47 protein-coding genes (1 of these 47 running past the window's edge) are annotated in these 48,919 nt (G+C 66.0%); 23 read left to right on the forward strand and 24 right to left on the reverse strand.

Translation table 11 applies throughout. From position 1 onward, the window contains the following. Positions 1–298, reverse strand: the 5' end (the start) of a protein-coding gene (locus tag NI1_RS21455; RefSeq protein ID WP_157535245.1) for a class I SAM-dependent methyltransferase. It extends 791 nt beyond the left edge of the window; the window shows 298 of its 1,089 coding nt (coding positions 1–298); the start codon lies at positions 296–298; its stop codon lies off the left edge, out of view. Positions 299–515: 217 nt separating this feature from the next. Next, positions 516–965 (reverse strand): hypothetical protein, encoded by a 450-nt coding sequence (locus NI1_RS21460; RefSeq protein ID WP_067823681.1) that lies wholly within the window; start codon positions 963–965, stop codon positions 516–518. Positions 966–1,198: 233 nt separating this feature from the next. Here NI1_RS21460 and NI1_RS21465 point away from each other — a divergent pair, with 233 nt between their 5' ends. Beyond that, on the forward strand, positions 1,199–1,588 hold the full coding sequence (locus tag NI1_RS21465; protein WP_067823948.1) for a VOC family protein: 390 nt from the start codon (positions 1,199–1,201) through the stop codon (positions 1,586–1,588). Continuing rightward, positions 1,585–2,445: a sigma-70 family RNA polymerase sigma factor gene (locus NI1_RS21470; protein WP_067823684.1), complete on the forward strand. Its 861-nt coding sequence runs from the start codon at positions 1,585–1,587 to the stop codon at positions 2,443–2,445. The genes NI1_RS21465 and NI1_RS21470 overlap by 4 nt, the downstream gene beginning before the upstream one ends. On the opposite strand, the gene NI1_RS37330 is transcribed toward NI1_RS21470, so the two are convergent. Continuing rightward, a complete protein-coding gene (locus tag NI1_RS37330) occupies positions 2,440–2,628 on the reverse strand; it encodes a DUF397 domain-containing protein (RefSeq protein WP_084523502.1) in 189 nt (62 codons plus the stop codon). The two genes, NI1_RS21470 and NI1_RS37330, sit on opposite strands and share 6 nt — an antisense overlap. After that, on the reverse strand, positions 2,618–3,523 hold the full coding sequence (locus NI1_RS21475) for a helix-turn-helix domain-containing protein (protein ID WP_084523503.1): 906 nt from the start codon (positions 3,521–3,523) through the stop codon (positions 2,618–2,620). Before NI1_RS21475 ends, NI1_RS37330 begins: the two co-directional genes overlap by 11 nt. Before the next feature lie 148 nt (positions 3,524–3,671). Between NI1_RS21475 and NI1_RS21480 the strand changes: the two genes are divergently transcribed. After that, positions 3,672–3,962: a hypothetical protein gene (locus NI1_RS21480; protein ID WP_067823686.1), complete on the forward strand. Its 291-nt coding sequence runs from the start codon at positions 3,672–3,674 to the stop codon at positions 3,960–3,962. Between the two features lie 8 nt (positions 3,963–3,970). Here NI1_RS21480 and NI1_RS21485 read toward each other — a convergent pair whose 3' ends face one another. Continuing rightward, positions 3,971–4,534: a TetR/AcrR family transcriptional regulator gene (locus NI1_RS21485; RefSeq protein WP_067823690.1), complete on the reverse strand. Its 564-nt coding sequence runs from the start codon at positions 4,532–4,534 to the stop codon at positions 3,971–3,973. Between the two features lie 100 nt (positions 4,535–4,634). Here NI1_RS21485 and NI1_RS21490 point away from each other — a divergent pair, with 100 nt between their 5' ends. Further along, positions 4,635–5,066 carry a DoxX family protein gene (locus NI1_RS21490; protein WP_067823693.1) on the forward strand — a complete coding sequence of 144 codons (432 nt, stop codon included), beginning with the start codon at positions 4,635–4,637 and terminating at the stop codon, positions 5,064–5,066. A 106-nt stretch (positions 5,067–5,172) separates the two neighbouring features. Here NI1_RS21490 and NI1_RS21495 read toward each other — a convergent pair whose 3' ends face one another. Further along, positions 5,173–5,970, reverse strand: coding sequence for an LppP/LprE family lipoprotein (locus NI1_RS21495; protein WP_067823696.1), 798 nt, complete (start codon positions 5,968–5,970; stop codon positions 5,173–5,175). A 207-nt stretch (positions 5,971–6,177) separates the two neighbouring features. On the opposite strand from NI1_RS21495, the gene NI1_RS21500 reads away from it, so the two are divergent. The 3 genes from NI1_RS21500 to NI1_RS39450 all read left to right on the forward strand — a co-directional run bounded on the left by NI1_RS21500 (position 6,178) and on the right by NI1_RS39450 (position 9,395). Next, positions 6,178–6,978 (forward strand): DUF1460 domain-containing protein, encoded by an 801-nt coding sequence (locus NI1_RS21500; RefSeq protein WP_067823699.1) that lies wholly within the window; start codon positions 6,178–6,180, stop codon positions 6,976–6,978. 42 nt (positions 6,979–7,020) lie between these two features. Continuing rightward, positions 7,021–8,508, forward strand: a complete 1,488-nt coding sequence (locus NI1_RS39445; RefSeq protein WP_067823701.1) for a HEAT repeat domain-containing protein — start codon at positions 7,021–7,023, stop codon at positions 8,506–8,508. 86 nt (positions 8,509–8,594) lie between these two features. Next, on the forward strand, positions 8,595–9,395 hold the full coding sequence (locus NI1_RS39450) for an SAM-dependent methyltransferase (protein ID WP_067823703.1): 801 nt from the start codon (positions 8,595–8,597) through the stop codon (positions 9,393–9,395). Positions 9,396–9,423: 28 nt separating this feature from the next. Here NI1_RS39450 and NI1_RS21515 read toward each other — a convergent pair whose 3' ends face one another. Further along, the gene (locus tag NI1_RS21515) at positions 9,424–10,461 is read right to left on the reverse strand and encodes a hypothetical protein (RefSeq protein ID WP_067823953.1); all 1,038 of its coding nucleotides are present in this window, start codon (positions 10,459–10,461) and stop codon (positions 9,424–9,426) included. Positions 10,462–10,553: 92 nt separating this feature from the next. Here NI1_RS21515 and NI1_RS21520 point away from each other — a divergent pair, with 92 nt between their 5' ends. Next, entirely contained in the window at positions 10,554–11,576 is a 1,023-nt protein-coding gene (locus NI1_RS21520) for an alpha/beta fold hydrolase (RefSeq protein WP_245663338.1), read from the forward strand. 17 nt (positions 11,577–11,593) lie between these two features. Here the strand turns inward: NI1_RS21520 and NI1_RS21525 are convergent, their stop codons facing one another. Next, the gene (locus tag NI1_RS21525) at positions 11,594–12,520 is read right to left on the reverse strand and encodes a cyclase family protein (RefSeq protein ID WP_067823706.1); all 927 of its coding nucleotides are present in this window, start codon (positions 12,518–12,520) and stop codon (positions 11,594–11,596) included. 48 nt (positions 12,521–12,568) lie between these two features. Then, complete coding sequence (locus NI1_RS21530; RefSeq protein ID WP_067823708.1) at positions 12,569–13,999, reverse strand: DHA2 family efflux MFS transporter permease subunit; 1,431 nt, start codon at positions 13,997–13,999, stop codon at positions 12,569–12,571. A gap of 278 nt (positions 14,000–14,277) precedes the next feature. On the opposite strand from NI1_RS21530, the gene NI1_RS21535 reads away from it, so the two are divergent. Beyond that, positions 14,278–14,481 (forward strand): cold-shock protein, encoded by a 204-nt coding sequence (locus NI1_RS21535; protein ID WP_067721414.1) that lies wholly within the window; start codon positions 14,278–14,280, stop codon positions 14,479–14,481. A 178-nt stretch (positions 14,482–14,659) separates the two neighbouring features. On the opposite strand, the gene NI1_RS21540 is transcribed toward NI1_RS21535, so the two are convergent. Continuing rightward, entirely contained in the window at positions 14,660–15,073 is a 414-nt protein-coding gene (locus NI1_RS21540; RefSeq protein WP_067823711.1) for an MTB12 C-terminal domain-containing protein, read from the reverse strand. A gap of 104 nt (positions 15,074–15,177) precedes the next feature. Further along, a complete protein-coding gene (locus NI1_RS21545) occupies positions 15,178–15,888 on the reverse strand; it encodes a GNAT family N-acetyltransferase (RefSeq protein WP_067823714.1) in 711 nt (236 codons plus the stop codon). A gap of 73 nt (positions 15,889–15,961) precedes the next feature. Here NI1_RS21545 and NI1_RS21550 point away from each other — a divergent pair, with 73 nt between their 5' ends. Beyond that, a complete protein-coding gene (locus tag NI1_RS21550; protein ID WP_067823717.1) occupies positions 15,962–17,626 on the forward strand; it encodes a tetratricopeptide repeat protein in 1,665 nt (554 codons plus the stop codon). On the opposite strand, the gene NI1_RS21555 is transcribed toward NI1_RS21550, so the two are convergent. From NI1_RS21555 to NI1_RS21580, 6 genes are all read right to left on the reverse strand, one after another. Beyond that, a complete protein-coding gene (locus NI1_RS21555; protein WP_245663339.1) occupies positions 17,529–18,797 on the reverse strand; it encodes a glycosyltransferase 87 family protein in 1,269 nt (422 codons plus the stop codon). The genes NI1_RS21550 and NI1_RS21555 overlap by 98 nt on opposite strands. Before the next feature lie 99 nt (positions 18,798–18,896). Beyond that, positions 18,897–20,474, reverse strand: coding sequence for an alpha/beta fold hydrolase (locus NI1_RS21560; RefSeq protein ID WP_067823723.1), 1,578 nt, complete (start codon positions 20,472–20,474; stop codon positions 18,897–18,899). Between the two features lie 210 nt (positions 20,475–20,684). Beyond that, positions 20,685–22,772, reverse strand: a complete 2,088-nt coding sequence (locus tag NI1_RS21565; RefSeq protein ID WP_067823726.1) for a hypothetical protein — start codon at positions 22,770–22,772, stop codon at positions 20,685–20,687. A gap of 111 nt (positions 22,773–22,883) precedes the next feature. Further along, entirely contained in the window at positions 22,884–23,234 is a 351-nt protein-coding gene (locus NI1_RS21570) for a hypothetical protein (protein WP_067823728.1), read from the reverse strand. A gap of 77 nt (positions 23,235–23,311) precedes the next feature. Next, positions 23,312–24,520, reverse strand: coding sequence for an FAD-dependent monooxygenase (locus NI1_RS21575; protein ID WP_067823731.1), 1,209 nt, complete (start codon positions 24,518–24,520; stop codon positions 23,312–23,314). A gap of 118 nt (positions 24,521–24,638) precedes the next feature. Continuing rightward, positions 24,639–25,202 carry an NUDIX domain-containing protein gene (locus tag NI1_RS21580; protein WP_067823734.1) on the reverse strand — a complete coding sequence of 188 codons (564 nt, stop codon included), beginning with the start codon at positions 25,200–25,202 and terminating at the stop codon, positions 24,639–24,641. Positions 25,203–25,278: 76 nt separating this feature from the next. Here NI1_RS21580 and NI1_RS38080 point away from each other — a divergent pair, with 76 nt between their 5' ends. From NI1_RS38080 to NI1_RS21600, 5 genes are all read left to right on the forward strand, one after another. Beyond that, on the forward strand, positions 25,279–25,419 hold the full coding sequence (locus tag NI1_RS38080) for a hypothetical protein (RefSeq protein WP_157535246.1): 141 nt from the start codon (positions 25,279–25,281) through the stop codon (positions 25,417–25,419). Further along, entirely contained in the window at positions 25,419–25,781 is a 363-nt protein-coding gene (locus NI1_RS21585; RefSeq protein ID WP_067823735.1) for a hypothetical protein, read from the forward strand. The genes NI1_RS38080 and NI1_RS21585 overlap by 1 nt, the downstream gene beginning before the upstream one ends. Before the next feature lie 245 nt (positions 25,782–26,026). Further along, positions 26,027–26,872 carry an SGNH/GDSL hydrolase family protein gene (locus NI1_RS21590; RefSeq protein WP_067823738.1) on the forward strand — a complete coding sequence of 282 codons (846 nt, stop codon included), beginning with the start codon at positions 26,027–26,029 and terminating at the stop codon, positions 26,870–26,872. Between the two features lie 108 nt (positions 26,873–26,980). Then, complete coding sequence (locus NI1_RS21595) at positions 26,981–28,408, forward strand: MFS transporter (RefSeq protein WP_067823740.1); 1,428 nt, start codon at positions 26,981–26,983, stop codon at positions 28,406–28,408. A 5-nt stretch (positions 28,409–28,413) separates the two neighbouring features. Then, the gene (locus NI1_RS21600) at positions 28,414–28,908 is read left to right on the forward strand and encodes an SLOG cluster 4 domain-containing protein (protein ID WP_084523507.1); all 495 of its coding nucleotides are present in this window, start codon (positions 28,414–28,416) and stop codon (positions 28,906–28,908) included. 43 nt (positions 28,909–28,951) lie between these two features. Here NI1_RS21600 and NI1_RS21605 read toward each other — a convergent pair whose 3' ends face one another. Continuing rightward, positions 28,952–29,773: a DUF6585 family protein gene (locus tag NI1_RS21605; protein ID WP_067823745.1), complete on the reverse strand. Its 822-nt coding sequence runs from the start codon at positions 29,771–29,773 to the stop codon at positions 28,952–28,954. 503 nt (positions 29,774–30,276) lie between these two features. On the opposite strand from NI1_RS21605, the gene NI1_RS21610 reads away from it, so the two are divergent. Together NI1_RS21610 and NI1_RS21615 are read left to right on the forward strand one after the other, a co-directional pair. Beyond that, on the forward strand, positions 30,277–31,482 hold the full coding sequence (locus NI1_RS21610) for an ATP-binding protein (RefSeq protein WP_281179507.1): 1,206 nt from the start codon (positions 30,277–30,279) through the stop codon (positions 31,480–31,482). Between the two features lie 397 nt (positions 31,483–31,879). Beyond that, positions 31,880–32,959, forward strand: a complete 1,080-nt coding sequence (locus NI1_RS21615) for a replication-relaxation family protein (RefSeq protein ID WP_084523508.1) — start codon at positions 31,880–31,882, stop codon at positions 32,957–32,959. A gap of 369 nt (positions 32,960–33,328) precedes the next feature. Here NI1_RS21615 and NI1_RS21620 read toward each other — a convergent pair whose 3' ends face one another. Next, positions 33,329–34,240: an IS110 family RNA-guided transposase gene (locus tag NI1_RS21620; protein ID WP_218026796.1), complete on the reverse strand. Its 912-nt coding sequence runs from the start codon at positions 34,238–34,240 to the stop codon at positions 33,329–33,331. Positions 34,241–34,825: 585 nt separating this feature from the next. Beyond that, positions 34,826–35,635 (reverse strand): hypothetical protein, encoded by an 810-nt coding sequence (locus NI1_RS21625; protein WP_157535247.1) that lies wholly within the window; start codon positions 35,633–35,635, stop codon positions 34,826–34,828. 494 nt (positions 35,636–36,129) lie between these two features. On the opposite strand from NI1_RS21625, the gene NI1_RS21630 reads away from it, so the two are divergent. Beyond that, the gene (locus NI1_RS21630; RefSeq protein ID WP_067823959.1) at positions 36,130–36,747 is read left to right on the forward strand and encodes a DUF433 domain-containing protein; all 618 of its coding nucleotides are present in this window, start codon (positions 36,130–36,132) and stop codon (positions 36,745–36,747) included. Continuing rightward, complete coding sequence (locus tag NI1_RS21635) at positions 36,744–37,157, forward strand: PIN-like domain-containing protein (protein WP_067823753.1); 414 nt, start codon at positions 36,744–36,746, stop codon at positions 37,155–37,157. The genes NI1_RS21630 and NI1_RS21635 overlap by 4 nt, the downstream gene beginning before the upstream one ends. A 120-nt stretch (positions 37,158–37,277) precedes the next feature. Here NI1_RS21635 and NI1_RS21640 read toward each other — a convergent pair whose 3' ends face one another. The 4 genes from NI1_RS21640 to NI1_RS21655 all read right to left on the reverse strand — a co-directional run bounded on the left by NI1_RS21640 (position 37,278) and on the right by NI1_RS21655 (position 42,178). Next, positions 37,278–38,606, reverse strand: coding sequence for an AAA domain-containing protein (locus tag NI1_RS21640; RefSeq protein ID WP_067823756.1), 1,329 nt, complete (start codon positions 38,604–38,606; stop codon positions 37,278–37,280). Beyond that, on the reverse strand, positions 38,596–40,125 hold the full coding sequence (locus NI1_RS21645) for a hypothetical protein (protein ID WP_067823759.1): 1,530 nt from the start codon (positions 40,123–40,125) through the stop codon (positions 38,596–38,598). Before NI1_RS21645 ends, NI1_RS21640 begins: the two co-directional genes overlap by 11 nt. Then, complete coding sequence (locus NI1_RS21650; protein WP_067823761.1) at positions 40,122–41,258, reverse strand: hypothetical protein; 1,137 nt, start codon at positions 41,256–41,258, stop codon at positions 40,122–40,124. Before NI1_RS21650 ends, NI1_RS21645 begins: the two co-directional genes overlap by 4 nt. Before the next feature lie 68 nt (positions 41,259–41,326). Beyond that, positions 41,327–42,178, reverse strand: coding sequence for a hypothetical protein (locus tag NI1_RS21655; protein WP_067823764.1), 852 nt, complete (start codon positions 42,176–42,178; stop codon positions 41,327–41,329). A 132-nt stretch (positions 42,179–42,310) separates the two neighbouring features. Between NI1_RS21655 and NI1_RS21660 the strand changes: the two genes are divergently transcribed. From NI1_RS21660 to NI1_RS21675, 4 genes are all read left to right on the forward strand, one after another. Next, positions 42,311–43,615: a metallophosphoesterase family protein gene (locus NI1_RS21660; protein WP_067823767.1), complete on the forward strand. Its 1,305-nt coding sequence runs from the start codon at positions 42,311–42,313 to the stop codon at positions 43,613–43,615. Beyond that, a complete protein-coding gene (locus tag NI1_RS21665; RefSeq protein WP_067823770.1) occupies positions 43,615–46,767 on the forward strand; it encodes an AAA family ATPase in 3,153 nt (1,050 codons plus the stop codon). Before NI1_RS21660 ends, NI1_RS21665 begins: the two co-directional genes overlap by 1 nt. Beyond that, positions 46,767–48,353, forward strand: a complete 1,587-nt coding sequence (locus NI1_RS21670) for a DUF3375 domain-containing protein (protein WP_084523509.1) — start codon at positions 46,767–46,769, stop codon at positions 48,351–48,353. The genes NI1_RS21665 and NI1_RS21670 overlap by 1 nt, the downstream gene beginning before the upstream one ends. Next, the coding region (locus NI1_RS21675; RefSeq protein ID WP_067823962.1) for a DUF4194 domain-containing protein at positions 48,259–48,919 on the forward strand (661 nt) is incomplete at its 3' end. The genes NI1_RS21670 and NI1_RS21675, both read left to right, overlap by 95 nt.

Genomic DNA, 48,919 nt, shown 5'->3' on the forward strand with positions numbered 1-48,919 from the left:
CCACCGATTCGTCGACTTCGTAGAGCGGTTCCCCGTCCACCCCGTCCCGCCCGGAAACCCAGCCGTACGCTGCGAGCGCGTCCAGCAGTACCCGCACGCTACGTTCGTCCGCCCCAATGGATTTCGCCACTGCCGTACTGCTTGCCGCCCCACTCCGCAGCACATCGAATATGCCCAGCGCACTGGCCGATTCCAGCATCGCCGGCTGCCACTGCGCCACCAGCGCCGCATACAGCTGATGTGCCGCAGCGATCTCGGCCCCATCCCCGATTTCGGCGCGATCGAGTATCTCCGTCATCAACAACCCCAAATTCAGGACGTACAGAGCTGCGCCATCGAAGCCTTTTCGTCAATTCGATACATGAATCCCGTCGGTTTTATACCGTAGCAATGCATTCGGGTGCACGGTCAATGTGCGACTGCACATTCGCATGCGGCATCGACTGTGCCACAACCCAAGCCCCCACGCCTTGACAAGCGTCCAATAAGTAGACGAAACCCCGAGTTACAAATTACTACGCCACGGCCCGCCGCTCCCGTGGAATCAGCAAAAGAAGCAAAGAAATCACCAGTCCCCCACCCACCAGATACAACCCCCACGCCCCCGAGACCAGATCCCGCCACCCATCCCGCAACTCCTGATCGAACCGCTCGTCCAACCGCCAAGCCAGCACCCCCAGCGCCGCCAGCCCGGCCACCACCCCGACCCACCCCAGCCCCCGCGACCCGATCAGCGCGGCCAGCAGGATCACCACCGCCACCCCCAGCACCACCATGATCAACGTGGTCGGAAACGAAGGCTCCTCACCCCCGACCTGCGCCAGCGACACCCCCGCCCCGAACCCGTCCCGCACATCCTCGAACCCCACATTCCGGGCATCCACCGTCCCCACCAACGGCCCGAACGCCCCCACCCCCACGGCGATTGCGCAAGCGAACAACAACAGGTGCACGAAAGTACGCATACTCCACGGTATTGCGCCCGGCTCGATCGCGCACCGTCCGAAAACAGCGAGCGCCGCCGCCCCGGACTGGCTCGCCTGCGCGCGCTCGCCGACCGCTGCTCCCCGTCCGACCGCTCCGACGCCGCCTACTGACCTCATCCGGCAGCCTTGTTACCTTCCTCCGGCGGCCCTCGTCATAGCTGTGACGACCGAATCCGAACGGTTGTCACTCGACCGACGAAGTGGAGAGCAAGATGCTGAACAACATCATGTACGCGACGATCTATGTCACCGATCAGGACCGGGCGCTGCGGTTCTACACCGAGGGGCTCGGGCTGGAGAAGCGGATCGACTACCCGGGCCCCGATGGGCGCTTTCTCACCGTCGGCGTGCCCGACAGCCCGGTTCAGATCATCCTGTGGGCGCATGCCGCCGCGGCTGGTCAGCCCGCCGCCGGGGCGACCGCTTCGCCCGGGCCGCTCATTCTCGAATCGGACGACCTGCGAAAGGATTTCGAGCTGATGCGCGAACGCGGCGTCACCTTCACCGCCTCCGAACCCGAGGACTATCCGTTCGGTGTCCGGATCGAAGCGCTCGACCCGGACGGCAACCGGATCTCGCTGCGCGAGCAGCGGAAGCCGTGACCGACGAAACCGCCCTCGTCACCGAGGTTTTCGAAGCCCAGCGCGACCGGTTGCGCGCCGTCGCCTACCGCGTGCTGGGCTCGCACGCCGATGCCGAGGACGTGGTGCAGGAAGCCTGGTTGCGCCTGATCCGCCAGGATCCGTCAACGATCGCCAACCTGCCCGGCTGGCTGACCACGGTGGTCGGCCGGATCAGCCTGGACCTGCTGCGCTCCCGCAAGTCCCATCCCGAAACGACGTACGGGCAGGAGTTCTCACCACTCGTCGTGACTCCGGCCGATGAACCACCCCCGGACGAACAAGCGGCCCTGGCCGATGCACTGGGACTGGCCATGCTCGTAGTCCTCGACTCCCTCACCCCGAGTGAACGTCTGGCCTTCGTACTCCACGACATGTTCGCGGTACCGTTCACCGAAATCGCCCGCATCCTGGGCAAATCCGCCGACGCCACCAAGATGCTCGCCAGCCGCGCCCGCCGCAAGGTCCGCGAACCGGATCAGCACCCGGACGACACCCGCGACCACCGCGACGCGGTCCGGGCATTCCAGGCCGCCGCCCTGGCCGGAGATTTCGAAGCCCTACTACGCGTACTCGACCCGGACGTGCGACTGACCGTGGACACCCCCGGCGGCATAGTCGTCACCCTCGGCGCGACAGCCGTCGCCTCCGGCGCACGCATGTTCTCCGGAGAAGTCGCCCGCCACCGCGCGGTCGTGGTCAACGGCCTCCCCGGCCAAATGTCCTGGCGCCCCGACGGAACTCCCCTGTCCGTCATCGCATTCCGCATCACCGAAGGCCGGATCATCGCGATTCACATCGTGGTGGACCCGGCCAAACTCGCCGCGATCCCGCTATGAGCCGATGGAGGATACGAACGTAGACCACTCACCGGCGCTGAAGACCAGCGCCGGTCCGTGTGGATTCTTCGAATCACGAACTCCGACAGCATCACCCGACAAAAAGGCGACTTCTACACACTGACCGCTGCTCTCGCTGTAGCTGCTCTTGATCCAGCGTGCACTGGATAGTTCAACGTTCACCGTCGAATCTCCTTGCTACCTGCCGCAACAGGTCTCGGGTCAGGGCCTCGTCCAGCGTGGTCCGCCGTACGGCATCGGCAAAGTCATGGTATCGCTGAACGACATCGCGCTTTTCGATGTACAAGTCGCTGCTCATCGCGCCGTCGAGGTAGACGATCGGCGGCTCGATCGACTCACCCCGGCTGTCGATTCCGAAGTCGAGCAGTACGAAAGGCACAGCAGGCAGGCCCCATACGAACCCTGCCGAGAACGGATGTACTCGCAGACTCACATTGGGCAACTTGCTGATCTCGGCCAAGTGCCGCAACTGCGCCGCCATCACGCTCGGACTACCGACCATCCGATGCAGAGCCGACTCGTGCAGCAGCACTTCCAAACTGAGCGGACGTGTCTTGCGAGTGACGATGACCTGCCGATCCATTCGTACTTCGACCCGCCGCTCGATGTCCTCTTCACTGCCCTCCACGAGAAACGCTTTGGTCATCGCACGCGCGTAGGCGGCGGTCTGCAACAACCCCGGGACCATTTCCTGATACGAGATGACCTTCCGAGCGGCACGCTCCATGCGCACGTACATGTTGAACGCATCGGAGAAGAGGCCACCCAGCGATGTGACACCGTCCTCACCACGCGCCGCCGCACGCGACGCCAGGCCGACCGCCTTCATGGTCTCGTCGGAATCGATCTCGTACAGCGTGCAGAGCTCCCGCACATCCTGCCGCCGAGGACTCACCGTCTTCCCGGTCTCGAGCCGCTGTAATGCGTTGAAGCTCAACTGAACTTCCCGCGCGGCGGTGACGATCGATAGCCCGCGCCCCTCCCGAGCCTCGCGCAGGAACCGGCCCAACTGCCGTCGCATCAACGTCGGCGAGGTGCCTTCGTCCATCGCGGCCATGAGTGCTCCCCTTCGTCCGAATGCACAGCCGTAGGAATCCGCCTAGCAATCGTCCCCGAATCCGCATCTCGTCATGGGGTTTCCGGCGAACCTGTCTGAATATTCGGATACCACATATCCGCTGGTCTGCCGGTGGTCTGCTGATCCCATGGACAGCATGCGCGACATGGAGATTCGCGTTCTGCGCGAAGTCATAGAGGCCGTGGAGAGGCGACTGGTCGCTCTCGAATCCGGCGGGGTGACCGTCATCGCCCCTCGGTCGCACATTTACGCCGCGACCGTTCAAGCGCTGCTGGCCAGCGCTCGCACGACCGGCCATTACGGGGCGGGCAGTCTTGTTCGCGCGCCGCTACTGGACGCGATCCTGCCCGGCACCGACGCATCCCCTTGGGACGCAGCGATTTACACCCTTCTGCTCGGCAGCGTCTCGGTCGACTGACGCGCGGATTATCCGACGAAGTCGACGGCGGCGACCATGGCGCGGGCCAGGTCTTCCGGATCGTCACCGGCGAAGGACGAATCGACGAAAGCTCCTTCGCGCCAGAGGGAGGCGAAGCCGTGGACCAGGGACCAGGCGGCGAGGGAGGCGGCGGGGCGGGATTCGATCGAGACGGCGAGTTCGTTTATGCCGGAGCGGAGTTCGGCTCCGGAGTGCTTGCGGGCGGCGATGAGGCGGTCATCGTCGGAGCGGAGCAGGTCGTGGCGGTACATGACGTCGAAGTGGCCGGGGTGGGTGCGGGCGAAGCGGATGTAGGCGAGGGCTACTTCGCGGAAATCGCCGGTGGCCGCGTGTAGTTCGGCGGCGAGCAGGTCGAAGCCCTGGATGGCCAGTTCGGTCAGCAGGCCCTGGCGGTTGCCGAAGTGGTGGGCGGGGGCGGCGTGGGAGACGCCGACTCGCTGGGCCAGGGCGCGCAGGGAGACGGAGTCGATGCCGTCGGTGGCGATCTGGTCGGCGGCGGCGGTCAGCAGGGAGGCTCGCAGGTCGCCGTGGTGGTAGGCGTTCTTGGTCACGGGTCGATGGTCCCGCAGAATCTAGACATTGACAAGTTCGGGTGGCCGAGCTTAATCTTTCCACTGTCAAGATGCTTGCTCGACCTTCAGGAGTCCCCAAATGGCACCGCTCATCGCCCTGCTCGCCGTCACCGGAATCGCCCGCTTCGCCGGCTGGGCGGGAGTGGATTGGCTGGACTCGTGGCCGCACGCCGTCCGCATCGGGCTGGCGGTCATGTTCGCGCTCACCACGCTCGCTCACTTCCAGCGGCCGCGGCGGGACGGGCTCATCGCCATGGTGCCGCCGCAGTTCCCGAACCCGGCCGCCATGGTCACGCTGACCGGGATCCTCGAAGCCGCCGGTGCGATCGGCCTGCTGATCCCGTGGGCGGCGCCGATCGCGGCCGTTTGCCTGGCATTGCTGCTGCTGATCATGTTCCCGGCCAATGTCCGGGCGGCGCGTCAGGGCATCGGCATCAAGACCATGCCGCTGCCGGTGCGGACCGTCGTACAGGTCGTCTTCATCGGCGCGTGCGTGCTCGCCGCGTTCTGACCGCATGCCCCCCTGTCATTCCGGCGCGCTTTTGGCCGGAATCCACACAGCGCGACCGTGTGGATTCCGGCTGAAAGCATGCCGGAATGACGGGGCGGACCAGCGGCTAGTTCGGCGGGAACTGGCCGTTCGCAGTGACTTTGGTGCCGTTGAGGGTGAAGACCACATCGGACGGACCGCCCGACGGGCAGCAGAGCGCATCGTCGGACTTGATCCAGCGATAGCGCAGGGTGACGCTGGTGCGGGTCTTGCCGAGCACCTCGGTGTAGCCGAAGGGATTCAGCGTCGCGGTGCCGAGATACTTGCCGCCGGTGAAGTACAGGACGTGGTAATACGGGTGGATATTGCCGGAGCTGACGTACATGTAGGACATGACGCCATCGCAGCCGTCGGAAATGGCGTCGCCGCTGCCGCCTTCGACCTTCCAGCCACCGGAAGTGGTCGCCTTCAGCGAAGACACGGCCTCATTGGCCAGACCGGAATTGACGTCGAAGCACAGCCCGTGACCGCTGCCGTTGGGCGCGGAGACCGGGGAGGCGGTCTTGGTGGTGGCCGGCGAATTCGGTTGCCCGCCTTGCGTCACCGGCGCGGAACCCGAACCCTCCGATCCCGAGCCGTCGGAACCGGAACCGCCCTGTCCGGAGCCACCGTCGGAACCGCCTGCACCGGAACCATTTCCGTCCGATCCGGAACCACCTCGGGATCCACCACCGGTCCCACCCTGGGAACCGCCACCGGTCCCGCCCTGGGAACCGCCCGCCGCGGTGGTCGACACCACCGAAGTCCCCTTGCCGCCCGCGGAGCTCGTCCCGCCCGCGGCGGTGGTGGAGTTGTCCCCACACCCGCTCGCCGCCACCATCACACCGGCTGCGAGCACGGCGAATACCGCTGACTTGCACTTCATCGAAGACCCCTCGGGTTCTGTCAACCAAATCGGATACCGCTGTCCTCCACTGCGAATCCGATCAACAGCGGGACCCCCGTCCCGTGCCACCGGGAGGACTACCTGAACATCGCCGACCCGCCAGATAGTTGTTAGCGCTAACGACTGCCCCCAAAACCTCGGCTACCGTGGAGCACGTTCATCCGATCCACTCCGCGGGGAGGACCCTTGCGCTCCATCACACGCGTACTGCTGTCCATACTGGTCATCGCCTGCGCCGTCGTGCTGCTGCCGGCCCGCGCGCACGCCGAGGCGAATATGGACGATGCCACCGCCCGCAAGGTCGACGAGCTGATCGCCCTGCGCGCGGCCGCCGGCAATGCGAGCAAGGGCGAACTCATCGACCTGCTGTCGGGTCAGTTCATGGGGACGCCGTACGGGGCGAACATGCTCGTCGGCTCCGCCACCCAGGCCGAACAGCTCGTCATCGACCTGCGCCGGGTGGACTGCTTCACCTACCTCGACTACGTGGAGGCGCTGACCCGTTCGAGCGACCGGAACCAGTTCGTGGCGAACCTGATCGACACCCGGTACGCGGGCGGACAGGTCGACTTCGCGCATCGCAAGCACTTCTTCACCGATTGGGCGCAGGTCGCGCGCACCGCGGCCAGCGATATCACCGGCAGCCTGACCGGTGCGGCGGTCACGGTCGGCAAGCATCTCAATGCCAAGGCCGACGGCGGCAACTATCTGCCGGGACTGCCGGTGGTCGACCGGAACATCACCTACATCCCCAGCTCCGCCGTGACCGATCAGGTGCTCAGCGGGCTGCGCACCGGCGACTACGTCGGCGCGTACACCGATCAGCCGGGCCTGGACGTGACGCATGTCGGCATCATCGTGAAGACCAACGGCGGGACGGTCTTCCGCAACGCGTCCTCGCTGGCGGCCAATAATCAGGTCGTCGATCAGCCGCTGACGGACTACCTGGGCACGGTCCCGGGGATCGTGGTGCTGCGCCCGCAATAATCACCATCGGCTCCGGCTGCCGGGCGTGCCATTCTGAACAGCATGGCCATCGAGCACGACCGGAGCCACACCTTCGACCTGTTGGCCCGGGCCGGTGCGGCCGGGACTGCGGCGGAAGAGCGCGCGGCAGCTTTCGACTCGCTCGCTCAGCTCGAGGACTATCGGAGCATCGAACCGTTGACCGCCATGGTCACCGACTCGGGATTGCCCGACGAGATCCGCCGCCGCGCATCGGAAGTGGTGGCCGGATTCGACGACACCACGACCGGTGCGATCCGCCGAACCTGGTGGGCCGGTGGCGATCCCATCGTGCAGCGGCACGCGCTCGGCCTGATGACCCGTACCGAGGCCGACATCGTGACACCGGTGGCGGCCGACGACGCCCATCCGTTCCAGGTGATCGCGTTGGGTGCCATGGTTTTCGACTTCGGCGAAGCCAGCTTCATGCCCATCCTGATTCGCGCGCTACGGCATCAGGACCCGAAGATCCGGTGGACTGCCGCCCGCAACCTGCTGTGGTCGGAGCCGGTGGCGGCGGAGGACGGACTCCTGGCGGCCGCACACGACGCCGACCGTGAGGTCGCCGCGGCCGCACTCGACACCCTGCGCTACTACCCGACTCGCCGGGTGCTGCGGACAATGGCCGAGCTGCGGGATCATGGCGACGAAAAGGTGCGCGCGGCCGCCACCGACTCCTTCGCCGAACTGAGCTCGAGCTTCGAGGAAGCGGTCAGTGATGCGGAAAAGCTTCCGCTGCTGCGTGATTGGCTGCGACCCACGGGCAATCTGATCGACCTGCGCGCACCCGAATCGGATGAAACCACTGCCGCACCGCCCGGCCCCCGCAGGCTCCCGAAACGGCACGCCCTGCCGGAATCCACTCTGCTGGCATTGCTCGACGATCTCGACGGCGATTGGCTCAGCCGCGACAGCACGCTGCGCACCGTCAACTGGAAAGCCTTCACTCCAGACGAGCGGGCGCGCTTGACCGTTCGCCTGACCAGCCATCCCGATCCGCTGATCCGCGAAATCGCCGGCGCCGCATTGTCCGAATGGTCCGATACCGACGCGCTCATGGAGCTGACCCGCGATCTCAGCTACTCGGTTCGCAAAGCGACCGTCTACCACCTGGCCTCGGTACCCCCGGACCCCGCCGTCGCCGACTTCGCCTGGCAATACCTGTCCACCGCCACAGGCGTTTCCGCGCAGGAAGCCCTGCGCACCTACCTGGCGCACAAATCCGGCAACGGGGTGCTGGAACAACTCGTCGACATCGCCCGCACCGACGCCCGCGAGGACGTCCGCTACGAAGCCATCCACGATCTGGTAGATCTCCAGGCCGCCAACGAGATTCGAGCGCTCACCCCACTACTGGACGAACCGCCCGGCGTCTCCTGGGCCCTGCACCTGGCACTACTGGACGGTCTCCGAAATCTCGAACTTCAGATCACCCCGCCCGCCCACCTCGCTACGATCGACAATCTGGATCTCGCATACAGTCTCGCCAAACTCACGGTTGCGAGAAACTGACTGGCGCCCATGCGCCAGCCTCGGCGTTTTCCGTAGCCGACAGCACGGAATTGTTACGATCAGCAGAGATATCGAGGGGAGGTGCGGTGTCGGAGGCGAATCGGGTACCGGTCGGCGTCGACCCCACGAAGCCGAACGCGGCTCGCGTGTACAACTACATGCTCGGCGGCAAGGACAACTACGAGGTGGACCAGGTGGTCGCACAGCGCATGCTGGCGGTCGCGCCCGATACCAAGACCCAGGCCTGGTTCAGCCGCAAGTTCCTGCTCGGCGCCGTGGAATTTGCTGCGCAGGAAGGGATTCGGCAGTTCCTCGACATCGGCGCGGGCATTCCCATCACGCCCAATGTGCACGAGGTGGCGCAGCAGATCGAGCCCGACGCGCGTGTGGTCTCCATCGACTACGACCCGGTCGTGCACGTGCACAGCAATGCGCTGCTGGCCGCCGAGAAGGGCGTCACCACCATGCTCGCGGACGTGCGCGAGACCGAGAAGCTGATCGGCCGGCTGCGCGAGGAAGAGCAGATCGACTTCGACCAGCCGGTGGCGATTCTCATTGTCGGCGTGCTGCATTTCGTGATGGACGACGAGGACCCGAAGCAGATCTTCGAGCGCTTCTTCGAGGTGATGGCGCCGGGCAGCGTGCTGGCCTTCACCCACGCCTCCACCACCACCCAGCACGAATTCATCGAGCAGTCCAAGAGCGACCTGGTGCGCAGCTCCGCGCAGGCGGTGTTCCGGACGCCGGATGTAGTGGCGTCCTTCATCGAGGATTTCGAGCAGATCGAACCTGGCCTGGTGAAGGTGCAGGAGTGGCTCGGGGACGACCTACCCGATACCAATCTGGCGCTGCTGGCCGCGATAATCCGCAAGCCGCGGATCGGCTGAAATACGCTGAACCGCTGCGGTATTCAGCCTACTTGACGGCGAGCAGCGCGGCCCGCTCCACCATCGCCTCGGCGACGGGCCGGGGCCGCCGCCCCAGACCGCAGGCGCTGGCCACGCCATCCACCGGTCGGCCCAGCGCGGCCTCGATCATCCCCAGGGTCTCCACCTGCGTTGCCTCAGTGGGGGTTTCGTGGATGAACCCGGCATGGAACCGGGTGTCCGGCCCCAGCTCGAGCTCACCCAGCGGGGTGTAGAACTCGGGCCGCTCCGGCGGCGGGATTTCGCCCGCGGCCAGCGGAGCGTGCACGAACTCCAGCCGCCGCCCCGAAGGCCATTGCCGGGCAATGGCATTGGCGAGGCAGACCAGCGGCCGGGTATCCCGCAGCTGGGCTCCCGCCTTGTTGCGCATACTGCCCACGCACAGATGCACCCCGAACCGCGTCCCCTCCGGTGCCGCCGCCGCCAATTCGGTGATGCCCCGGGCCAGCCCGAGCGCCGCCTCCGCCCGCCGATGCAACGGCTGAGTTTTCGCCATCACCACCATTTCACCGGGCGCCTCCAGCTGCACCACCACGTCATCCCCGGCGGCCGCGCGCACCGCGTGAATATCGCGAACGGTGGCATCGCGGAACGCTTTCCGATGCGATCGCAGACCCCCGATGCCCAGGGCGACGAGCGCCAGCGTGAAATCGGTCGGCATCCCGATCTGCAAGGACAACTCCGGCAGCCCGCGCGCCGTGCGCAATCCGGAGAACACCGGCAGCGCCTCCTCGGTCTCGCTCGGGTAGGGCAGTGCCATCATGTCGCCGGTCAATTCGATTCCCCGCGGCACCCGATACCGGTCGCGGTCCCGGGGCGTGTTCCAGGTTCCGGACTTGCGCACCTCGAGCGCACCCTGTTTCACCAGATCATCGATGATGGGCAGGATGTACCACTCGTAGCGCCGCGTCTCCCCCGTCGGCAAGGTCCGCATCAGACCGCCCGCCCCGTCGAGCATCGCCCGCATGGCGTCATCGGTGCTCGCGGCGGGAAAACTGCCCACGAAATGCACAATTCGCGCGCTCATACCGTGCATCGTAGATCGCATTCGTCCGATCCTTCTGTGCGGTATCGTAATTCGCCAGAGAACGCCTGACCATCCCCGAGGGAGTTCATCGCGTGCAGATATCGGTCCGCGCCCTGGCCGCCGTCGCGGCGGCAGTTCTGCTTTCAGTCACTCCGCTGACCGCGCGGGCCGCTCCGGCCGCGAACTCCGGCGGCTGTCAGGACATCGCCGTTCCGGTGCCGCAGGGCACCATCGCCGCGACCCTGTGCCTCCCCGCGGGCGGGTCCGCCGACACCGTCATGGTGTTGATGTCGGGCTCCAATTACAACGCCACGTACTGGGATTGGTCGTATCAGCCCGAGACGTACAACTTCCGCCAGGCCATGAACCGGGCCGGATTCGCGACCCTGACCGCGGACCGGCTCGGCAACGGCGGCAGCACCCGGCCGCTGAGCCTGTCGCTGACGGCCAACGCGACCGCGGAGGCCCAGCACACCATCGTGCAGGGCCTGCGCGCCGGACTGGCCGGCAACGCCCCCTTCGCCAGGGTTGTCATCGCTGGTCATTCGCTGACCTCGAGCACCTCGGTGCAGGAGGCCACCACCTATCACGATGTGGACGGCGTACTGCTCACCGGTTATTCACACGCCCTGAGCATCGCCGATGTGCTGGGCGTCATCAGCACATACCATCAGGCCGTGGAGGATCCGGTCTTCGCCGGACGCGGTCTCGACGCCGGCTATCTGACCACCCGCCCCGGCACCCGGGAACAGGATTTCTTCGGCACCGGCAATTTCGATCCGCAGGTGGTCGCGCTGGACGAGGCCACCAAGGAAACCTTCTCCCTCAGTGAGTATCCCGACGGTCTGGTGTACACGCTGCCCGGCCCCTCGGCGAATATCACCGTGCCGGTCATGCTGGTCAACGGCAGCAAGGACCGGCTGGCCTGCGGCACCGGCTTCGCCATCTGCGCCGACAGCGCGACCCTGCACTCCGCCGAATCGCAGTACTTCGGTCAGGCCGCGCGGCTGCGCACCTTCGTGCTGGCCGGTAGTGGCCATTCGGTGAACCTGGCCCGCAATACCGTCGACTATCAGCAGGCGGTCATCGATTGGATGAAGTCGATCTCGAACTGACGCAACGGCTTTCCAGCTCAGAAGATCGCGACCGGGGCCACCGGAGTCCCGGTCGCGCCGACGAAGGGTTCGGGAGTGGCGGATAGCAGGAATTCGTAGCGGGATTCCCCGGCGCAGACCTGCGACAGTTCCTCCAGATTCCAGTTCTGGCCTTGCAGCATGCCCATCTCGACCAGATGCAGGGCATGCACCGCGAGCCAGCCGTTCTCGAGTTCGGGCGGGAAGGTTTCGAAGGTGAGGGTGTCGTTGGCGACGGCGGCGACATCGCGGGCGTGGAACCATTCCGGGCAGCGGATGGACAGGCCGGGCGCGGGCATGGCGTAGGCGGTGCGGTCGCCCGCCAGATAGAGCTGCATCTGGCCGGTGCGGACCAGCACGATATCGCCGGCGCGGACCTCGGTCCCGGCCAATTCCATTGCGGTATAGAGGTCTTCGGGCGTCACCGCGTGGTCGGGCGCGAGTCGTTCGACTCCGCGCGCCTTCGCCACATCGAGCAGGACGCCCCGGGAGATCAGATGCCGGGCTTTGTCGATGCCGGAGAAGGCCGCACCGCGGTGGGCGGTGATCGAATCGGCGGGGCGGCCGTTGTAGATCTTGCCGGAGTGCGAGACGTGGGTGAGCGCGTCCCAGTGGGTCCCGGCTTGCAGGCCCATGGTGACGGTGTCGTCGCTGGTGGCGACCGTTCCGGCCCCGAACATCTCCCAGTTGACCGCGACCATGGTGTGCAGCGGGTTCACCCGGCCGGGGATCATGCCGGTCTGAATGCCGTTCTGGTGCAACGGGACTGCCAGCGGGACGCGCTGCCCGGTGCGGACCGTCGCGGCGGCGGCCCGCACCACCTCGTCGGTGATCAGGTTGAGGGTGCCGATCTCGTCCTCGCCGCCCCAGCGACCCCAATTGTTCACGCGCTCGGCGATTTCGAGGAACTCGGATGGCAATCCCATTGGCGCGGCCCGTCTGTCGATCGAATACACCTCGAACCTACCGAGCCTTCAGAAAGCGTGCTCGACAACGTCCGCCTGGTGAGACGCGACCGGCTCCGAACGACGCAGCACCGTGACGCTGACCAGCAGCGCGAGTGCCAGCAGTGCGGCGGCCACCGCGAAGGCGAGACGGTATCCGCTGGTCAGCGCGGCCGCTTCGGAAGCGCCCGTGGCCAAACGGGTTCCGGTGCGCGAGGCGGCCAGCGTGGAGAGCACCGCGATACCGATCGCCATGCCGATCTGCTGGGTGGTGTTGAACAGCCCGGACGCCAGCCCGGCGTCATCGGCCTTGGCTCCGGACATGCCCAGCGTGGTCAGCGCCGGCAGCACCAGGCCGCCCCCGGAGATCAGCACCATCATGGGTAGCAGATCGACGGCGTAGGTGGCCGCCACCGGCAGCCGGGTCAGCCAGACCATGCCGATCAGCAGCAGCACCAATCCGGCGATCAGCACATTGCGCGTGCCGATGCGGGCACCCAGCGGAGCGGACACGAACAGCGACACCCCGCCGATGGCCACCGCGGCCGGCAGCATCGCCAAGCCGGTCTGTAATGCGCTGTAGCCCAGCACCTTCTGCATGTACAGCGCGACGATGATCTGGAAGGCGAACATGGCCGAGAGGGTCAGCATCTGCACCGCATTGGCTCCGGACACATTGCGCGAGCGAAAGATTCGCAACGGCAGCAGCGGCGTCCGAGCCCGGTGCTGGCGGATCAGGAAGGCCGCCAGCAGGGCGAGCGACACCGCGCCCAGCACCAGCGTGCGCGCGGCCAGCCAGCCGGACTCGGCGATCTGCACCACGGTGTAGATGCCCAGCATCAAGCCCGAGGTCACCAGCGCCGCGCCCAGCACATCGGCTCCGGCGGCCAGTCCGATCCCTTTGTCGTCCGGCAACGCCCGCACCGCCAGCGCGATGGTGGCCAGTCCGATCGGCACATTGATGAAGAAGACCCAGTGCCAGCTCAGCGTATCGGTGAGGACACCGCCCAGCACCTGCCCGATGGACGCGCCCGCGGCCCCGGTGAAGCTGAAGACCCCGATGGCCTTGGCTCGCGGGCCGCTCTCGGTGAACAGGGTGACCAGGATGCCCAGCACCACCGCCGCCGCGAGCGCGCTTCCGACCCCCTGGGCGAAGCGTGCGGCGATCAACTCACCCGGGGTGGCAGCGAGTCCCGCCGCCAGCGAAGCGGCCGTGAAGATCGCGTTCCCGGCCAGGAACAGCCGCTTCTTGCCGATCAGGTCCCCCAGCCGCCCGGCCAGTAGCAGCAGGCCGCCGAACGCGATCAGGTAGGCGTTCACCGTCCAGCTCAGCCCGGCCGCGCTGAACCCGAGATCGCGTTGCATGGCGGGCATGGCGACGGTGACGATGCTGCCGTCGAGGATCGTCATCAGCATTGCCGCCGACAGCACGGCCAGCGCAAGACGTTGCGAAGTAGTCACCTGAGCAACGCTAGGCAGCCGCACTGAGCGTTCCAATGTCTCGGATACTCACTTCGATGCCCGATGCGCTCACCCATCGGGTGATCAACTACTGCGACACGCCCGGAGCGCGACATGCGGCCCCAATACGGCGTCACGTCCATCCGTTAGAGTAGATTGGCTCACAATTAGCCACTCGGATAGCGACGAAATCGTCGTAACAAGGCAGTCTGGTCTACAGAGACCGAGCTATCGAAGTGATCCGCTTGGCTCACCTACAGAAAAGAATGAAGTAAGCAATGGCTCAAGGCAGTGTGAAGTGGTTCAACAGCGAAAAGGGCTTCGGCTTCATCGCGCAGGATGGTGGCGGCCCTGACGTCTTCGTCCATTACTCCGCCGTGTCCGGCTCGGGCTTCAAGTCCCTCGAAGAGGGACAGCGCGTCGAGTTCGAGATCGGCCAGGGGCAGAAGGGCCCGCAGGCCCAGGATGTCCGCGTCATCTAATCGACCCTGAGTCGATTCGAGCCTCGCACCCCCGGGTGCGAGGCTTTTGACGTCTCGGTGCAGGTCGCTTCGGGATAGTCGCCGCATGATGGCGCTTCCCGACGGCCACTCCGTGACGCTCGCGCAAAGCCGAAGGCCCGGTCCAGCGGACCGGGCCTTCGGCGTACGCGCTGTCGAACTACCAAGCCATATTGGCGTAGCTGACCAGGGTGCTCTCGCTCTCCTGCGACAGCTTCCAGGTGCCGCCGATGTTCTTCCAGGTCACCGGGATCGGGAAGGTGTAGTCGCCGAGACGGCTGTTCAGGGTGGCCGAGAGGGTGTCGCCGTCGACGGTGATCGGGCCGGAGACATCCCAGCTGTAGCCCGGGATGCGGCTGATGACCTGACCGACACCGGCGATGTTGCTGCCGTTGCCGGACTCCAGCTCGGCGCTCGAGCCGTTCAGCGCGGCCTGGAGCTTGCCCTGGAGTTCACCGGCGGACGGGGTCGCGGGGGCGGCGACGGCGGCCGGGGCGGTGGCGACGATGGCGGCGGTGGCCGGCATCAGCAGGGCAGCGGCGGCAGCCGACGCGGCAACGAGCGAGCGAAGCATGAGAGGGTCTCCTTAGATAGGTTAGCCTAAGCATAAGGGGAAGCCCCGTGTGCTTGGCAAGCCGATCAAGGCATGCGGGAGTGTGATTCGAGCCCCGGCGCGGCTCAGGCCGGGAGCGGAGCCTGGACGATGGTCAGGATCGAGCGTTTGCGCAGGGTGAACCCGAGCGTCTCATAAAGGCTGATGGCGTTGGTGTTTCGCGCGAGGGCATGCAGGAACGGGGTTTCGCCGCGCTCCCGGATGCCCGCGCCGACCGCGCGGATCAGCCGCGAGGCGAGGCCGCGGCCGCGGAATTCGGCGTCGGTGCAGACGGCGCTGATCTCGGTCCAGCCCGGCGGATGCAACCGCTCCCCCGCCATCGCCACCAGCCGGCCGTTCACGCGGTAGCCGAGATAGGTTCCCATTTCGATGGTCCGGGGCGCGTACGGTCCGGGCTCGGTGCGGGCGATCAGCTCCAGGATCTCGGGCACGTTCGCGGCGCTCAGCACCTCGAGCTCCGGATCCGCGGCGACTTGCAGTGCGCTGCCGTCCATTTGGACCGAGTCGAATTCGTCGAGCACGGTCCAGCCCGCGGGCGGCACATGCCCCGCGCCGCGCAGGCCGGTGGCGCCGCCCGGTCCGAGCAGCGCGCCCAGATCGGCCCAATCCTGTTCGTCCAGGACCGGCGGATGACCCACGAACCGCGCGACCTCCGGGTCGTAGCGACCGATCCGGCCGGACCAGTCCGCGAATCGCCGGTGCGCGCCGAGCAAGGAAGTGCGGACCGGATCGTCGAGCGGATGCAGCGAGACATCGATGGTCGATTCAGTGGTCACGCCAGCACGTTAGCGAGCGGCGGTAGTCGCGGACACCGGTTGTGATCACCGCGATTCATGGCACGATCGATCGATGACCGCGGATTACTACGATCTCGGCACCTACGCGCGACCCGTCACCACCGCTTCGGATACCGCGCGCCTGTGGTTCGACCGGGGCCTGATTTGGAGTTACGCCTTCAATCACGAAGAGGCCGTGCGGTGTTTCCGGCAGGCGGTGGCGGCCGATCCGGGGTTCGCGATGGCCTACTGGGGCGTGGCGTACGCGCTGGGGCCGAACTACAACAAGCCGTGGGAGTTCTTCGACGCGATCGAACTGGCGGATACGGTCGCGGACACGCACGAGGCGGTGCGAAAGGCCGTGGGGCTGGCCGATTCCGCGACTCCGGTCGAGCGGGCGCTCATTCAGGCGCTGGCCGCCCGGTATCCGCGTGCTACGCCCGAGGCGGACGGGTCGCTGTGGAATCTGTCCTATGCCGAGGCGATGCGGCTGGTGTACAAGCGGTTTCCCGATGATCTGGATGTGGCGGCGCTGTGCGCCGAGGCGCTGATGAACCTGACGCCGTGGGCACTGTGGGATCAGCGCAGCGGGGAACCGGCCGCGGGCGCGCACACGCTCGAAGCCAAGGCGATCCTCGACCAGGCGCTGAAAACCGAAGCGGGACGGGCGCATCCGGGGCTGCTGCACCTCTACATCCATCTGATGGAGATGTCGGGAACGCCGGAATCCGCACTGGCCGTGGCGGATCGGTTGCGCGGACTGGTACCCGATGCCGGTCATCTGGCGCATATGCCGTCGCATCTGGATGTGCTGTGCGGCGACTATCGCGGTGTGGTGGCGGCGAATTCGGCCGCCATCGCCGCGGACGAGAAGTTCGTGCGGCGGGCGGGCGGGATCAACTTCTATACGCTCTACCGGGCGCACAACTATCACTTCAAGATCTACGGTGCGATGTTCCTCGGGCAATCGGCCACCGCACTGGAAACCGTTGCACGGCTGGAGCAGTCGATTCCGGAGGAGCTGCTGCGGGTGCAGTCCCCGCCGATGGCGGATTGGCTGGAGAGCTTCCTGTCCATGCGGGTGCACGCGTTCATCCGCTTCGGGAAGTGGGCGGAGATCATCGAACTGCCGCTGCCGGCGGACCCGGAGCTCTACTGCGTGACGACGGCGATGCTGCACTACGCCAAGGGCGTCGCGTATTCGGCGACCGGACGCGTAGCCGAGGCGGAGGCGGAGCAGCTGCGATTCCACGCCGCGGTGGCGGCGGTGCCGGAGTCCCGGACGCTGTTCAACAACACCTGCCGCGATATCCTCGCCATCGCCGCCGCCATGCTGGACGGGGAGCTGCTGTATCGGAAGGGCGAGTACGACAGGGCTTTCGACGCGCTGCGCCGGTCCATCGAACTCGATGACAACCTGCCCTACGACGAGCCGTGGGGCTGGATGCAACCGACCCGGCACGCCTACGGGGCGCTACTGCTGGAGCAAGGGCGGGTCGCCGAGGCCGAAGCCGTCTACCGCGCCGATCTGGGGCTGGACCACACCCTGCCGCGGGCCGCACAGCATCCGGGGAACGTCTGGAGCCTGCACGGCTATCACGAATGCCTGGTGCGGCTCGGGAAGACCGAGGCCGCCGAGATCATCGCGCAGCAGCTGAAACTCGCTGCCGCCGTGGCGGACGTGCCGATCGAGGCGTCGTGCTATTGCCGTCTGGAGCCGGATCACTGCTGCCATTGAGCGCGATGAACAGCCCGTACACCAGTGTGGCGGCGTAGAGGAGAATGTAGGCGTTCTCCAGGATCGGTTCGGAATGCCAGGGCTTGGGCAGCAGGAAGATGCCAACGGAGGCATAGCTTTCGGTCCAGCGGTAGGCCCACGCGCCGGTACAGACGAACAGCGCGACGGCCGCCGTCCACCAGATCGGGCGGGTCTGCGCGCGGTGCACGAGATGGACGCAGAGCGGGACGAACCACACCCAGTGGTGGCCCCAGGAGAACGGTGAGACCGCGCACGCGGTCATTCCGGCGATGGTGACGGTCAGCAGGATCTCGCCGCGCCGTCGGAGCCGGAGCGTGAGCCAAAGACTCACCAGCACAACCACTCCCGAGAGCGCGGCCCACGACCACAGGGGCGCGGCGCCATCGGTCAGGTGGGCGAGCGTGCCGCGGATCGACTGGTTGGCCGGGGCGGTGTCGTCGGCGATGCGGTCGGATTGGAAGAAGGTGGAGAGCCAGTAGCGGCGGGAATCGCCGGGCAGGATGATCCAGGCCAGCGCGACGGTGCCGAGGAAGACGCCGACCGCCGTAGCTGCCGAACGCCATTGGCGCAGTGCGAGGAATTGCACGATGAAGTATCCGGGCACGAGTTTGATGCCCGCCGACAATCCCACCCCCAGCCCGCGCCATCGGCTGCCGTCGTGGCGCGAGAAGTCCCACAGCACCAGCAGCATCAGTACGAGGTTGATCTGCCCGTAGAACAGGGTGGTGCGCACCGGTTCCATGAATACGCAGGACAGGGTGAGCAGGGCGCTGATCGCCGCGAGCCGGGGCGTCATCCGGTAGCCCAGCATGCGCCAGCACAGCAGCACATTCGCGTACAGCACACCGAGATCGGCCAGCAGCGCGATGTGGGGCACCCAGGACGCGGGCACCCCCACCGCCGGTAGGAACGCGAGGGCCGAGAACGGTGTATAGGTGTAGAGCAACCCGCCGACGGTCGGCTCCGTGTACAGCGACTCCCCGTGCAGGATCCGCCACGAGGCTTCCCGGTAGATCAGCGCGTCCAATCCCCCGGCCAGGATCCCGGCCTTGTCCAGCCAGGGATCGACCGTGGTGAACAACAGTGTCGACGCGAGTACGGCGCCGGCGGCGAGTACGAGCAGCGTCGATCTCGAGCGTGCCATCTCCATCGAACGCGCCTCGACCACAAGCGATCACCCTACGGAATGATCGGCCGCGGTCATGACCCCAACTCCGGGGTGGTCGCCGTGGAGTTGCTCACCGCCGGGTCAGCCGAAGGGCGACCCGTCGATCTCGCAGGTGGTGCCGGCGGCGGGCAGCTGGGCGGTGAACAGGTATTCGCTTTTCACGCGTTCGGCACAGGTGCTCGGCACGTACATGCTGCTGTGGCCCGCGCCTTCGATCACCACCACCCGGGCTTCGGCCAGCTGGGCCGCGCCGGCCTGGGCGCCCGCCAGCGGGGTCGCGGGATCGAAACGGCTGTTGAGCACCAGAATCGGCGCGGCCGTGCGGCGATTCCACGGGCCGGTATAGCGGTCGGTGTCATGGCCCTGCCAGAAGGCGCAGGCCATGGTGTCGAAGACGCCGATGCGGCCGAAGTACGGCACCCGCTGCTCTTCGGTGATCGCGGCGCGGCTGTAGGCGGCGAGGTCGGTCGGGACGGCGCTGTCGGCGCATTGGATGGTGTAGAACGCCTCGGTGCGATTGCCGGTGTAGTTCGCGGTGTCGGCGATGGGCAGGATGCCGGGCAGTTTGGTACCCGCGTCGAACAGGGCCTGCAACAGCACGGCCAGGTCCGGATAGGTGGAGGAGCGGGAAAGCTCCGCTGCCGCATTGACAATGGCAGAGTAGGTGTAGGGCTGACCGTCCAGGCGAATGGGCGCGATCCGGGCGCGCTCGGTGATCACCCGCCATTTCAAGGCCGGATCACCCTCGGAGAAGGCGCATTTCGGTCCGGCGGCGGTGCATTGCCGCAGGAAGGCGTCGAAGGTCTGGGAGATGCCGGTGGCGACGTCCTGGCGGGCGTCCAGCGGCAGGGTTTTGCCCTGTTCCCCATGGCCGTTCGCGCTGCCCTCGAAATCCATCGAGCCGTCGAAGGCCATGGCGCGGACGCGGCCGGGGAACATATTGGCGTAGGTCGCGCCGACCTGGGTGCCGTAGGAGATGCCGTGGTAGGTGAGCTTCGGATCGCCGACCGCGCGCCGCAGCAGATCCAGATCGCGGGCGGTATTGGCGGTCGAGGCGTGGTTCAGGATGGGGCCGGCGAGTTGGGCGCAGCGGTCGGCGAATTCCTTGTTGCGCGCATAGAACTCGGCCTCGCCGGCGGTGTCGACGGGCATGTCCGGCATGGCGGTCAGGAAGGCCAGCTGCTCTTCGGTGTTCGGGAAGCAGCGGGTCGGGGCGCTGTTCGCGACCGAGCGCGGATCCCAGGAGACGATGTCGAATCGCGCCCGCAGTTCCTCGGAGAACAGGAACGGCCAGCGGGCTCGCTCCCGCAACCGGTCGAGGCCGGAGGCGCCGGGGCCGCCGAAATTCACGAACAGCGTGCCGATGCGATGGGCCGGATCGCTCGCGGGAAGCTTGATGACCGCGAGGTCGATCTGATCGCCGCGCGGCTGGTGATAGTCCAGCGGCACCCGCGCGGTGCCGCACTGGAAGCCGTCCGCGCAGTCGTTCCATTGCAGCGCAGGCGTTTCCGCGGCTTCGGCGAGCTGATCCAGATAGGGGTCGGCCCCGTCGGCAGCGGAGGCGGGCACCGGTGTTCCGAGCACGCCCGCGCCCAGCAGTAATGCGAAGGCGGCGATCCGGATTCGGCGAAACCTGCTGCGGCCCAATCGCAGATCCAAGTCGAGAACCTTCCGAACGCTAACGAACTATTTTGCCCACCCTGCCATACCGAACCCCGCATTGCGCAAGTGTCGAGGCGAATCCAACCCGGGGGCGACCGCATTCCGAACCCGCTATCGCGATGCCCGATAGGGTCATCCGGATGCCACATGCCGCAGCCCGGGGCATGCTCTCAGCCGGGATCCAGACCTGTCGCAGCCCGAACCAGCTCAGCCGACGGCGTCTGCCTTGTCCTGAATGTTCTGCAGCACGTTGGTATTCACGCCGCGATCCCCTAGGTCCTCGGCGAGCGTGGTCAGCTCCTGGCGCGCTAGTTCCGGATCGCCATTGCGGACATGGAGGTCGGCGCGCAAGGTCACCAGGTTGTTGTAGGACAGGTTGGCCGAGGGCGCGGTGCTGTCGCGGAGCTGCTGTAGGCCGGGTTCGGTGACGGCCAGCGCGGCGGCGGGGTCGGCTCGGTGCCGGCGCACCATGCGATCGGCGTCGGCGGTGATCTCACGGCCGAAGAAGTCGCGGCCCACGCTGCGGGCGACCGTGGTCGCCACCTTCGCGCCGAGCGGCTGGGCGGCGAACCGGTCGGCCGCCTCGGTCAGTACATCCATGCCGGAGGCCAGGAACGGCGACATCGATCCGCCGAAGCTCAAAGCCAAACCGACTTCCCGGCTGAAGAATTCGGCGGCGAAGCGGTCCTGGTCCGGATCGGCGGGCTGGCCGATGCGCAGCACGAGCGTGTTCGAGACGGCCTGTCCGGTAGCGCTCGAGTAGACGGCGCGCAGCTGATACTGCCCGGGCTGGTCGAAGACGAATCCACGGCGGCCGAAGGTCAGCGGCACCAGTTCGCTGTAGCGGTCGGTGCCGGGCACGCCGTCCGTCGCGGGCGCGAGTTCCCGCAGCTCGGGGAGACCGTAGAGGCACATGACCGAATCGAATTGCACGGTGCGGCCGTCGGGTTGGAGAACGAAGACGGTGGTGGTGCCGTACTTCGGATCCAGCCGGGAATCGATCTGCTGGGGCACGCCGAGCCGGTTGCGCAACCGGAACTCGATCTCCACCGGTTCCATGAAGGAGAAGAACGGTTGCGCGCGCAGCAGCAACTCCAGCGGCTGGTCCGGTCCGGCCGCGGCGGTGCGTCCCGCCGGTGACTCCAGATGCCCGCCCGAGGCCCACGGATCGCCGCCCATGATCACCGCTGCCCGATCGCCGTGCCGCGCGTGTACGAGTTCCGGGTCGTCGAACCGGAAGCGGAAGTTCGCCCAGAACTTGTCCGCGCCGTTGAGCTGGTCGTATTTCCAGTCGTAGTTCATCCAGGACAGGGCGTTCGGGCGCGATTTGTCCCACGAGTGCAGGAAGTTGAAGGCATGGCCGGCCTCGTGCACCCAGGTGTAGAGGAACTGCCGCATGGCCTGCGCCTGCGCCTGGTTCTGCGGGACGTTCACCAGATCGTCGAACCAGCTGTGCTTGCGGAAGACCGCGAATCCCTGCCGGTCCGGTGCGCGGCCGGCACCGCCGAAACCCGAGGCGGCATCGAACATGACGCCGCCGACGCCCGGCGAGTCGAAGGTTCCCGCTTGCAGTCCCCACAGGTTCCAGGACGGCCAGGCGCTGTGGAAACGGCTGAAGGCGGTCTCCATGGCATCGTGCAGTTCGGCGGGGCTCCAGCGCGCGAAACCGGCTGCGCTGTCGTCGATTACGGAGCGGTCGGGGTTGATGGTCACCCCGATACCGGCCTCCCGGTATGCGCTCTCGATGGTGAGCGTGCGGCGGCTGATATCCACCGGCCGGGTGGGGTGGCTGTACGTGTCGTAGGACGGCACATGGGGATCCACGTTCACCGAGGCGGCGTAATCGAGTTCGAGCAGCACCTCGCGGAAGTCGTCCGACCGGTAGTCGCAGACATAGGTGACCGAAGCCGTTCCGCCCGTGATGAATTCGACCGTGGCGGGGCCGACGACGCCACTCGTCCACGGCACGGTGATCCGCACCTCGGTGGCCGGGTTGGACGACCGGTGCCAGTAGCGGACCGTTCCGGTGATGACCGCCTTGTCCTCGGCCCAGCTGACCACGGGCGCGTCGACGATCCAGGACTCCAGATAATTCGAGGTGCCGGGCGAACCCGCCGCCTGCTGGAAGAGGTCACCGCTGACCCGGTTCAGCACCGGCGAATCGGCCGAATACCGCACATCGACATCGATCCGCAGTTCGAGCCGGCTGGCCGGGGCCGCCACCGCGGCGCCTTCGTACCGCCCGCTGACCGGCCCGTGCACCGCGGCAGCGGAAGGATTGCCACCTTCGGTCATGATTCCCCCTGTCCCGTGAACCGCCTCATCGGTGCGTCGAAAGCGCCTGCACCGTCCATGATTTCACCGCGGAGCAGCCGCCACACCGAAAATCGCTGACCGTTTCCCGGATCACGCTTTGTCGTCGAGCGTCACTCGCACCGTGACCTGCCGCTTACCGCGGTGCGCGACCGCGAACCCGGTCCGCTCGACCCCGTTCAGGTGCAGCGAGATCGGCGCACCCTCACCCAGGAAGTTCCGCCACCAGGTCTTCTTGTCCGCCATCGCCACCCCGATGTAGACCTTTTTCCGCCACCGCAAGTAGTTCACCGGCGTGGAAATGGTCTTGCCCGAGCGACGCCCCACATAGGTGATGACGACGAAACCGCGCCCCAGCAGCCAGCCTATGCCCGGCAGTGCCAGTAGCCTGGCCATCTTGGCGTTGCCGCCATCCATCTGCGCCGCAAGATCTTTCAGCCCCATGAGTGCCCTCCTGTGCACGACAGTAACAGCCCGGATGATCTTCGCCGGTCAAGACAGTGCGTGCGGGCGGCCGCCCGTCAGTCGCCGCCGAGCTCGCTGTAGCGCTTGACCGCGACGGACTCGTGCAGGCGCACACCGTTATTGCCGAGTTTCGCGGCCGCCCGGCTCACCGTTACCGGCAGGATCCCGAGCAGGCGGACGGCATTGACCATCGCCCAGAGTTCGAAGCGCCCACCGGGGATGAGCGATTTCGCGGCGGTCGCGGCGAAACGACGGCTGCGCTGTACATAGTCGTGCATTTCGTGTTCGTAGGCGGCGAACGCGGCGCGGTGATCGCCGGGGTGGCGGGCCATTTCACCGGCGAGCAGGTAGGCGCCCACGACCGCCATGCTGGTACTGCCGCCCACGGCGGGACCAGGGCAGTACGCCGCATCGCCCACCAGGGTGACCCGGCCGCGCGACCAGGTTTCCAGGCGCAGCTGGGTGATCGAATCGAAGTAGAAGGATCCGGTGTGATCCAGTTCGTACAGGAGCCGGGGCACTTCCCAGCCCAGATCTCCGAAATGCCTGCGCAACAACTCTTTCTGCTGTTCGACTTCGCGATGGTGATAGTTCAGCTGCTGCGGCGGACGGAGAAAGTATCCAGCACGGGCATCATCCAGATGCGCTGCGCCGTACATGCCCGCGCCCCGCCCGACGTCGACGATCATCTCCATCACGCCGTCGAGCTCGCGGTAGTTCGGAATCGAAATAATGGCCAGGTACGCGCCGAGCCAGGTGGTGAACTCGGACTCCGGGCCGAAAACCAGCGTGCGCACCTTCGAGTGCAGCCCATCGGCACCGACGATCACCTCGAAACGTTCCGCCGGATGGTGTTCGAAGCTGACCTGTCCGTCCTCGCCGATCGTGACGATGGAATCCTCGAAGAGATAACGCACGTCGGAACGTGTCGCGGCGCGCAGTATTTCACTCAAATCGTCACGCATGATCTCGACATGATCGTCGGACAGCGCCGAGAAGAGTTTACGCAGGTCCAGGCTCACCTGCCGGCCATCGGTCCGATGCAACACAAGGCTGTCGGTCCCGGTAGCCCGCGCTCGGATCTGCTCGGCAACCCCCATCCGCTCGGCAATCCGCAGCGCAGGCCGAAACAAATCCACCGCATACCCACCCGAAACACGCTGCGCCGGCGCGCGTTCCACAACGGTGACCTGATGCCCACACCGATTGAGCCAATAGGCGAGCGTCGGCCCGGCAATACCGGCCCCCGAGATAAGAATCCGCATCACTGGTCCTCACGCAACGATCACCGCTGTCGCCGACCAGTCTTCCCGGCACTCCTACCACCAAGCCTAGCCCAGCGACCAGGCCTCCCATAGACACTCTTCAGCAGGTCCGATGCGCTCAACACGTGGCGAACTCTCCCAGCTTCCGCACAAACCTGGACATATGTGGATCAGTCATCGGCAGCCCGTCGGGCTCCAGATCCCACCACCGCCCCCCGTCGAACTCCACCGGATCAAGCGCATACTCCCGCCGCCGATCACCACGAATGACGTACCACAACGAAACATCCACATGTCCCGCCGTCTTACCCACAGTCGTTGTCCACGTGAGAAAGAACGGCTGTTCCCCCACCACATCGAAAACCGCCTCCACCCCCAGCTCTTCCACCGCCTCCCGCCGAGCAGCAGTCAACGGATGCTCCCCAGGCTCGACGTGCCCGCCCATCGGCAAGTGCAGCCCAGCCATCCGATGGAACCCCAGAAACACTCCCCGCGCCCCAGGATCGACCAGCACCACATACGACACCAGATGCGGCGACGGGGTAGCCGGTTTGGCCCGCCGGAAAATATCGTCCGTCGCCCGCAGCCACTCCGAAGTACTTGCGATATGCCCCCTTTCGACCTCATCGAACGGCTCGATCCCCCCGACCAACTCCGCGACAACAGCAGTAGCAGGACGCATACCGGCGAACGATACGCCCGGCGACCGACAGCTCAGACCCTGGCGCGTCCCGGGCCGGAGGCTCTAGCGTCTTGGAATGACCTGGCACGCACCGACTTCGGTACCGCGGGATCCGTACTACACGCTCTCCAACGGGTGGGATTCCGCCGAGGAACGGCTGGCGCTGCTCGGAGCGGCGTATGACCCGGGGGGTATCGCGCTGGCAAAGAGGCTGTGATGGAAGAGGGGAACGGTCTCGGCGTACTTGATGAGATGCCGGGAGCGTTAGGTGAAGTCTGGCGGACCTTCGCGTCTACCGAGATCGAGGGGGCGAACCAGTCGTGGGCACGGAATTTGCCCTCGCGGTTGGAGGCACTGGGGCTCGTTCAGGTCTCCGCCGACGCGGACATCCCGATCTTTCGGGGCGGTTCGGCGATGGCGCGCATGTGGAGCCTGACGTGGGCACAGACGCATGATGCGCTTGTCACGCTCGGTGTCTCGACCGAGACGATCGCGACCGCGTGCGCCGAATTGGAGGACGAACAGCGGTGGTTGTATGCCCCGCCCACAATCCGCGCGTGGGGTCGTGCGGCTCGATGACGCGAGTGCGGCGGCCTCGAATGCTCGGATGGGCTGCGCATCGTTCTCCCCTTCGACATCCGATTGTCCTCCTGACGATCGGATCGAACTTCCCCCTTCGCTCGACTGTTATCGTTCGGGCGACCGAAGAGTCGGCGAAGCGGTCAGGCGCGGTTGGACCTTGCGCCGGCTCGCCCGGCCGCATGGCACCGGCAGGAGGACGCGAATTGACGACCAGAGGAACGACCGCCCGGAGCCATCGCCGAATGCTCGCCATCACGGCGGCGCTGACCCTGACCAGCTTCGTTCCGGTCGTAGCGGCGGCAGATCCGCCCGGCGAGGGCGGAACCTATGTGGCGCTTGGCAGTTCGTACGCCGCCGGTCCCGGGTTGCTGCCGTTGATCGACACCGGTTGCATGCGGTCGAGCGCCGATTACGCCCATCGAGTGGCGGACCGCTACCGAATGGAGCTCGTCGATGTAACTTGCAGCGGCGCAACGACATCCGACATCCTCAGCGAGTCGCAGCGGACGACCGGCGGTGGTCGGGTTCCGCCGCAGATCCGCGCCGTCACCGCTGACACCCGACTGGTGACCGTCACTGTCGGAGGCAATGATCTCGGCTACATCGGCGACCTGACCACACTGAGCTGCCTGCACGCGATCGGCGCGGGGAAACTGTGCGGGACGGCACGCGAGAACTCCCCCACCGCAGCCGATTTCGACGCGGTCGAGCACAGCCTTGCCGAGGTGGTCACGGCCGTGCGCGCTCTCGCACCGAATGCGACAGTGGTTCTGGTCGATTATCTGCCCGTCCTGGATCCCGACGGGGCCACTTGCGCCGCGGTGCCGCTGAGCGCCGCCGAGGCGATAGCGTTCGAACGCACCTATAACGGCCTGGTCGAGGCCACGGCGCGGGCCGCGGCGGCGACCGGCGCGGAACTGGCTCGCGCCGGCACCGACCACGCCGCGTGTTCCGCCCAGCCGTGGGTGAGCGGCTTCGAGTTGCCGAACCCGTTGACGGGCAAGGGCATTCCCTATCACCCCACCGATGCGGGTATGGCGGCTGTCGCCGATTCCGTCGCCGCAGCCCTCGAGACCCGGGCCCGCTGAGCCGATCATCAGGACGGGCGCCAGGCCTCGATAAGTCGGCTTTGGTGGACGCGCCCCTTTTCGGTGCCGCGCGGGGCCGCCGGTTCGGAGCAGCTAGCCTGCCCAGCTGTGCTGACGCTGCTACGCCGCCCCCGAATCTTGGCGATTTGGACGGCTCAGCTCTTGAGTATTCTCGGCGACCGCTTCTATGCACTGGCTATCATGTGGCTCGCGCTGGAGCGATCCGGGCCGGTCACGATGGGCGCGATCGCGATCGCCGAGAGTGTGCCGTTCATCCTGATCGGAAGTTTCGGTGCCCGCCTTCTGCAGCGCTGTGCGAGCTTCCGTCTTCTGGCCGGGATCGACTGCGCTCGTATGCTTTTGGTCGCTGTTGCCCCTTTATTGTGGTCCCTCGGTGGCACGCCGGCGGTTCTGGTTCTCGCGGCCGTGCTCGGCATGCTGGCGGCGTTGTTCGATCCTTCACTCGGTGCACTGGTTCCAGATCTCGTCGATGACGAGGAACGGCCCGAATTGGTGGCGGCGATGGATCTCAATGGCCGCATCGCGCGGATCGCGGGCCCGGCACTTGCGGGAGTAATGCTGCTGCTGGTTCCGGTGCCGGCGTTGTTCGTCGCCGACTCGGTGACCTTCGCGGTCTCGGTGCTCGCGCTGGCTTATCTTGCAGAGGCCCGCCCGCCCCACGCGTCGTTCTCGGACAGCAGAGACGTGAAAACACTTCCGGCCGTGATGGTTTCGGCGCGGTCGATCCTGCGGTCGCAGCCCGCGCTCGCGGCGGCGTTCGCGGTACACGCCGCCGGATTCTTTCTCAATGCCTTACCCGCGATCGGGTTGCCGCTTCTGCTTTCTCATCAACTCGACGCCGGCCCCGCCGCCTACGGGTGGGTACTCACCGCGACCGGCACCGCAGCGCTGGTCGGCAATTTGGTGGCGGCACGGCTGCGCCCGGCAGCGTTCCTTCCAACGTTCTGCACGGCATGGGCGGCGTCGGGCCTGTCGTTGGTGGCCACCGGTGCCGCGCACAATCTGGCGCTGGTGATCGCGTTCGCGAGCCTCTCGGGGTTCGTATCCCCGTTCATCTCGATCACGCTCGGTACCCAACTGGCCGGACACGACCATCCAGTGCGGCTGCGGTTGCTGACGGTCAATCACACGGTCATGCGCTCGGCCGGCACTGCGGGCATGGCGGTCATTCCGATGTTGGTCGCCCCGGCACCGGCGCGCCGATTCGTCCTCGGCGGAACAGCATTGGCACTCATCGCGGTCACCGCGTGGGCGCTGATGGCCGCGTATGCTTCCCGGGCAAGGGCTGTCCGCGCGTATTCGCTATCTCTCGGCGTCTTGATAATCGCCTTGCCGCGCAAGGTTGGCGACCAACGCGCTGGTGCCTGCCGCGAACCTGTCGCGGGTCGACCGAAGCTACGCGCGACGCACCGCCTTCTCGGACAGCAGCGTGCCACAGCTCGCAGACGATCGACCACCACACCCGTAGAGCCCGAACGGATTAACGTCTTCACCACCTACACCACCCGGGAGTAATACCCTTGCCACCTCTCCAGGTTTCCGTCTGCGGTCCCCGCCACTGCACCGACGCCGATACCGAGAACGCTCGCGCTATCGGCGAGCTCCTCGCGCAGGCCGGTGTCACCGTATTGTGCGGAGGAGGGACCGGGGTTATGGGGGCCGTCGCTGAAGGGGTGAGGAAGGGCGGCGGACTGGTGATCGGCGTCCGGCCGGATACCAACCGCGCCAACGCCTGCCCGGACTTGTCGGCAGTGCTGTACACAAACATGGGCGAGGCCCGAAACTCGATCCTGATCGAGTCCGCCGACGCCGTGATCGTGGTCGGCGGTTCTTGGGGCACTCTGTCCGAACTCGCGCTCGCGAATCGGCGCGGCGGCGTGCCAGTCATATCGATCGGTGGCTGGCAGGTGCTCGACACGGACGGCAACCCGGTTGAATCATCCATCGTCGCCGCGACCCCCGAGGCGGCCGTCGCCGAAGCAATCGCGCGTGCCAACACCTGCACTCGGTCGTAGGGCGCGCCGGGCTACCACCCGGATACAGAGGCGGCGGTCGACCTCACCGCGCGGCGGTCGCCGGCCCGTACTGCCTCCGCAGGTGCTCGGCCAGCGAATAGAAGACGAAGTAGTTGGGAATGCTGCCGACCGGGGTGTTGGTCAGGTTCAGCCATTTGCCTTCCACGCCGATCGATACCGTGCCGTCGCGGACGCTGAGGCTTTCGATCCGCGTCCAGGGGGCGCTCTTGTGGCGGGATCCGATTTCGGTGGCGGTGATCCACAGGTCGCCGAAATCGACTCGCTCACCGGCATTCACCCGCGCCGCCGCGACCGGTAGCTGGGCATCGGTGACGGCCTGCTGGAGCTCGGGCCCCCACTGGTCCACGCCTGCGAATGCCTCACTCAGCAGCACCTGGGTGCCGTCGAGGGCGGTCAGGCGATAGTGGTAGGTGGTGTGGGTATGAACGCCGTTGCGCAGGTGCCGGGTGATGGTCTGGAACACCTCGACCGTGTCGTAGCGGGCCACGTGCTCGCGGCCCCGGTAGGCCATGACCAGGCCGCGCTCGTACAGGTCCAGCCGGGCGCCGGTATAGCGATTGTCGTACTTCAGCATTCGCACACCGCCGATGATCAGCATGAACCCCGCGATCACGCCGGGATACAGACCGAGCGCGGCGAGGGCCTCGATATCGGCGGAGAATCCGATGACCGCGATCACAACCAACCCCGCGAAGACCGCCGCCGTAATCCTGATACTCCGCCAATTCGCCTGCGGCGCAGGATAAGCGGACCGATGCGCCCCCAACCCATTCCGCTCGGCGGCGATCGCGATACGCCGCAACAACTCCGGATCCTCATACCCGGGCACAACGGTTTCCGACATTGAACTCCCCCTCGATCAAGATCTCTGCTGCGGCCCAAGCCTAACGTTGCCTGCGGCCGGGGCAACCGACACGTGGTGCCCATTGCAACGAAGCCGGTCAGCGCCCCGTAGGAAGTTCCGAGCTCCGAACGGTGATCAGACCGAAAAGCCGCTGATCGGTTCACTCCGTACAGGGCCACGGCGGAGAAAGGAAAGCTCGACGCCGACGGACCGGCATACGAACCGCGCGGTGCTGGTAGAGCCCGGCGATCGTCACCGCTCCCGCTGCCCGATCGCAACGAATCATCTGCAGACGAAGGAGCCGACTCAATGACGACGCTCTGGCGAAGCGTTGGCGGCAGGAGGCGCACGATCATTGCGGCAGATCGCGCACGTAAGCTGCGGCAGATCGCGCACACGTTCTGCGGCAAATCGCGCATGGAGTCTGCGATACTCCTATGGTGACCTCGTCCTTCTCATCGTCGCCGATTGGTCGGATCCTTCCCCGCCACGCCCATTCGGCAGTGCATGAAGCTCTTGCAGATACTCGTGTCGTCCTCGTCAACGGAGCTCGGCAATGCGGAAAGAGCACGCTGGTGTCCCGAATAGGCAGGGAGATCGGCGCGACCTGGCGCAGCCTCGACAAGCCGGAGACCCGGCAGGCGGCCGACTATGACCCCACGCAGTTCGTCCTCGACGATTCCCTCTTGATCATCGACGAGGTGCAGCGAGTACCGGAGCTGTTGCTGGCGATCAAGGAGACCGTCGACGCCGATGGACGACCCGGACGGTTCCTGCTGACCGGTTCGGCTCACGTCATGGCACTTCGGAGCGTTCCCGACGCCCTCCCCGGACGCATGGAGACGATCGAACTCTGGCCGCTGTCCCAAGGCGAAATCGACGGCGCGCCCGATAGATTCATCGATTGCGCTTTCGAACGCGGACCCCAGCTACGGCACGTAGGGACCGAGAATCGCGATGACTACATCGAAAGGATCGCACGCGGCGGCTTCCCCGAAGCCGTTGCACGAGAAGGCAAACGGCGTTCCCGATTCTTCTCCTCCTACGTCGCCGATCTGATCAACCGAGACGTCATGCAACTGTCCGAGATCGAACGCACCACGGAGATGTTCACCCTGACCAACCTCGTCGCGGCCAGATCCGGCCAACTCCTGGTGCCCGGCGCACTCGGCAACGAACTCGGCTTGCCCAAGGACACCGTCGCCCGCTATCTCCGCCTCCTGGAAGAGGTTTTCCTGATCAAGCGAATCCCCGCTTGGTCCCGAAACCTGACCACCCGGGCCGTCGCGACCTCCAAGGTGTTCATGGTCGATTCCGGAATCGCCACATATTTGTGCGGTGCCGACCCGCGCGCGCTGCGGGCCGTGAACGGCCCGCTCGGGTCCCTTCTGGAGGGCTTCGTAGCCGCCGAACTCGCTCGTCAGCTCACCTGGTCCGATCAGGAAGCCCGCATGTTCCACTACCGCACCCGCGACAACGTCGAGGTCGACATCATTCTCGAGAACAACCGACGCGAGGTGATCGCGATCGAAGTGAAAGCCGCCGCCACGGTCAAGGGCGAGGACTTCCGCGGTCTCCGCCACCTCGCAGAACGACTGGGAGACGACCTCCTCGCCGGATACGTGCTCTACACCGGCACCGAAACCCTCCCCTTCGGGCCGAAATTCCGCGCCCTGCCAGTCAGTGCCCTATGGAACGCGCGCCCATGACCGCCTTGAACTGTTCGCGCGCTGCTACGAAAACAGCAGAGCCGCAGGCTATAGACCTGTGGCTCTGCTATTGGGTGGAGCTGACGGACCAGCATACGAACCGGGCGGTGCTGGTGGACGGGCCGGACGTGATCATCCGGGCCGTGGGTACCCGACCGGTAGCGGGCGGTGGTGCCCGATGACCGGCCACGACGACCGCAGGGCTGCGTTTGGGTCGGCGGATGACGGTGCGGATGGGTCGGCGTCTGCTCGGCGTCCTATAACCGCCACCCCAAACGCCGAACACGGTATCGGCGTCCGCGCCGCTCAACACCGCAATCCGAGGGTGGGTTCGAAATCCCGACTCAGTATCAATACTGAGGGTTCATCACGTGGGGGACGGCGACACGGCCACGGCGTGCACTGCGGCGGGCATCCCAACGCCGGTCCCTGGTTCCGACTGCTCGATCGTGACCGTCGTCTTCTCTACCTGCTGCACGAGCACAAGGTGTTGACCACCGACCAGATCGCGGCGCTGGAATTCACCTCGACCCGCCGCGCCCAAGGCCGACTACGCAAGCTGCGTGAGATGGGCATGCTGTTCGCCTTCCGTGAGTCGCTCTACGGCGGTGGCACCAGCCAAACACGCCACGCCCTCGGCTACTCCGGCGCACGCTTGATCGCCGCCGCGCGCGCCGAGAAGCCGCCGACCCCGGCCGCGCACGCACTGATGCTCGAACGGCTGGCCTGCTCCCCGACCCTCGAGCATCGCTTGGGTGTCAACGGCTTCTTCGCCGCGCTGGCCGCGTACCGAAACCCTGCCCGTCACCCCGATACTGCGGATGTGGAGGGGTTGACGCAGTGGTGGTCGGAACGTCAATGCGCGGACCAGTTCTGGACCTCCCCGCTCGATCCGACCCCGATCCGCCCGGACGGGTACGGCTGCTGGGAGGAAGACGGACGCACGGTGCGGTTCTTCCTCGAATACGACACCGGCACCGAAACCCTGTCCACCGTCGCCGCCAAACTCGCCGACTACCAGAGCTTCCCCACCGACCGATTCGGGATCCTACTGTTCTCGCTGCACTCGACCCGCCGCGAAACCGGGCTACACACCGCCCTACGCCGCACCTTCGCCATCAGCGATTCGGGCCTGGTAATTGCGACCACCGCCCGCGACCTCACCCACCCAGACGGCCCCGCAGGCCCGGTCTGGGCGCTGCTGACCGCCAGCAACAGTGACACCGCGACCGAGCGACTGCGGCTGGCCGAGCTACCCGAACGCGGCCCACGCATCTCCCACCACACCAGCACCGGCCAGCCCTACAACGAAGCCGCCTTCGACCATGACGACCCGACCGTCCGCGACCGGTTCCTCACCAACCAGCCACAGCCCACCAGCCCGTATCCAGCTGCGGCCGTGCACCTCCACGACGAGACCGCCTCCACAGACGACAACATCATCATCGACCTGGACCACTACGATGATGAGTCCTGAGAGCTGTAATCGATGAACTACTGATGCCGGACAGCACGTCGAGATCTATTGGCATCGACCCGTTCTGATGTTATCGATGATTGTCTCAAGCAAACGTACGCTCATGGCTCCCCTCTATGTCAACCCCTCGCAGCGGCGTTGGGGTTAGCCTGGAATGTGGGTCCGGGATGTGGCTTGTCCGAAGGATCGGTATTCGGGTTGGAACCGGTCGCGCTGGAGTCAAATAGTCGTTCCCGATTGCCCTCCCGGGCCTGCTAATTCACGACGTCGTTGGTCGGCGAGCATCCGCGTGTAGATGACATTGGAGAGTCGGCGTTTGAGTGCGCGCAGGGCTTCCATGGAGGTCTTGCCACCCGCCTTGCGCAGGTCTTAGTAGACGCGACCGGGTGTGGGATTTCGTAGTTGAACGATGGCCATGATGTGCAGAACGCGGTTGATCTTGCGGTTGCCGGCGCGTGAGAGGCGGTGGCGTTGCTGCTCGCCCGAGGACGCGTCCAGGGGCGCGGTGCCGTTCCAGGACGCGAACCGGTCTCTGTCACGGAATCGGTGGATGTCGCCGGTGTCGGCCAAAAGCCTTGCTGCCGAGGATGGTCCGATGCCGTGCAGGTCCATCAGGGTGGATCCGCGGTCGAGGACGAGTTGGCGCAGTTCTTTGTCCGCGGCGCGGGTTTTGCGGTCGATGGTTTCCAATTCCTCGATCATCTCCACGACCAGCCGCCACCGGACCCGCGACGCGGCATCGTGTGGAGTGACCTCGGCGATCAACGCGCGAGCCTGACGAGCGGTGAGGAATGTCTTGGCGCCACCAGGAATCAGCTCGAGCAGCAGCCGGTGAATCCGGCACAGGGTTGCGGTGTGGGCGCGGCCGAGTTCGTCGCGGCGGTCGGCGAGCATGCTCAGGGCCACCAGGTCCGGGTCGGCTTCGACGCGCCGCAGTCCCAACGCGTGCAGGGCGGCCAGCGCGACCGAGTGGGCATCGACCGGGTCGGTCTTGCGGCCGTTGCCGGTGGCGAACACCCGGACCTGCGCCGAGAGCTTGGTCGGTACGTCGATCACCGTCTCGCCGTCGTGGACCAGCCGGTGCGCCAGGTGGCGTCCGATGCCGTTGCATCCCTCGACCGCCCATACCCGATCGGCGAATCGCCGTCCGGCGGTGAGCATTTCCGCGAAGCCCGCATTGTCGGTGGCGTATCTGCCGGTGACCAGAACGCGTCCGGTCGGGTCGACGGCTTCGATGGTGGCCGAGCGTTTGTGCGGATCCATCCCGATGATGACGGTCATCATCCCTCCCGTACTCGCTGACTTCGATGGTGTCCGTGCGGGAGGGCACCGCTAGTACGAGCATGGGGCAAACCCCTCTTCAGCCACTCCCTGCACGGTGACCGGTGGGAGGCAAGCCAAAAGAGAGCCACACCAATCCAGACGGTGGGCAGCCGAATAGAGGGAGCTCCCCACCGGGCACCTGGACCTGATCCTGGCCGGGATCCGGTCCTGACACCAGTGTCTTACTAGCCGAGCTGAGTACGCTGAGGGGCAAAGAATTTCGCTCGATCGGTGGACGGAGGGCGACCAATCGGACAAAAGGGCGCTTCATACACCAGCGACGAGCGTATACAAGCCGGACTCGACGCCGCCTACGCCATGCCCGGAACCGCCGACGCCACAGGCACCCCACTGAAATCCTTAGGCGAGAACGAGATCCAGAATGCTGACGACACCTATCCCGAGGACGCGAACCGCGGCGGCTTGAAGTAACTGCCCCGTCCTCTCGTGCTACCAGCGGCCCTGACCTCTGACCGCCAAACCTAACTCTCCGGGAGACGGCCCCCGCCTGTGTTCAGCCCACCGGTGGACACGCCCGCGTCGTTAGTCGCCGCGATCCATCGACCGCTCAATATGCGCGTCCACCGCCATCTGCTCGGCAACCAACGCGGTGCGCTCGTACGAGCACACCCAACAGTGCCCGACCCCGATGGTCGCGGTCATGCCGTCACGGCTGCGCGCCACGAACGCGATCTCCCCACACACCGGGCACATCTCCACGTCCACCGGTTCGTCGGGACGCCCGAACGCCTCCACCTCGTAGTCGAGGCCGGTCCGCCGTTCGAGCTCCGGTGAGCCTTCGAGGGCTTCACAAAAGCGGTGCGCACGTTCCATTTCAGTGTCGTTATTGGCGCGGCTGCTCTCCCAGTCCCGGTCGACTTGGACCCACGTGATGCCACCCAACTTCGGATGCCGGTCCAGCGCCGCGAGCGCGGCCAGGTGCTCGATCGTCAGCACGCTGTCGGTGTCGGAACCGGTCTCTCGGGCATGACGGATCGCCTGTGTTGCGACGACAGCGGCCTTCAACAGCGGGACGTTGACCTCGGTGAACGGCAACACCACCAGCGGATCGTACGTGTCGGGGAGATCGGTGACCGGATTGTCCAGGTCGTGGGGGATACGGCCGCTGCCGGTCTTGTCCTTGATCACGCCCAGAAGCTCGGCAGCCGACTTGATCTGCACCTGCCCGCGCACGGTCTTCATTTCCTCGCCCGGCCAGGTGTGCGCGACCAGTACGGCGAGCCCATTGGTCAACGCCTGATCGAACACGGCCTCCCGACCGTCGAGACCGGGCTGGTGGGTCAACGCGTACGTGCACTTCGCATACTCTTCCACCCGCCGGTCGCCAAACATTCGATCACCTCTGTTCGTCATCGGCCGGCATACGAGGCGCCGCCCGGATCCTTTTCGCCCCAAGCCATGTGAGGCGAGGAAAGGTTGCACCATCTACGCCCACTCCGCCACCGGTTTCCTCACCGCCCCGCCGACCGGAATCGGCATCCCGTCCGCGCGCGGAAACTTCGTGGCGAAACCGTCTGCGCCACAGCCGAGATCGATCTCACCCGGGTCGGCAAGTCGCAATTCTCGATTCCTGAACAGACAGCGCGGTATGAGACCAGCCCAGGTAGCAAAACACTCCGTGCCCGGTTTGGGACGTATCGTGCCAAGGCGCGTTCTCCCGTCGACGGAGCCGATCAAGATCGGGCAGCATCAGATGCGTTCTGTCGCAGGTTGACGCCAGTGACGACAAAATTGCTGATGAGAGCCCCAAAGGTAGTTCCCTCGATGAGACGTTTGCCCGAGAATGGACATAGGAACTGGTGCCCGGGAAACGAGAGGAGGTGAACATGGCATTTCCCGTTGATCTGACCTGTACCCTGACCGGTGCTACACGACATCAGCTGAGCGCCTGGCGTACAGGCGCGAGCCCGCTGCTGGTTCCCGAGGTGGCGATCAAGCCGAAGGCTCTGTACTCCTTCCGCGATGTCCTGGCACTGCGCACGATGGTGTTTCTTCGGTCTCAGCTTCCGCTTCAGCGGATCAGGAAAGCGTTCCGGCAGCTGGTCGAATTCGACCTGACCGAACACCCGTCAAGGTACAAATTGGTCTCCGACGGCCAGTCAGTCTTTCTCATCGATGACTCCGGACAAGCAACCGACCTGGTGCTCCATCCCGGTCAGAAGGTGATCGCGGAGCTATCCGAGGTCTTCGCCGAGTTTCGGAACTTCAACGACACACCGGTTGTCGACTTCTTGCACCCCCGGAAGCTGCTCGAAGTCCGTGAAGGTCGGATGAGCGGTTGGCCGACGATAGTAGGCACCCGAATTCCGTACGACACCATCGCCGGACTGCAGCGTGGGGACCATCGGATCGATCCCTCCGATGTTCGGCGCTTCTACCCAGCCGTCAGTCCCGAGGCAGCGGTCGACGCGCGCAGCTTTGATGAGCAGGTGAGGTCGGCGTGAAGTTCTTCCTGGACAACAACGAGACTGAAGCTATTCTCACGGTCTTGCGTCCGGTTTTTCATGTCGAGACCTTCCGGACCGCGGCGGACGAAGACCTGCAGGATGCTCTCGACATCGACCTGTTCACTGAGCTTCATGACCGCGAGTTCGATGCGATAATCACCCGCGACAAGAACCAACTCGCTAATCAGGATGAGAAGAACGCACTGCGGCTGAGTGGGCTTCACTGGATCGGTCACAAGGATCCGAACACCGATGGCATCAACATCATTACGTGTTTGACCGCCGGGTACCTGAGCGCCTTTCCTCATGTGCTCAGCGAGATGAGAAGCGCCGAGGGGCCGACAGCGTTCCACGTACGGGGCGTGGAACGAGATATCAGACAGCGGATCAGGATGCATCTGATCTGATTCATCCAAACCGGACACGGCCACTGGCGTGCGCGGTAGCAGGGGGTAGAAACGCCGATTCCGTTGTGGGAAGAGGCCGCAGAGATGCCAGATCGGGGCTGAGCTACCGAGTAATCGGCATCACGCCGACACCCGGTGCTTCCCCAACTTCTCCATGATTACCTGATTCGCCTCCCACCCGTCTGGGAACTTCGCCGCCACCCCCAGATGTACCGGCTCGGTCGACGGATGGGTGTCCAGCAGGTCCGGAATCCCTTTTCGTGCAACCACGATGCATGCCTGTCGGTGTCTGGATGTGAGGACGCACAGCCGGCCGGCTTCGAGGTGGAAGGAGGTGGCGTCGCGGCGGCCGGAGAGGGGGTGGACGACGATCATTACCTCGTATTCGCGGCCCTGCAGCCGGTTCGCGGTGTCGACCGCGATGTTGGGGGCGTGCGGGTGACCGGTGTTGGACAACGCGATTCGGGCCAGGTCGGCTTGGTCGCGGTGCGCGACGCCGATGGCGATGTCGGTGGCGGTGAGGACTCGGCCGTCGCGGTGGCGTTCGCAGGTGGCGACGGCGCCGCGGTCGAGGATGCGGGCGGCGAGATCGGCTGCGGCCTGGATGGTTTCGCCGTCGGTGCGGGGCACGTGGCGGCGAGGCAGTTCATGTAGTGCCCACCCGGCCGTGAATGCGGTGGCGAGGGTTTCGTCGAGATCTGTGCGGCCGAACCCGGCGGTCCGGAATTCCATGGCGCGGGTGCCGGGTCCGGTGCCGGACGAGAAGAGGGCTTCGGGGTAGAACGCGTCGGCGACGGTCGGGGCTGCGGTATCGGGAAGCCGCCACGACACCGGCAGCTGACGCACTGGGGCGGTGGGGTTGTGGTCGAGCATGACGGTGACCCCGTTCACGGTGGGGTCGTGTGGCAGTCCGATCCAGCGTTCGGTGCCCACCATGGTGAACGGGTCCAACTGTCCCGGGTCTCCGACGAACAGGCCACGGTCGAAGCGCGCCACGATCCGCAGCAGCATGTCCGATCGCATTTGGTAGGACTCGTCCAGGATCGCCCACCCGTATCGTCCGTCGGGTACGGTCGCCCATTTCGCCGATGTGCCGACGATGATCTGGCATCCGGTCAGATCGGTGATCTTCTGCCCGACTGTGGCCGCGGCCCGCACGGCCGGGGTCGGGACGTAGGTGCTGCCCGAGAGGCGTCCGATGCTCAGCTTCGGATGTTCGGCGGACAGGCGCGCGATCATGTCATCAACCTGATTGTTGGTCTGCGCCACGATGATCGGGTGCTCGTCGTGGTCGACGAGGTGTCCGGCCGCACGCACTACGAGCGTGCTTTTGCCGGCGCCGGGTGGTGAGTCGACCACGATCGCGCGGTGGCCGGCGTCCATGTCGGTGAGGATCGTGGTCGTGGCCGCGTCGGCGGCCTCGGCGGCGTTCGCGTGGTCAATCATCATCGCCCCATTTCTCTGCGTGCGCGTCATCGGGGATCACACCGTCGTCGGTATCGGGAGCTTCGGCATTGGTGTGGGTCCAGGGTGTGTCGGCCCGGTCCGGGAACACCGCTCGCGGTCGCCAGCCCGGGTTCGGCAGGTAGGCGATGCGGCGGCCGATATCCGGCACTGCCGACCGGTTCGGCTTGGCAGGGGTGCCCATGCCGCCGTTGACCTCGATGGTCACGATGCTCGCGGAACCTTCCCACACGGTCGACATGATGGTGGCTTTGTGGCCGTCGGGCATGTGCGGGCTGATCAGTTCGGTGCCGTCAGCGAGCCGGGTGGGGTCGAGGGTGCGGAGGGTGATCAGGGGCCGCAGCGTGGCCCGGTTCTTGTCGCTGAGCACGGTCCGGTCGGGTTCGGTGTCGATGACCTCGCCGGCGAACGCTTCACCGACACTGCGGCGGTCGGCGAGTACGAATTTGTCGTCCATCGCGGTGGCTGCTTCGAAGTCGGCCAGCGCGCGCTCGAGCCGGTCGAGTCGCCGGGCTGCGGCGACGGCGCCGTCGCGGGCGGGTTGCGGTCGGGCGTCGGGGCTGTCCTGGAGGTCGGAGAAGTAGGTGAACTGCTCGCGGTCGTTCGTGAATCGCCGTTCGACACGGGGTGCTTCGGGTATTCCCCGCAGCAACGCGATGGCCTGCCACATCATCCGCCAGGTCGGGTTGATCTGTCCGCTGAGCAGTTCGCGGAGCTCGGTCCGCGCCGCAGCCAGCGCGGTGTGGTCGCCGTGTGCGCGGGCGGCGTCGAGCTGGCGCAGCGCTGGACCCAGGTCCTTGGTGTCGAAGTTCGGGTCGGTGACCGGCCCGGCGGGTGGCCACAGGATCGGGTCCTCCGCGTCCAGGATCGCTTGTTCGACACTGGTTCCGGTGGGTGGTTCGATCCAAGCCATCAGCGACGCCAGATTCCGGTCTTCGAGGCCGCTCTGCCCGGTGGCCCAGTGTTCGGCGAGCAGGTCGGTGACCGCCATCAGCATCGAGGTGCCAGCTTGTTCGGCGGAGTCGGCGAGAAAGGTCAGCCAGCGACCGAATTCTGGGACGCCGGCTGGAACCGGATAATCACCGCCGGTTTCACGGAACCGGCAGGCGCGTCCCAAGGTGGCTAGGAACCCGATACCGCCGGAGTTTGGGACCAGGATCTGCGGAGCGTCGGTGTAGAAGGACTGGGCTTCGCCCCTCGTCTTGGGCTTGTTGCGGCGGTCGATGCGACAGGAATTGATGTGTCCCATGACTTCGCGGCCCAGTTCGGCGGTGAATTCAAACCGCTGCACCCGGTCACGTGGCTGCTCGACGATCAAGAGTGTCGGCGCGTGTCGGGCCTGGCCGACGATCGCCGCCAGCGGCGCCCCGGCTTCGCCGGCCATCGATAGTGGCACGACCACCAGCGGCCGCGGCGATAGTCGCCGATGCCGGTACTCAGTGATCGGGACCGCCCGCATGGTCTCCATTGCCTCGAGGCGCAGTAGCGCGGTCACTCGGCTCATCGCGCACCCGCTGCGGGAGTTTCGGCGAGTTCGGCGCGCAGGCGGGCGGCGTGCCGTAGAGCCGCGGCCATCTCGACCTGATCCGCGGTCGGGGTCAGTTCACCGCGTGCCAGACCCAACGCCATGGTGACGGTGTCGATGCCGCCGAGCTGTTCGCGCACGGCCGGACCGAGGACGTCCACCGATCCGCACGCCCTGGCCTTGGACCGGCAGAAGAACGCCATTTCGCAGTGATTCAGGCAGCTCGGCCGGTAGTCCGACTCCACAGACGACAACGCCTTCTGCAGGTCTTCTTTCGCACGTTCGCCGCTGGCGCCGTCCGACAGGTCGAAGGTGAGGTCGGCGGGCAGCTTGTCCACGAGATCGCTGATCTTGTCGAGCCGTTGCAACTGGCGGGTGAGGTTGCGGACCTGTTTTCGGGCGTCGATCTTCTCGCCGGTAGGCCGGTTGCTGAAGTTCTTCGGTGCTACCAGAACTACCTCGTCCGACACCGCCGTCGGGCCGATGCCGTGTTCGGCGAGCATGGCTCGCAAGGCGATGATGTAGGCGGCGGCTTGGGTGGTGGCCGAGCGGACCAGGTCCGGGTTGGCTTGCCGGTCGATGATCGGGAAGCTCTTGATCTCCACGACGTGAAACTTGCCACGGACCCGGAACGCCACCAGGTCCGGTTCCAGGAACGCCCTGTGCCCGCCGACGGTCAACATCAGCATCGGGTGATCGAACAGCGTGCCCTGTTCTCTGCCGCGGGCGACCGCGACCAGCCGATGGCAGGTTCGGGTGTACCGGACCGAGGGTGTCGGGTCGCCGGAGACCTCGTTGAGGTCGGCGTGCGCGACCTCGGACGGATCCAGCTTCAGAGTTTCCCGCAGTACGCGCAGCAGTTCGGTGCCGCCGTTGTCCTTGACCATCGCCTCGAACGAGTTGCCGCGGGTGATGGCGAAAACGGACTGCCCGTAATGGGTTTCGTAGCCGGCGGCTTTCGCGATCGCCTGTTTGTCGGAGCCGGAGGCGTCCAGGACCGCGCGCAGGGAGCACCGCGGGTTGTTCTCCAATGCCGCCAGGGATCTGGCGTTGTAGGGCAGGCGGGCCGCGGAGCCACGCAGCGCGTCCAGCCGGGTGTCGGGGGCGGTCACAGGGAGTCGTTTTCCTCGGTGATGGTAAGGAAGAGCAAGGACAGTGGGATGGAACTGGTGCGGACCGGTCAGCTGCCGGTCCGCACCTGGTTGATCTGTCGCATCGAGATGCCGAAGAGTTGCTGTTCTTCGGTGAGTTGTTTGCGGGCGCGCCGCGCGGCTTCGGCGCGAGTGGTCTGGTCAGCGGATTCGTGGATCGCCAGTTCTGCTGCGGCGGCGTCGATCACCCGTTGTGGATCCACACCGACTCCCCCGGCGGTCGACGTCGACGCGGTCGCGTCGGTGATGGTCGCCGCGAATCGCCACAGTAGGCGAAGCGCTGCCGGGGTGGGGCCGATTCCGGTGGCGCCGGCCAGGTGGACCGCCTTGGCGATATTGATCGTGCTGGTAAGGAAGTCCACTCGTGGCGACAGCGGCCCGAGGATCCGCTGTTCCAGCGACCAGGTGCTGATGGTGATCAGTGCGCGGGCGGGACCGAGCAGGTCGTAGTTCAGTGCCGGGCACAGATAGTAGGGACGCGCGCCGGGCGCAGTCCGGTAGGACCGTTCCTCGTCGCGGCGCAGGCTCGACAATTTCGCCGCAGACAATTCGCCACGGAAGAACGCCTCGTGCACGGTGACGATCAGTTTCGGGGCTGCCGGGGCCTGCAACAGCATCAACGCACGGTGCGCATGCTCGCGCGCTGGCAACATCATCGCCTGCGAGACCAGTGACTTCGTTGCTGCGCCTGCGGCCGGATCCTCGGCGCGTGCAGGCGCGGGTTCGGTGGTGTCCAGCAGGGCGTCCCACGCGCGTTCGGCGCGCCGGAGTTGGGCGCGGAGTTCGGTGGCTCGTTCGGCGTCGCCGGAGGTGGACGCATCGCGGATAGCTCGACGCAGCGCGGCGATGTTTCTCTCCAGCACGTCCAGCGGTTCGCTCATAGCTCCACCATACCAGAGTTCCAGAATTTTCCAGACTTTCTCCCGAGTTTGACGTAGCATCGTGGATGCTCGGCTCCATTCGATTCGCGACGGCGCAACGTTCGCCGTCTGTCATCTCCCGGAGAAATCCCAGTGACCGCACGCATCTTTCACACCTCCGACTGGCATCTGGGCCGCCAGATCGGTCACCGCCGGTACCGTCGCGACGACGAGTTCGACGCGGTGCTCAACGAAATCATCGCCATCGCAGAGGATTTCACGCCCGACCTCATCGTGCACAGCGGCGACCTGTTCGACGGGCCGCGCCCAAGCCTCGAGGATCTGCGGCGCGCCGCCGACACCCTGCGCAGGCTGGGGAACATCGCGCCCACCGTCGTCGTCGCCGGCAACCACGACACCCGCGTGGTGCTCGGCTTCCTGCAGTACATGCTCACCCTGATCGGCGATTCCAGCCGCGTACGTTTCGCCACCGGTGCCGACGGCCTCGTGGTCGCCGACTATCCCGCCGCCCGCGGTGAGCAGACCATCCGCATCGGCGCGCTCCCCTACCTGCACCCGAACCGGTTCACCTACGAATTCGGTGATCCCGCTGCGACCACCGCATCGTTCGCGCAGCAGATGCGGCACGTACAGGCCGACGTCGCCCGTCGGCTGGCCGCGGGGCGCGGTCCCGGAGACGTCCTGGTCTACGCCGCGCACCTGTTCGTCGAAGGCGCGGTGCCGGCGTATTCGGAACGACAGATCTCGCTGGCCTCGGATTACGCGGTCGCGGCAGCCGGTCTGCCGCTGGTCGACTACGGCGCACTCGGGCACATCCACAAGCCACAACGGATTGACACCATCGGCTTTCCCGCTCACTACGCGGGCTCTCCGCTGCAACTGGACTTCGGCGAGACCAAGGACACCAAGAGTGTGGTCCTGGCCGAGATCGAACCCGGCCGAGATCCCCACATCGAACTGGTTCCGCTCAGTGCCGGTCGGCGGCTGGCGAACCTGACCGGAACCCTGGACTCAATCGCCCAGCGCGCCAACCGGATCGGTGACGCCTGGGTGAAGGTGATCGTCGACACCGACGGCCCAATCACCGACCTGTCGCAAACCCTGGCCGCCATGCTGCCCAAAGCGACCATCGTGGACATCCAGGAGCGGCGCGCCGGCGCGACCAGCGAAGTACTGGACCGATCCGCCGTCGCCGAGGTTCCCGGCGTCACCGATCTGCTGCGCGACTACCTGACCGACCGCAAGGTCACCGGACGGCAGCTCGACCACGTACTGGCCGCACTCGCACAGATTCAAAGTGAACCCGACCAAGCCGAACCGGCACCGTGCTGCGAGGAGAACGTACTCAACGCCGCGATCGGCGGGCACGACATCACCGACACCGACCGTGCCGGGCTGCTCCACGCTGTCGGCACCGAGGCAAAGGCGGCCTGCTGATGATGCCATTGACATTGTCGGTCACCGGGTTTCGCAGTTACCCGGCCCCGGCCACCATCGACTTCACCGGCAAGGGGCTGACCGCGGTCCTCGGGGACACCGGCGCGGGCAAGAGCAGCATCCTGGAAGCGATCACCTACGCGCTGTTCGGTGTGACCACCTGGGACGCCCGCAGCACCAGCCAACTCATCGCCGACAAATGCGACGCGATGAACGTGGACTTCACGTTCCGGCACGACGGACATCGCTGGCGGGTGTCACGGACCAACTTCCGCAACACGACCCCGGCCCGGCACCACCTCACCAATCTCGACACCGGCGAGGAGATCGACAATGCCCGAGCGGTTGACGCCCGGATCAAATTGATCCTCGGGATGGGGTCAGAGACTTTTCTGCGGGTTGGGCTGCTGCCGCAGGGCCAATTCGATCAACTGCTCGTCGCCTCAGGCAGGGAACGCACGACCCGGCTGCGCGAACTGTTTGGCGCGGACTCGCTGACCCAGGCGCGCGAAACCGCACGAGCCCAACACGACCGGTTGAATGGGTTGATCGGGCAGGCGGAGCTGAAACGCGCGACCATGCCGGACGATCCCACTCAGGCCGCGCACGACGCAGGTGAGTCGGCCGCGGGGTTCGAAGCGCGCGCTGAACAGCTCTCCGGGGTCATCACCACCATTTCGGTTCTGTGCGAACAGATTTCCGACTGCACGGAGACCATGCGGCAGGTGCGCGACGCGGCCCGCCAGCTCGAGGGTTCCGCCGGCGCGAACCCGGTGATGGTTCTGGACGAACTGCGGCCGGTCGCCGATCGCCTCACCGGCCAGCAGGCCGCGCTCGCTGGCCGAATCTCCGAGGCCACCACAGCCGAACGTGACCTGGTGGAACGGATCGCGGCCCGGGAATCGGCGGGGGACGGGGTCGAGGTTCTCGGCAAGGCGGTCGTTCTGGTCGACGGTCTGCTCGCCCGGGTCGGCGACCATCGCATCGCCAGCGCTGACGCAGCCGAGCGGGATACCCAACTGGCCGCCGAGAACGATCAGATCGACACAGCCACAACCGAACTCGACCAACGCTCAGCGAAAACTACCTCGCTGACCGAATCAGCGGAGGCCGCCGAGTCGACGGCGGCGGCCGCCCGCGCACGAGCGAGCGCGGCACGAGCCGCAGTCACCGTGGCGATAGCATCTGCGTCCAGGACTGTTGAGGCCGCTGGCACCTGGCAGGACGCGGTGCGACGGGAAGCAGCGGCGACGCAGGCATTCGAGACGTTGGGTGCCGACGAGGCCACTGTTACTCAGGATGTCGAGACATCCGAGGCCCGCGTAGCGACACTCACCCAGCGCAACCAAGCCGCCGCGCTCTCCGCAAACCTGCATCCGGGCGACGATTGCCCGGTCTGCCAGCGTGAACTTCCCGCCGCCTTCGCCCCCGGCGATACCGCGACCGACGCGGAGATCCATGCCGCACAGACAGCGCAGGCCGCCGCCCAAGCACAGTGGCGCGAGTTCCGCGACAAACTCGCCAAGGCACAAGTGACGGCCACCGCAGCCGTGGACACGGTGAACCAACGGGAGCGGACCCTAGAGCAGGCTCGGGTGACTACCCGTGAGGCGACCGAAGCGGCCGCCCGGTCACTCGTGGAATTCGCCACGCTCACGGACATGTTCGATGCCGAAGCCGCAACCGCCGCGCTCGAAGCGGCCATCACCAAGGTGGCGGAAACAGTCGGTGATCCGGAAACCTTGATTGCCGACCTTGTCACCTTGATCACCGATGCCGAACGTGAGCTCGACGACCGGGCACGGTCCAAGCGCCGGGAAGCCGACAGCCATGCCGCTTCCGTCGACGCCGAAACTCGTGTGTTACAAGACCGACGCGATGCGCTGGAGAAAGCTCGTCGTCAAGCCGCCGCGGAATCGACATGGCTCGGCACGGCATGGACCCGGATCACCAGCGACGTCGCGACGTTGCCGACCCCCATCCGCACCCTGCTCCCGAACGATCTCCACGACCTCGGAGCAGTCGAAACCACCACCGCCGCAGCCGCGATAAACGACCGTTTGGCACAGACCAGAGCGCTCGTCGACTCGCGAGAAAAGGCTCGCCGGCTGCTGGACACACTCCAGGCCGACCAACGCGAGCTGGAGAAGTCCATCCGCGAGCAAGTCGAAACGCCCGTCGGTGAACTGCTGCACCAACTTTGCACACGGGCCGACACCGCCGAGCACATCAGCGACCAGCACCACCTCGGCCACCGGCCGCCACCGCGTCCCGCAGTACAAGACATCGGTGCAGTACGGGAATTCGCGGTCGATTTGGCACAGGTCACCGGCCTTCTAATCCAGGAACTTACCGTGATCCTCACCGGACACCAGCACTCTGTTGACGCCCACACCACCGAACTGCGCGAGCTGGCCGGAACCCTCAATGACATAGACGGATTCGACCCCGCAACTGACCTGACCGAGCCGAACGCGCTGCACCCGCTGGTCGCGGCCAAAGCCACTGCGGTCCGGCAAGCCGAAGAGCGCCGAACCGCTGAAGTGACCGCCAGCGCCCAGGTGAAGCCGGCCGCCGACCTCGACTTCGCGATTACGGCCGGTAAGACCCGGGCGGCCGCCGTCGATGTGCTTCGGCGTGAACTCGTCGACGCCAAGTTCCTGCGACACCTGGCACTCAGCAACACTCGCTCCCTGCTCGGCATAGCCAGCGACCTCTTCGGCAAAATGACGGGCGACCGGTTCGGTTTTGCCGAAGACTTCGAAATCGTCACCCGAGCCACCGGCGTCAAACATCCCGCCGGACGGCTCTCCGGCGGCGAGAAATTCCTCGCTTCCCTGGCTCTGGCTCTGGCGCTTGCCGATCTACACTCCCGCAGCGGCCCCCGCCTCGGATCCCTCTTCCTCGACGAGGGATTCGCCACCCTGGACACGGATGCCCTCGAAGCCGCACTGGACGTTCTGCGTACCCAAGCCGGCAGCGACCGCATGGTCATCGTCATCAGCCACCTGCACGCCGTCGCCGAAGCGGTCGACGACGTCCTGTGGGTACAACGCGAACCGACCGGATCCACAGCACACTGGCTCACCGCCGCCGAACGCGACGAACTGGTGAACGCCGATGTAGCCGCCGGATTGCAGGCGTTGACGTAATGGCATTCAGGGATATCGAAGGCGCTTACCAAGGAGCACTTCGGGCGTTCAAGACACCGATGCTCGACCTGCTCCACCAAACCTACGCTCCGTTCGTCGTCACCATGTTGGCAAGCATGTTCACCGCCGACCGGCCCACGGTGACGGTCGCCGACGCACAAGCCGAGATCGGTGACGCGTTGAACCAGCTGCGGTCATCAGGATATGGCGAAGACGGGCAGCTACCGCTGCCTACCGGTAACGCCCGCGAGCTGTGCCGATATTGGGTGAATGCCGGCTGGCTCATCTGCCAAGCGCTGGAAGACAACACGGAGGTGTACCGGCTGTCCGCTCACGGCGTCGGCGCATTGGAGGTCGCCGGCCGGGTGGTGGGATCGCGGACCCGCGTGTCGGAGTCGCGGGTCCGCACTCTGCTCGATGCGGTGGAGCGCCTGGCACAAAATTCCGACCCGAATCTGGCCGACTACGTCGCCCGCCTCGAAACCGAGATCGCCCAACGCCAGCAGGAGCTGCAGCGGATGGAAGCCGGCGGCGATATCGAGGCGGCCAACGATGATCAACTGGTCGAAGAAGCCGAGAACGTACTGCATCTGGCCCGAGAGCTACCCGCGGACTTCGCTCGGGTCGCGGAGTCGATCAAAGCCATACAACGAGAGGTCGTCACCGACCTCCGCCAGGATATCCGGCCGACGGGCGAAGTCTTGCGCGAGTACCTCGAACGCGGGCAGCAGATCATGGACGCGACCCCTGAAGGGCGGGCATTCGCTGGCGCTTTGCGGCTAATCGGAGACCCCGAGCAGATCGACGAGTTGTCCGGCCGCCTGCGCACGGTGAGTCGGCACCGATTCACCATCCAGATGAGCGAACCACAGCGGCGTGAGTTCACCGAAATCGCCCGCCGAATCGAACGGGGCGTCAAGGAGGTACTGACCGCACAACGGCAAGCGTCACATGTGATCACGACCCAGGTGCGGAACCACGACCCGATGCGCGACCGGCAAGTCGACGAGCTGCTGCGCGACGTGGTGGTCGGACTCCACCGGGAAATGCGTGACCTGCGCCGCGGTGAGGCGATCCAACCGCTGCGTCGATTGCCGACTCTGAACATCGACCATCTACGTCAGACAGTCACCGATCCCCGGCCCGCACTGCCACCGCCGCCACTGGCCGAGTGGGACTACGACTCGACGCAGACGACCGACACCCGCGCCTGGGGCGGACCGAATTATCTTGCGCTGGCGGACTACCTGGCCGAGTATCCGCCGAACGAACACGGTTTCACCGCCGTCGCCGATGCATTCGTCGACGCCCCCGACGATATCCGCCGTCCCGTGGATCTTCTTGGCCTGCTCGAACTCTCACACCGTGCGGGCATGACCGAGACCGAGGAAATCGTCACCGTCGAGGCGATCAGACCCGACGGCACCCGCCGACAGTTCGCCTTCGGCGGCGTCTTGTCGACCCCGAACCGCGAGAAAACGGAAGATAGAGATGGACGAAGAACGCCAACTACCTCAGGTCGAGGACTCGGGCTTCATCAACCCGGTATCGATGGAGGAGGACCCGGGCGAATTGTTCCCGGGTGACGCCGGAACCCTGCCACCCGAAGTGCGGCGGACATTGGTGAGGCTGCTGCAGCGACGAGTTCTGTTCGCAGACAAAAACTCTGCCCAGTGGCGCACGCTCCTCGAAAACCAGCAACTCATCGAGTCTCGGCTGCACGACTTATTCGTCCGGCTCGTCGTCGACCACGATCGCGGTATCGCCTACAAGTATCAGGTTCGCTCGGAGGAGCTCGACGTACCGATTCTACTGAAGGAGGACCCCTACAACCGGGCCGAAACCCTGATATTGGTGCACCTGCGCACCGTTTTTCAGCGGGAACGGACCGTCGGGGAAACCACCGCACGAGTCGACGTCGAAGAACTCGAGCAGACAGTGCTCACCTACTTCAATCCCGAGGACCCGAACGTCGCCAAGGCACAGCAAGAGATCCGCACCGCGACAGCCCGCCTGGTGAAAGAAGGGCTGATCGAGGAGGAGACCTCCGGACGGTACCGAATCACCCCGCTGGTGGAAGTCGTGATGAGCACAGAGAAATTGAGTGAGCTGGGCCAGTGGCTGCGCAGCCGCGCAGATGGCACAGGCGGGG

The organism is Nocardia inohanensis NBRC 100128, from assembly GCF_001612945.1.
In the GTDB taxonomy this organism is placed as follows: domain Bacteria; phylum Actinomycetota; class Actinomycetes; order Mycobacteriales; family Mycobacteriaceae; genus Nocardia; species Nocardia inohanensis.

Bases quoted from the DNA above. Each gene is read 5' to 3' on its own strand.
- NI1_RS21460 (WP_067823681.1), bottom strand. From the start codon at position 965: ATGCGTACTTTCGTGCACCTGTTGTTGTTCGCTTGCGCAATCGCCGTG.
- NI1_RS21465 (WP_067823948.1), top strand. From the start codon at position 1,199: ATGCTGAACAACATCATGTACGCGACGATCTATGTCACCGATCAGGAC.
- NI1_RS21475 (WP_084523503.1), bottom strand. From the start codon at position 3,523: ATGGCCGCGATGGACGAAGGCACCTCGCCGACGTTGATGCGACGGCAG.
- NI1_RS21480 (WP_067823686.1), top strand. From the start codon at position 3,672: ATGGACAGCATGCGCGACATGGAGATTCGCGTTCTGCGCGAAGTCATA.
- NI1_RS21490 (WP_067823693.1), top strand. From the start codon at position 4,635: ATGGCACCGCTCATCGCCCTGCTCGCCGTCACCGGAATCGCCCGCTTC.
- NI1_RS21495 (WP_067823696.1), bottom strand. From the start codon at position 5,970: ATGAAGTGCAAGTCAGCGGTATTCGCCGTGCTCGCAGCCGGTGTGATG.
- NI1_RS39445 (WP_067823701.1), top strand. From the start codon at position 7,021: ATGGCCATCGAGCACGACCGGAGCCACACCTTCGACCTGTTGGCCCGG.
- NI1_RS21515 (WP_067823953.1), bottom strand. From the start codon at position 10,461: ATGAGCGCGCGAATTGTGCATTTCGTGGGCAGTTTTCCCGCCGCGAGC.
- NI1_RS21525 (WP_067823706.1), bottom strand. From the start codon at position 12,520: ATGGGATTGCCATCCGAGTTCCTCGAAATCGCCGAGCGCGTGAACAAT.
- NI1_RS21535 (WP_067721414.1), top strand. From the start codon at position 14,278: ATGGCTCAAGGCAGTGTGAAGTGGTTCAACAGCGAAAAGGGCTTCGGC.
- NI1_RS21540 (WP_067823711.1), bottom strand. From the start codon at position 15,073: ATGCTTCGCTCGCTCGTTGCCGCGTCGGCTGCCGCCGCTGCCCTGCTG.
- NI1_RS21550 (WP_067823717.1), top strand. From the start codon at position 15,962: ATGACCGCGGATTACTACGATCTCGGCACCTACGCGCGACCCGTCACC.
- NI1_RS21555 (WP_245663339.1), bottom strand. From the start codon at position 18,797: ATGGAGATGGCACGCTCGAGATCGACGCTGCTCGTACTCGCCGCCGGC.
- NI1_RS21565 (WP_067823726.1), bottom strand. From the start codon at position 22,772: ATGACCGAAGGTGGCAATCCTTCCGCTGCCGCGGTGCACGGGCCGGTC.
- NI1_RS21570 (WP_067823728.1), bottom strand. From the start codon at position 23,234: ATGGGGCTGAAAGATCTTGCGGCGCAGATGGATGGCGGCAACGCCAAG.
- NI1_RS21575 (WP_067823731.1), bottom strand. From the start codon at position 24,520: ATGCGGATTCTTATCTCGGGGGCCGGTATTGCCGGGCCGACGCTCGCC.
- NI1_RS21580 (WP_067823734.1), bottom strand. From the start codon at position 25,202: ATGCGTCCTGCTACTGCTGTTGTCGCGGAGTTGGTCGGGGGGATCGAG.
- NI1_RS38080 (WP_157535246.1), top strand. From the start codon at position 25,279: ATGACCTGGCACGCACCGACTTCGGTACCGCGGGATCCGTACTACACG.
- NI1_RS21585 (WP_067823735.1), top strand. From the start codon at position 25,419: ATGGAAGAGGGGAACGGTCTCGGCGTACTTGATGAGATGCCGGGAGCG.
- NI1_RS21590 (WP_067823738.1), top strand. From the start codon at position 26,027: ATGCTCGCCATCACGGCGGCGCTGACCCTGACCAGCTTCGTTCCGGTC.
- NI1_RS21605 (WP_067823745.1), bottom strand. From the start codon at position 29,773: ATGTCGGAAACCGTTGTGCCCGGGTATGAGGATCCGGAGTTGTTGCGG.
- NI1_RS21620 (WP_218026796.1), bottom strand. From the start codon at position 34,240: ATGACCGTCATCATCGGGATGGATCCGCACAAACGCTCGGCCACCATC.
- NI1_RS21625 (WP_157535247.1), bottom strand. From the start codon at position 35,635: ATGTTTGGCGACCGGCGGGTGGAAGAGTATGCGAAGTGCACGTACGCG.
- NI1_RS21630 (WP_067823959.1), top strand. From the start codon at position 36,130: ATGGCATTTCCCGTTGATCTGACCTGTACCCTGACCGGTGCTACACGA.
- NI1_RS21640 (WP_067823756.1), bottom strand. From the start codon at position 38,606: ATGATGATTGACCACGCGAACGCCGCCGAGGCCGCCGACGCGGCCACG.
- NI1_RS21645 (WP_067823759.1), bottom strand. From the start codon at position 40,125: ATGAGCCGAGTGACCGCGCTACTGCGCCTCGAGGCAATGGAGACCATG.
- NI1_RS21655 (WP_067823764.1), bottom strand. From the start codon at position 42,178: ATGAGCGAACCGCTGGACGTGCTGGAGAGAAACATCGCCGCGCTGCGT.
- NI1_RS21665 (WP_067823770.1), top strand. From the start codon at position 43,615: ATGATGCCATTGACATTGTCGGTCACCGGGTTTCGCAGTTACCCGGCC.
- NI1_RS21670 (WP_084523509.1), top strand. From the start codon at position 46,767: ATGGCATTCAGGGATATCGAAGGCGCTTACCAAGGAGCACTTCGGGCG.